The organism is Amycolatopsis sp. M39, from assembly GCF_001651785.1.
GTDB classification, from domain to species: domain Bacteria; phylum Actinomycetota; class Actinomycetes; order Mycobacteriales; family Pseudonocardiaceae; genus Amycolatopsis; species Amycolatopsis rubida.
Genome location: NZ_LWSF01000006.1, coordinates 51,981 through 107,890 on the forward strand (window position 1 = coordinate 51,981; position 55,910 = coordinate 107,890).

53 protein-coding genes and 1 pseudogene (1 of these 54 only partly in view) are annotated in these 55,910 nt (G+C 70.8%); 30 read left to right on the plus strand and 24 right to left on the minus strand.

Annotation, left to right across the window (positions count from 1 at the left end; genetic code table 11):
- On the plus strand, positions 1-307 hold a 307-nt coding region (locus tag A4R44_RS50375; RefSeq protein ID WP_232791644.1), incomplete at its 5' end, for a signal peptidase II.
- On the plus strand, positions 304-1,230 hold the full coding sequence (locus tag A4R44_RS17435) for an RluA family pseudouridine synthase (protein WP_093573703.1): 927 nt from the start codon (positions 304-306) through the stop codon (positions 1,228-1,230). The genes A4R44_RS50375 and A4R44_RS17435, both read left to right, overlap by 4 nt.
- A gap of 15 nt (positions 1,231-1,245) precedes the next feature.
- Here the strand turns inward: A4R44_RS17435 and A4R44_RS17440 are convergent, their stop codons facing one another.
- Positions 1,246-2,304, minus strand: coding sequence for an AsnC family protein (locus A4R44_RS17440; protein WP_369805909.1), 1,059 nt, complete (start codon positions 2,302-2,304; stop codon positions 1,246-1,248).
- Positions 2,305-2,708: 404 nt separating this feature from the next.
- Positions 2,709-2,912 carry a hypothetical protein gene (locus A4R44_RS17445; RefSeq protein WP_143132438.1) on the minus strand — a complete coding sequence of 68 codons (204 nt, stop codon included), beginning with the start codon at positions 2,910-2,912 and terminating at the stop codon, positions 2,709-2,711.
- Positions 2,913-2,948: 36 nt separating this feature from the next.
- Between A4R44_RS17445 and A4R44_RS50380 the strand changes: the two genes are divergently transcribed.
- From A4R44_RS50380 to A4R44_RS17470, 5 genes are all read left to right on the plus strand, one after another.
- Positions 2,949-6,263 carry a DUF885 family protein gene (locus A4R44_RS50380; protein ID WP_067581361.1) on the plus strand — a complete coding sequence of 1,105 codons (3,315 nt, stop codon included), beginning with the start codon at positions 2,949-2,951 and terminating at the stop codon, positions 6,261-6,263.
- The gene (fahA, locus tag A4R44_RS50385; RefSeq protein ID WP_067581363.1) at positions 6,260-7,459 is read left to right on the plus strand and encodes a fumarylacetoacetase; all 1,200 of its coding nucleotides are present in this window, start codon (positions 6,260-6,262) and stop codon (positions 7,457-7,459) included. Before A4R44_RS50380 ends, fahA begins: the two co-directional genes overlap by 4 nt.
- A gap of 85 nt (positions 7,460-7,544) precedes the next feature.
- Positions 7,545-8,585, plus strand: a complete 1,041-nt coding sequence (locus A4R44_RS17460) for an LLM class F420-dependent oxidoreductase (protein WP_067581365.1) — start codon at positions 7,545-7,547, stop codon at positions 8,583-8,585.
- Positions 8,586-8,744: 159 nt separating this feature from the next.
- A complete protein-coding gene (locus A4R44_RS17465) occupies positions 8,745-9,707 on the plus strand; it encodes a Ppx/GppA phosphatase family protein (RefSeq protein WP_093573707.1) in 963 nt (320 codons plus the stop codon).
- A 41-nt stretch (positions 9,708-9,748) separates the two neighbouring features.
- Positions 9,749-9,955 (plus strand): hypothetical protein, encoded by a 207-nt coding sequence (locus A4R44_RS17470; protein ID WP_067581367.1) that lies wholly within the window; start codon positions 9,749-9,751, stop codon positions 9,953-9,955.
- A gap of 97 nt (positions 9,956-10,052) precedes the next feature.
- Here A4R44_RS17470 and A4R44_RS17475 read toward each other — a convergent pair whose 3' ends face one another.
- The 5 genes from A4R44_RS17475 to A4R44_RS17495 form a co-directional block, all read right to left on the minus strand.
- Entirely contained in the window at positions 10,053-12,422 is a 2,370-nt protein-coding gene (locus A4R44_RS17475) for a glycoside hydrolase family 65 protein (RefSeq protein ID WP_067581369.1), read from the minus strand.
- Complete coding sequence (locus A4R44_RS17480; RefSeq protein ID WP_067581371.1) at positions 12,419-13,150, minus strand: HAD family phosphatase; 732 nt, start codon at positions 13,148-13,150, stop codon at positions 12,419-12,421. Before A4R44_RS17480 ends, A4R44_RS17475 begins: the two co-directional genes overlap by 4 nt.
- Before the next feature lie 317 nt (positions 13,151-13,467).
- A complete protein-coding gene (locus tag A4R44_RS17485; protein ID WP_202505677.1) occupies positions 13,468-14,625 on the minus strand; it encodes an ROK family protein in 1,158 nt (385 codons plus the stop codon).
- 229 nt (positions 14,626-14,854) lie between these two features.
- On the minus strand, positions 14,855-16,159 hold the full coding sequence (locus A4R44_RS17490) for a carotenoid oxygenase family protein (protein WP_067581375.1): 1,305 nt from the start codon (positions 16,157-16,159) through the stop codon (positions 14,855-14,857).
- Between the two features lie 3 nt (positions 16,160-16,162).
- Positions 16,163-16,723, minus strand: coding sequence for a hypothetical protein (locus A4R44_RS17495; protein ID WP_067581377.1), 561 nt, complete (start codon positions 16,721-16,723; stop codon positions 16,163-16,165).
- Positions 16,724-16,812: 89 nt separating this feature from the next.
- Between A4R44_RS17495 and A4R44_RS17500 the strand changes: the two genes are divergently transcribed.
- Entirely contained in the window at positions 16,813-17,337 is a 525-nt protein-coding gene (locus tag A4R44_RS17500) for a PadR family transcriptional regulator (protein WP_095213412.1), read from the plus strand.
- A gap of 36 nt (positions 17,338-17,373) precedes the next feature.
- The gene (locus A4R44_RS17505; RefSeq protein WP_198545328.1) at positions 17,374-17,997 is read left to right on the plus strand and encodes an NUDIX domain-containing protein; all 624 of its coding nucleotides are present in this window, start codon (positions 17,374-17,376) and stop codon (positions 17,995-17,997) included.
- On the opposite strand, the gene mgrA is transcribed toward A4R44_RS17505, so the two are convergent.
- Complete coding sequence (gene mgrA, locus A4R44_RS17510) at positions 17,911-18,939, minus strand: L-glyceraldehyde 3-phosphate reductase (RefSeq protein WP_067581379.1); 1,029 nt, start codon at positions 18,937-18,939, stop codon at positions 17,911-17,913. The two genes, A4R44_RS17505 and mgrA, sit on opposite strands and share 87 nt — an antisense overlap.
- Positions 18,940-19,089: 150 nt before the next feature.
- On the opposite strand from mgrA, the gene A4R44_RS17515 reads away from it, so the two are divergent.
- The 6 genes from A4R44_RS17515 (at position 19,090) to A4R44_RS17540 (ending at position 23,877) form a co-directional block, all read left to right on the plus strand.
- A complete protein-coding gene (locus tag A4R44_RS17515; RefSeq protein WP_067581380.1) occupies positions 19,090-19,449 on the plus strand; it encodes a hypothetical protein in 360 nt (119 codons plus the stop codon).
- Positions 19,446-20,189: a hypothetical protein gene (locus A4R44_RS17520; RefSeq protein ID WP_067581382.1), complete on the plus strand. Its 744-nt coding sequence runs from the start codon at positions 19,446-19,448 to the stop codon at positions 20,187-20,189. The genes A4R44_RS17515 and A4R44_RS17520 overlap by 4 nt, the downstream gene beginning before the upstream one ends.
- A 19-nt stretch (positions 20,190-20,208) precedes the next feature.
- Complete coding sequence (locus A4R44_RS17525) at positions 20,209-20,973, plus strand: hypothetical protein (RefSeq protein ID WP_067581384.1); 765 nt, start codon at positions 20,209-20,211, stop codon at positions 20,971-20,973.
- Positions 20,966-21,463, plus strand: coding sequence for a hypothetical protein (locus tag A4R44_RS17530; RefSeq protein ID WP_067581386.1), 498 nt, complete (start codon positions 20,966-20,968; stop codon positions 21,461-21,463). The genes A4R44_RS17525 and A4R44_RS17530 overlap by 8 nt, the downstream gene beginning before the upstream one ends.
- Positions 21,464-21,619: 156 nt before the next feature.
- On the plus strand, positions 21,620-22,507 hold the full coding sequence (locus tag A4R44_RS17535) for a MoxR family ATPase (RefSeq protein WP_067581388.1): 888 nt from the start codon (positions 21,620-21,622) through the stop codon (positions 22,505-22,507).
- The gene (locus tag A4R44_RS17540; RefSeq protein ID WP_067581390.1) at positions 22,504-23,877 is read left to right on the plus strand and encodes a VWA domain-containing protein; all 1,374 of its coding nucleotides are present in this window, start codon (positions 22,504-22,506) and stop codon (positions 23,875-23,877) included. Before A4R44_RS17535 ends, A4R44_RS17540 begins: the two co-directional genes overlap by 4 nt.
- Here A4R44_RS17540 and add read toward each other — a convergent pair.
- Positions 23,855-24,838, minus strand: a complete 984-nt coding sequence (gene add / locus A4R44_RS17545; protein WP_067581392.1) for an adenosine deaminase — start codon at positions 24,836-24,838, stop codon at positions 23,855-23,857. The two genes, A4R44_RS17540 and add, sit on opposite strands and share 23 nt — an antisense overlap.
- 121 nt (positions 24,839-24,959) lie before the next feature.
- Here add and A4R44_RS17550 point away from each other — a divergent pair, with 121 nt between their 5' ends.
- Positions 24,960-25,163 carry an antitoxin gene (locus tag A4R44_RS17550; protein ID WP_067581394.1) on the plus strand — a complete coding sequence of 68 codons (204 nt, stop codon included), beginning with the start codon at positions 24,960-24,962 and terminating at the stop codon, positions 25,161-25,163.
- A 1,080-nt stretch (positions 25,164-26,243) separates the two neighbouring features.
- Here A4R44_RS17550 and recQ read toward each other — a convergent pair.
- Positions 26,244-28,096, minus strand: a pseudogene (gene recQ, locus A4R44_RS17555) (DNA helicase RecQ).
- 242 nt (positions 28,097-28,338) lie between these two features.
- Here recQ and A4R44_RS17560 point away from each other — a divergent pair.
- Positions 28,339-28,773, plus strand: coding sequence for a DUF6314 family protein (locus tag A4R44_RS17560; protein ID WP_232791645.1), 435 nt, complete (start codon positions 28,339-28,341; stop codon positions 28,771-28,773).
- Between the two features lie 77 nt (positions 28,774-28,850).
- Here A4R44_RS17560 and A4R44_RS47985 read toward each other — a convergent pair whose 3' ends face one another.
- Entirely contained in the window at positions 28,851-29,000 is a 150-nt protein-coding gene (locus A4R44_RS47985; RefSeq protein WP_157904908.1) for a hypothetical protein, read from the minus strand.
- Between the two features lie 248 nt (positions 29,001-29,248).
- Between A4R44_RS47985 and A4R44_RS17565 the strand changes: the two genes are divergently transcribed.
- On the plus strand, positions 29,249-29,755 hold the full coding sequence (locus A4R44_RS17565) for a DUF664 domain-containing protein (RefSeq protein ID WP_067581398.1): 507 nt from the start codon (positions 29,249-29,251) through the stop codon (positions 29,753-29,755).
- Between the two features lie 520 nt (positions 29,756-30,275).
- Here the strand turns inward: A4R44_RS17565 and soxR are convergent.
- Positions 30,276-30,743, minus strand: coding sequence for a redox-sensitive transcriptional activator SoxR (gene soxR / locus A4R44_RS17570; RefSeq protein ID WP_067581400.1), 468 nt, complete (start codon positions 30,741-30,743; stop codon positions 30,276-30,278).
- Positions 30,744-30,835: 92 nt separating this feature from the next.
- Here soxR and A4R44_RS17575 point away from each other — a divergent pair, with 92 nt between their 5' ends.
- Positions 30,836-31,396, plus strand: a complete 561-nt coding sequence (locus A4R44_RS17575) for an NADPH-dependent FMN reductase (RefSeq protein WP_067581401.1) — start codon at positions 30,836-30,838, stop codon at positions 31,394-31,396.
- A 353-nt stretch (positions 31,397-31,749) separates the two neighbouring features.
- Here the strand turns inward: A4R44_RS17575 and A4R44_RS17580 are convergent, their stop codons facing one another.
- Positions 31,750-32,985 (minus strand): FAD-dependent oxidoreductase, encoded by a 1,236-nt coding sequence (locus A4R44_RS17580; RefSeq protein WP_067581403.1) that lies wholly within the window; start codon positions 32,983-32,985, stop codon positions 31,750-31,752.
- 56 nt (positions 32,986-33,041) lie between these two features.
- Here A4R44_RS17580 and A4R44_RS17585 point away from each other — a divergent pair, with 56 nt between their 5' ends.
- Positions 33,042-33,635, plus strand: a complete 594-nt coding sequence (locus A4R44_RS17585) for a TetR/AcrR family transcriptional regulator (RefSeq protein ID WP_067581405.1) — start codon at positions 33,042-33,044, stop codon at positions 33,633-33,635.
- Here A4R44_RS17585 and A4R44_RS17590 read toward each other — a convergent pair.
- The 3 genes from A4R44_RS17590 to A4R44_RS17600 are packed head-to-tail and all read right to left on the minus strand — an operon-like array spanning position 33,632 to position 36,197.
- Positions 33,632-34,114: a hypothetical protein gene (locus A4R44_RS17590; protein WP_067581407.1), complete on the minus strand. Its 483-nt coding sequence runs from the start codon at positions 34,112-34,114 to the stop codon at positions 33,632-33,634. The two genes, A4R44_RS17585 and A4R44_RS17590, sit on opposite strands and share 4 nt — an antisense overlap.
- A complete protein-coding gene (locus tag A4R44_RS17595) occupies positions 34,111-35,457 on the minus strand; it encodes a HAMP domain-containing sensor histidine kinase (protein WP_198545349.1) in 1,347 nt (448 codons plus the stop codon). Before A4R44_RS17595 ends, A4R44_RS17590 begins: the two co-directional genes overlap by 4 nt.
- A gap of 59 nt (positions 35,458-35,516) precedes the next feature.
- On the minus strand, positions 35,517-36,197 hold the full coding sequence (locus tag A4R44_RS17600) for a response regulator transcription factor (RefSeq protein WP_067581411.1): 681 nt from the start codon (positions 36,195-36,197) through the stop codon (positions 35,517-35,519).
- Between the two features lie 112 nt (positions 36,198-36,309).
- Between A4R44_RS17600 and A4R44_RS17605 the strand changes: the two genes are divergently transcribed.
- A complete protein-coding gene (locus A4R44_RS17605; RefSeq protein ID WP_067581413.1) occupies positions 36,310-37,221 on the plus strand; it encodes a phosphatase PAP2 family protein in 912 nt (303 codons plus the stop codon).
- A 32-nt stretch (positions 37,222-37,253) separates the two neighbouring features.
- Here A4R44_RS17605 and A4R44_RS17610 read toward each other — a convergent pair whose 3' ends face one another.
- The 3 genes from A4R44_RS17610 to A4R44_RS17620 all read right to left on the minus strand — a co-directional run bounded on the left by A4R44_RS17610 (position 37,254) and on the right by A4R44_RS17620 (position 40,209).
- Positions 37,254-38,228 (minus strand): pirin family protein, encoded by a 975-nt coding sequence (locus tag A4R44_RS17610; RefSeq protein ID WP_067581415.1) that lies wholly within the window; start codon positions 38,226-38,228, stop codon positions 37,254-37,256.
- Positions 38,229-38,318: 90 nt separating this feature from the next.
- Complete coding sequence (locus A4R44_RS17615) at positions 38,319-39,140, minus strand: alpha/beta fold hydrolase (protein WP_067581417.1); 822 nt, start codon at positions 39,138-39,140, stop codon at positions 38,319-38,321.
- Positions 39,141-39,150: 10 nt separating this feature from the next.
- The gene (locus A4R44_RS17620) at positions 39,151-40,209 is read right to left on the minus strand and encodes a hypothetical protein (protein WP_067581419.1); all 1,059 of its coding nucleotides are present in this window, start codon (positions 40,207-40,209) and stop codon (positions 39,151-39,153) included.
- A 96-nt stretch (positions 40,210-40,305) separates the two neighbouring features.
- On the opposite strand from A4R44_RS17620, the gene A4R44_RS17625 reads away from it, so the two are divergent.
- Positions 40,306-41,241 carry a hypothetical protein gene (locus A4R44_RS17625; RefSeq protein ID WP_067581421.1) on the plus strand — a complete coding sequence of 312 codons (936 nt, stop codon included), beginning with the start codon at positions 40,306-40,308 and terminating at the stop codon, positions 41,239-41,241.
- A 6-nt stretch (positions 41,242-41,247) separates the two neighbouring features.
- On the opposite strand, the gene A4R44_RS17630 is transcribed toward A4R44_RS17625, so the two are convergent.
- Complete coding sequence (locus A4R44_RS17630; RefSeq protein WP_067581423.1) at positions 41,248-41,715, minus strand: MarR family winged helix-turn-helix transcriptional regulator; 468 nt, start codon at positions 41,713-41,715, stop codon at positions 41,248-41,250.
- Between the two features lie 134 nt (positions 41,716-41,849).
- On the opposite strand from A4R44_RS17630, the gene A4R44_RS17635 reads away from it, so the two are divergent.
- The 5 genes from A4R44_RS17635 (at position 41,850) to A4R44_RS17655 (ending at position 47,647) form a co-directional block, all read left to right on the plus strand.
- Entirely contained in the window at positions 41,850-43,037 is a 1,188-nt protein-coding gene (locus A4R44_RS17635; protein WP_067581425.1) for an FAD-dependent monooxygenase, read from the plus strand.
- A 130-nt stretch (positions 43,038-43,167) separates the two neighbouring features.
- Positions 43,168-45,000 (plus strand): FUSC family protein, encoded by a 1,833-nt coding sequence (locus A4R44_RS17640; RefSeq protein WP_067581427.1) that lies wholly within the window; start codon positions 43,168-43,170, stop codon positions 44,998-45,000.
- Between the two features lie 72 nt (positions 45,001-45,072).
- Complete coding sequence (locus tag A4R44_RS17645) at positions 45,073-45,840, plus strand: NPP1 family protein (protein ID WP_095213413.1); 768 nt, start codon at positions 45,073-45,075, stop codon at positions 45,838-45,840.
- A 148-nt stretch (positions 45,841-45,988) separates the two neighbouring features.
- Complete coding sequence (locus tag A4R44_RS17650) at positions 45,989-47,185, plus strand: CaiB/BaiF CoA-transferase family protein (RefSeq protein WP_067581429.1); 1,197 nt, start codon at positions 45,989-45,991, stop codon at positions 47,183-47,185.
- A 33-nt stretch (positions 47,186-47,218) separates the two neighbouring features.
- Positions 47,219-47,647: a MarR family winged helix-turn-helix transcriptional regulator gene (locus A4R44_RS17655; RefSeq protein WP_067581431.1), complete on the plus strand. Its 429-nt coding sequence runs from the start codon at positions 47,219-47,221 to the stop codon at positions 47,645-47,647.
- A 115-nt stretch (positions 47,648-47,762) separates the two neighbouring features.
- On the opposite strand, the gene A4R44_RS50390 is transcribed toward A4R44_RS17655, so the two are convergent.
- From A4R44_RS50390 to A4R44_RS17675, 4 genes are all read right to left on the minus strand, one after another.
- On the minus strand, positions 47,763-48,689 hold the full coding sequence (locus A4R44_RS50390; protein ID WP_067581433.1) for a LysR family transcriptional regulator: 927 nt from the start codon (positions 48,687-48,689) through the stop codon (positions 47,763-47,765).
- 251 nt (positions 48,690-48,940) lie between these two features.
- Complete coding sequence (locus A4R44_RS17665; RefSeq protein WP_067581435.1) at positions 48,941-51,316, minus strand: CoA transferase; 2,376 nt, start codon at positions 51,314-51,316, stop codon at positions 48,941-48,943.
- A gap of 21 nt (positions 51,317-51,337) precedes the next feature.
- Positions 51,338-52,519, minus strand: a complete 1,182-nt coding sequence (locus tag A4R44_RS17670; protein ID WP_067581437.1) for an acyl-CoA dehydrogenase family protein — start codon at positions 52,517-52,519, stop codon at positions 51,338-51,340.
- Between the two features lie 3 nt (positions 52,520-52,522).
- Positions 52,523-53,584 (minus strand): acyl-CoA dehydrogenase family protein, encoded by a 1,062-nt coding sequence (locus A4R44_RS17675; RefSeq protein ID WP_067581439.1) that lies wholly within the window; start codon positions 53,582-53,584, stop codon positions 52,523-52,525.
- Positions 53,585-53,802: 218 nt separating this feature from the next.
- On the opposite strand from A4R44_RS17675, the gene A4R44_RS17680 reads away from it, so the two are divergent.
- The 3 genes in view from A4R44_RS17680 to A4R44_RS17690 are tightly spaced (each overlapping or abutting the next) and all read left to right on the plus strand, a layout consistent with a single transcriptional unit that may run on beyond the window.
- On the plus strand, positions 53,803-54,987 hold the full coding sequence (locus A4R44_RS17680) for a thiolase family protein (RefSeq protein WP_067582283.1): 1,185 nt from the start codon (positions 53,803-53,805) through the stop codon (positions 54,985-54,987).
- Positions 54,984-55,403, plus strand: a complete 420-nt coding sequence (locus A4R44_RS17685; protein WP_198545330.1) for a Zn-ribbon domain-containing OB-fold protein — start codon at positions 54,984-54,986, stop codon at positions 55,401-55,403. The genes A4R44_RS17680 and A4R44_RS17685 overlap by 4 nt, the downstream gene beginning before the upstream one ends.
- Positions 55,393-55,910: the 5' portion of a crotonase/enoyl-CoA hydratase family protein gene (locus tag A4R44_RS17690; protein ID WP_067581443.1), read on the plus strand. Its footprint extends 277 nt past the window's final position; 518 of the gene's 795 nt are visible here — the first part of the coding sequence; its start codon is at positions 55,393-55,395; its stop codon lies off the right edge, out of view. Before A4R44_RS17685 ends, A4R44_RS17690 begins: the two co-directional genes overlap by 11 nt.

Below are 55,910 nucleotides of genomic sequence, written 5' to 3' on the forward strand. Positions count from 1 at the left end.
CGTCGTGATCGCGATCGTGTGGATCTCGCGCAGGCTCCGCTCGGTCGGCTGGGCGATCGGACTCGGGCTCGTGCTCGCCGGCGCGCTCGGCAACCTGACCGACCGGTTCTTCCGCGAGCCCGGACCGCTGCGCGGCCACGTCGTCGACTTCATCTCCGCGTTCGCGCCCAACGGCGAAGGCTTCGCGATCTTCAACATCGCCGACTCCGCGATCTGCGTCGGCGGCGCGCTGATCGTGCTGCTGTCCCTGCTCGGCAAGGACTACGACGGCACCTCCAGCCGCGGCAAGAAGAAGGAATCCGCGTGAGCGCGCGCATGCTGCCCGTCCCCGACGGGCTCGACGGGATGCGCGTCGACGCGGGGCTCGCCAAACTGCTCGGCCTGTCCCGCACCGCGGTCGCGGAGCTGGCGGCGGCGGGCGAGGTCCTGCTCGACGGTCATCCGGCGGGCAAATCGGACCGGCTGTCCGCGGGCGGACTGCTTGAGGTGACGTTGCCGGAACCCGAGCGTGCGGCGGAAATCGTCGCGGAGCCGGTCGAAGGCATGAAGATCCTGCACGATGACGACGACATCGTGGTGATTTCGAAACCGGTCGGCGTCGCCGTGCACCCCAGCCCCGGCTGGACCGGCCCGACGGTCGTCGGTGGCCTGGCCGCGGCCGGGCTGCGCATCTCGACCTCGGGCGCGGCCGAACGGCAGGGCGTCGTGCACCGGCTCGACGCGGGCACCACCGGGGTGATGGTGGTGGCGAAGAGCGAGCACGCGTACACCGTGCTGAAGCGGGCGTTCAAGGAGCGGACCGTCGACAAGGGCTACCACGCCGTCGTGCAGGGCCACCCCGACCCGACGCGCGGCACCATCGACGCCCCGATCGACCGCCATCCGCGGCACGACTACAAGTTCGCGGTCGTCGCGGGCGGACGGCCGAGCGTCACGCACTACGAGGTAGTCGAGGCTTTCCGGGCGGCTTCGCTGGCGCACGTGAAGCTGGAAACCGGGCGTACGCACCAGATCCGCGTGCACTTCTCCGCGCTGCGCCACCCGTGCGCGGGCGACCTGACCTACGGGGCGGACCCGGTGCTGGCCAAGAAGCTCGGACTGACGCGGCAGTGGCTGCACGCGCGGACGCTGGGTTTCGCGCATCCCGCGGACGGCCGGTGGGTCGAGTTCGCGGCGGAGTACCCGGACGATCTGGCCGGTGCGCTGGAGATCCTGCGCGACGGGAACTAGGGACTCACGAGACAGCTAGCCGACGGCCCAGGTCAAGGTGCGCTCGTCCGGCTCGGGCCGCGGGCTCCAGCGCACCGAGACCACCCGCGTCGCGGCGGGAAGGACGTAGACGGTGTGCCCGCCGAGCGTCTCGCCCGGCTGCACGCCGATCTTGTGCGGCGGCCGGGACGTCAGCGAAACCGGGGCTTTCGCGACGGTCTCGCCGCTGTCGGTGACGAGTTCGAGGTAGTTGTCGGGCAGCGACGCGAACGGGATCGGCCCGCGATTGGTGATCTCGGTGTGCACGACGACCGCGCGCTCGCCGTCTTCGAGCCGGTAGCCTGCCGCGCCGAAGAGGAAGTCGGCGGGATCCTGGACCTCCAGCAGCTGCACGGAAAGCTGTTCCCCTTCGAGCCCCTGGGACTGCATCGTCTCGCCGATCCGGCCCTGCCTGGCAGGCGCGGCGGCGGGCCGGGGTTCGTCGCCGCGAGCCCAGGAAGCGGTCTGCGGGACGCCCCACGTGCTGACGACCGGATCCGGAGCCGGGTACGGCCCTGATGGTCCATTGCGGACATTCGCGCCGCCGGGCGGCATCCCCGGCTGCCCGGGACCGTACGCGCCGGAGACGCCCGGCCCGGCGGGGATCCCGTTCGGTCCGGGGGGATACGCGCCGGAAACCCCGGGAATCCCGGCCGGTCCGGGCGCGTACGCGCCCGAGGGTCCCGGCGCGGCGGGTCCGGGCATGCCCAGACCTGGCCCGGTTGCCGGGATCCCGGTCTGCGCGGGCGGATACGCGCCGGAGGTTCCGGGGCCGGGCATGCCGTGCTGCCCCTGGCTCGCGGGGGTTCCGGTTTGCGCGGGCGGATACGCGCCGGAGGTTCCGGGTCCGGGCATCCCGTGCTGCCCCTGGCTTGCGGGGGTTCCGGTTTGCGCGGGCGGGTATGCGCCGGAGGTTCCGGGGCCGGGCATCCCGTGCTGCCCCGGCGGATGCGGGCCGGAGTGCCCCGGCATCCCGGCCGATTCGGGGCCGGGGAGCCCGTCCGGTCCGGGCGGATGCGGGCCGGAGCCTTGCGCGCCGGACATTCCGCCCGGCATTCCCGACGCTCCGCCTCGAACGGGAACTCCCGCCGACGCCGGGCCGTTCGGCACCGGGGCGGAGGGCATGGCGCCCGGCGCCGCACCCTGGCCGGAAGCCATCGGGCCCGGCGTCCCGCCCGGGTTCGGTCCGGCCGCCGCGGGGAACGGAGCCGACCCGGTCCCGGCCGGATACCCGCCCGCCGGCGGGCGCTGCCACGACGCCGGAGCCCCGGAGATCGCCGCGCGGAGACCGTTCGGGTCGCTTTCGACCCCGACCAGCAGCGGCAACCCGCTCCCGGACAGCGCGACCAGCCGGTACGCGACCTCCCGCGGGTCCATCCCGACCTTCGCCGCCAGCTCGTGCACAGCCCCCTTGCCCAGCTCGGCGAGCGCGGCGAGCAGGCGGATGTCGGCGGGATCGGTCACGGCCACTCCGGCAACGCTACCGCCTCGCCCGCCCGGCCCGGCCGCACCACGTGCCCGGCGTGCCCCGCCACCGCGACGCCGGCGATCCGCGCGGTGCCGGGCGCACGGGTTCCACGCCCCGGCACGCCGGTACGGCCCGCCGGGGGACCGGCCGCCGAGGACGCGGGCGTGCGCACCCCCGTCTCGATTAGGGTCGGCATCAGCACTCGCTCCGCCTACCCTGGGGGTCCACGCCGATGACCGTCGTTTCCGATCTCGCCGACGAACTCGTCGAGGTGTCGTTCGACCACGAGCCGCTCGACGCCGCCATTCTCGGCATCCGGCCGGACGCGCCGGGGCTCGGCGATCCGTCGGCCGCGGCGGAGGCGGCGTTCCGCGGGAAGCTCGCCGGGATCCGGGAGCGGGCCCAGGCGATCGACCCGGCCGGGCTCGACGCCGTCGACCGCGTCACCCGCGACGTCCTGCTCAGCTCCATCGCCGGAAACCTCGACCGGATGGACAGCCGGGTCGTCGACTTCACCGTCACCGACCTGTTCGTCGGGCCCGCCTCCGGGCTGCTGTCCGCGCTGCCGATGATCACCGTCACCGCGGAAACCGCGGCGGCGCATCTCGATCGGCTCCGCGAGATCCCGGAGTACCTCCGCGCCGTCGCGCACCGGCACCGCGACGGCATCGCCGAGGGGCTCCTGCCGATCGAACGCCTGGTCAAGGCCGCGATCGCGCACCTCGACCGCTACCTCGCCGAGCCCGAGAACGACCCGCTGCTGCGCCAGCCCGCCCCGGACGAGGAGTTCGCCGCGCGCCGCGAGCAGGTGCTCCGCGACGTCGCCCGGCCCGGCTTCCGCGAGTACCGCGACTTCCTTGCGGCCGAGGTCCTCCCGCACGGCCGGCCCGACGACAAGGCAGGCGTCTCCTGGCTCCCCGGCGGCGACGAGATCTACGCCCGCCTCGCCCGCGCCCACACCACCAGCGACCGCACCCCGCAGGAGCTGCACGACACCGGCCTCGCGGTGATCGCCGGCCAGGTCGAGCAGTACCAGGCGCTCGGCGAGCGCGTCTTCGGCACGCGCGAGCTGCCGGAGATCTTCGAGCGGCTGCGCACCGACCCGAAGCTCCGCTGGACGAGCGCCGAGGACCTCCTCGAAACCGCCCGCACGGCCATCTCCCGCGCCGCGGCCGAGGCGCCGAACTGGTTCGGCCACATCCCGCAGCACCCGTGGACCGTCGAGGCGGTGCCGGAGGATTCCGCGCCCGGAGCGCCGCCGGCGTACTACATGCCGCCCGCCGCGGACGGGTCCCGGCCGGGCGTCTACTTCGCGAACACCTACCAGGCCGCCGAGCGGTTCCGGCACACCGCCGAGGTCATCGCGTTCCACGAGGCGATCCCTGGTCACCACTTCCAGCTCAGCACCGCGCTCGGCCTCGCCGACCTGCCGCTGCTGCGCCGCGTCGGCAACTTCACCGCGTACGCCGAGGGCTGGGGCCTCTACACCGAGCGCCTCGCCGAGGAGATGGGCCTGTACTCCGACGACGTGTCGCTGCTCGGCATGCTGACGATGGAGTCCATGCGGGCCGGCCGGCTGATCGTCGACACCGGCCTGCACGCGCTGGGCTGGAGCCGTCAGCAGGCGGTCGACTACCTGCTGGAGCACACGCCGATGGCGCAGGTCGAGATCGAGTCCGAGGTCGACCGGTACCTCGGTTACCCGGGCCAGGCGCTCGCGTACCTGGTGGGGCGGCTGGAAATCGAGCGGCTGCGCAAGCAGGCCGAACAGCGGCTCGGCAGCCGCTTCGACGTCAAGGCCTTCCACGACACGGTCCTCTCCGGCGGCTCCCTGCCGCTGTCGGTGCTGGACGCCGTGGTCACCGAGTGGGCGGCTGGCCACGGCGACACCGTCGCCGGCCTGGCGGACGAGCTGGTCGAGCTGAGCTTCGAGGCGAAACCTCTGGAGCGCACTGTCCTCGGGCTCCCCGGCGACCACACCAAACTCGCCGACCCGAGTCTCGCCGCGGCCGAGCGCCACCGGGCGGCGTACGCCGCGATCGCCGAGCGCGCGGACGCGCTCGACCCGGCCGGGCTGACCGCGTCCGAGGTCATCACCCGCGAGGTGGTGCGCACGCACGCCCGCGGCGCGATCGACACGATCGACTCGCGGCTGTCCGGGTTCGCGGTGAGCGACGGGTTCAGCTCGCCCGCGCTCAACCTCATGACCATTCTTCCCGCGCTGGCCCCGGACGACGCGGACAAGGCGCGCGACTACCTCACGAGGCTGGCGGCGATCGGCGGCTATCTCGACGCGGTGATCGAGGCGCAGCGGACGACTGTCGGGGACGGGTTCGCGCCGCCGGACTTCCTGGTGCGCATCGGGATCGAGTACGTCGAGCGGTATCTGGCGAACGAAGACGGCGACCCGTTCCGCGTCACGCCGGCGGTCGAGGTCGAAGGCTTCGCCGCGGAGTGCGACCGGCTGCTCGCCGAGGTCGTGCGGCCCGCGTACCGCCGCTACCGCGACTTCCTCGCCGAGGACGTGCTGCCGGTGTCGAAGACCGGCAGCCAGCCGGGCATCGGCCACCTGCCGGGCGGGCTGGAGAAGTACCAGGGCCTGATCCGCGCGCACACCACCACCGACCGCACCGCGCAGGAGCTGCACGACACCGGTCTGCGGATGGGCGAAAAACTGGCCGAGGAGTACCGCGAGCTGGGCTCCCGCGTGTTCGGCACCGGGGACCTGCGGGAGATCTTCGACCGCCTCCGCACCGACCCGCGGCTGCGCTGGCGCGACGGCGAGGAGCTGCTGGCAGGCGCTCGCACCGCCATCGCCCGAGCGGAAACCGTTGCCCCGCAATGGTTCTCCCGGGTGCCGGACGCGAGGTGCGCGGTCGAGCCGGTCCCGGAGGCGGACGCGGCGAGCGGCACCATCGCCTACTACCTCCAGGCCGCGTTCGACGGTTCCCGTCCCGGCACGTACTACGCGAACACTTATGCGGCGAGTTCGCGGCCGCGGTTCACCAGCGAGGGGATCGCGTTCCACGAAGCCGTTCCCGGGCACCACTTCCAGCTCACGTTCGCGCAGGAACTCACCGATCTGCCGCTGCTGCGCCGGATCGCGCCGTTCAACGCCTACATCGAGGGCTGGGGCCTGTACGCGGAGCGCCTCGCCGACGAGATGGGCCTCTACTCCGACGACGTCGCCCGCTTCGGCATGCTCGCCCAGGACTCGATGCGGGCCGGACGGCTCGTCGTCGACACCGGTCTGCACGCGCTGGGCTGGACCCGGCAGCAGGCGGTCGACTACCTGGTCGAGCACACGCCGATGGCGAAGATGGAGATCGAGGCGGAGATCGACCGGTACGTCGCGAATCCGGGCCAGGCGCTGAGCTACATGGTCGGGCGGCTGGAAATCCAGCGGGTCCGCGCCGAGGCCGAGCAGGCGCTGGGCGAGCGGTTCGACATCCGCGCGTTCCACGATGTGATCCTGGGCAACGGAATTCTCCCGCTGTCGGCATTGGACACCGTGGTCGGCGCGTGGATCGCGGAGGCGTCCGCGTGAGCTGGCCCGACCTTCCGGCCGGCACCCTCTTCGGCCTCGACAACCTGCCCTACGGCGTCTTCTCCCGCGGCGAGCGGATCCGCCGGGCCGGTGTCGCGGTCGGAGACCAGGTGCTCGACCTGACCGCGGCGGCCGAGGGGGAGTCCTTCGGCCACCTGCTCGCCGCGGGCGTGCTGAACCCGTTGCTCGCCGCCGGCCCGGACGTCTGGGCCGAGGTGCGGGCGCGGGTCCGCGAATGGCTCGCCGAACCGCGGCACGCCGACCGGATCCGGCCGCATCTGGTGCCCCGCGCGGACATCGTCAGCCATCTGCCGGTGGAGGTCGCCGATTACGCCGACTTCTACTCCAGCGAACAGCACGCGATCAACGCCAGCCGGATCTTCACCGGCGGGGACGATCTGGTGCCGGCGAACTGGAAGCACCTGCCGATCGGCTACCACGGCCGCGCGGGCACCGTCGTCGCGTCCGGCACGCCGGTGATCCGCCCGGCGGGGCAACGGAAACCGCGGAAGGCGGCGGAACCGTCGTTCGGCGCGGCCAAGCGGCTCGACTTCGAGGCGGAGGTCGGCTTCGTCGTCGGCGTGGGATCGCAGCTGGGCACACCGGTGCCGATCGACGAGTTCCCTCGCCGCGTCTTCGGCGTCTGCCTGGTCAACGACTGGTCGGCGCGTGACCTGCAGGGCTGGGAATCGCAGCCGCTCGGGCCGTTCCTCGGCAAATCGTTCGCCACGTCCATGTCGCCGTGGCTGGTTCCGCTGGCCGCGCTGGAGCAGGCCCGCGTGCCGCAGCCCGCGCAGGATCCGGAGCCGTTCGAATACCTGCGCGCGGCCGAACCGTGGAGCCTGGACCTGACGCTGGAAATCCGGATCAACGGCCATCTCGTGTCCAGCCCGCCGTTCGCCACGCAGTACTGGACGGGCGCGCAGCAGCTCGCGCACCTCACCGTGAACGGCGCGAGCCTGCGCACCGGCGACCTGTACGCGTCCGGCACGGTCACCGGCCCGGCGAAGGACCAGCGCGGTTCGCTGCTGGAGCTGAGCTGGGGCGGTCGCGAACCGCTCGCGGTCGGCGAGGAGACCAGGGCGTTCCTGGAGGACGGCGACGAGGTCGTCATCAGCGCCTCCGCCCCGGGCCCAGGCGGTGCCCGGATCGGGTTCGGCGAGGTGCGCGGGACGGTGGCGCCCGCTGTGGTGTGACCCACGCCGTAGCGTCGGCACCCGAGCGGCCGCATAATGAGCAAACGCTTAGTCAGAGTCGACCGGCACGGGAAATGAGGGATCGATGAGGATCGGCACCGGCGTCAGCTACTCGGGCGGGTTCGCCGAAAGCGTCGCGGACATCGTGGAGCTGGAACGGGTCGGGCTCGACATCGTGTTCGTCCCCGAGGCCTACAGCTTCGACGCGGTGAGCCAGCTCGGCTACCTCGCCGCGAAGACCGAGCGCGTCGGCCTGATGTCGGGCATCTTCCAGATCTACACCCGCACGCCGAGCCTCACCGCGATGACCGCGGCCGGGCTGGACTTCGTGTCCGACGGCCGGTTCACCCTCGGCCTCGGCGCGTCCGGGCCGCAGGTCATCGAGGGTTTCCACGGCGTGAAGTACGACGCGCCGATCGGCCGCACCCGCGAGATCATCGAGATCTGCCGCCAGGTGTGGAAGCGCGAGCGCGTCGTGCACGAGGGCAAGCACTACACGATCCCGTTGCCCGCGGACCAGGGCACCGGGCTCGGCAAGCCGCTCAAGCTGATCAACCACCCGGTGCGCGAGCGGATCCCGGTCGTGCTCGCCGCGCTCGGGCCGAAGAACGTCGCGCTGGCCGCCGAGGTCGCCGAGGGCTGGCAGCCGATCTTCTTCCACCCGGAGAAGGCCGCCGACGTCTGGGGCGCCTCGCTGGCCGAGGGCAGGGCCAAGCGCGACCCGCGGCTGGGCGAGCTGGACGTGTTCGCCGCGCCGCCGCTGGCCATCGGCGACGACGTCGAGGGCCTGCTCGACTGGGTGCGCCCGGTGTTCGCGCTGTACATCGGCGGGATGGGCGCGCGCGGCAAGAACTTCTACAACACGCTGGCCTGCAACTACGGCTACGAGGCCGAGGCGAAGCAGATCCAGGACCTCTACCTCGACGGCAAGAAGGAAGAAGCCGCCGCGGCGGTCCCGGCGGAGCTGCTGCGCGCCACGTCGCTGGTCGGTCCTGCGGGGTACGTGAAGGAGCGCCTGGCGGCGTTCAAGGAGGCCGGAGCGACGACCCTGGCGGTCAACCCGCTGCAGCCCGGACGCGAGGCGCGAGTGGCCGCTGTCGCCAAACTGAAGGAGCTGCTCGGGTAGGTCCGCTATGATGCGGACTACTGAGAGTGTGAAGAAACCGCACTTCAGGTCGATGCCGCCGTCGAAATGCCGTCAACTCCCCGCGCGGGACGCGAAACCGGGAGTAGGAACGGGTTCACCGGGGAATCCGGGCGGGGCGAAAGCGAGGTAGGCCGGGCTGTGCGCAGAATCGAAGGACCCGTTGCCGCGGTGCTGGACGTCGGGTCGTTCAGCGCCCGGCTTGTCGTGCTCGAACCCGGCGGATCCCCGATCGACCCGGCCTTGACGCATCAGACCCGGCTGCGGCTGGACCGCGAACTCGACGACGAGGGACGGCTCAGCAAGTGCGGCATCGCGGCCATTTCCCGGGCCGTCGCGAACGGGATGGAATTCGCTCGCGAGCACGGGGTGAAAGACGTATTTCCGCTGGCCACCTCGTCAATTCGAGACGCGGTCAACTCCCGCGAGGCGGTCCGTGCGGTCGCCGCGGAAACCGGGGTCGAACTGCGGTTCCTTTCCGGGCGCCGGGAGGCGGAACTGACCTACGTCGGAGCGCGCCGCTGGTACGGCGCGTCCGGCGGGCCGCTGCTGGCGCTCGACATCGGCGGCGGCACGGTCGAGCTGTCCGCCGGAGCGGGCGAACAGGCCACTTTCGCGCGGTCGCTGCCGCTGGGCGCCCGGTCGGTCACGCGCGACTGGCTGCCCGCCGAACCGCCGGTGCGCGGCAAGCAAGTGCGTGCGCTGCGCGACCACGTGCTGGAGGAAGTCTCCGCCGCCCTGGGCGACGTGAAGGACGAGCTGGCCGAGCACCGGGTGGTCGGCTGTTCGAAGGTGCTGCGGCAGCTGGCCCGGCTGGCGGGCGACCGTCCGGGCAAGGCCCGTGAGCTGCACCTGGACGACGTGCGCGCGTGGATTCCGCGGCTGTCGGCGATGCCGTTCGCGCGGCGCGCGCAGCTGCCGGGGATTTCGCGGCAGCGGGCGCAGCAGGCGCTCGGCGGCGCGGTCGTCGCGGAGGCCCTGCTGACGGTCGCGGGCGGGAAGCTGACGATCTGCCCGTGGTCGACCCGGGACGGGCTCCTGCTGACGCTGCTGGATCAGCTCACGGACGCGACCGGAAAACAGCGCTCGCGTCCGGCCGCGTGAACTCCCTGGTGCGGGCGCGCTGAACCGGGTATCCCGGAGACATGACCCCGCGCAGCGAATTCCGTCCCCGCGACCGGTCCGAGGACGACGACGAGGAAACGCCGTTCCCCGCGCGCCGGAAGAAGCCTGAGCTGCCGGAGCCGGACGAGCTGCCCGGCGAGGTGGCCACCGCGCCGGGGCCGGATCTGAGCCCTTCCCGGACCGACGAGGTGCTGCGGGTGCCGGGCACGGACGAAACGCCGTCGTGAGTGGTCATCCCGGTTTTCACCGGGATGACCACGCACGAGGCGCTGGAGGACGTCGTGAGTGGCCATCCCGGTTCTCACCGGCACCAGCACTCACGAGTCAGGCTCGGTCGAACTGCCGCACCTTCGACGCGTCGCGGCGCGCCGGGGCCCGGCCGATCGGCTGGACCGGTGCGGGGCCCGGGTCCAGCTTCGGGATCGGCAGCTCCACCGGCTCCTCGGCCACGGTGAACCGCTCGCCGTGGTGGATCAGGTCCAGCGGCGGCCCGTGGAGCACCCGGTACGTCGCCGCGCCGGGCCGGATCGACACCTGGAACCGCGTTTCGCGGAACGCGAGGCGGAAGGTGAGGCCGCCGAGTTCGTCCGGCAGCCGCGGTGCGAACGACAACTGGCCGCCGTAGTCGCGGAGCCCGCCGAACCCGGCCACAGCGGCTTGCCAGGCGCCGGCCAGCGACGCCATGTGCAGGCCGTTGCGGACGTTGTTGTGCACGTCGTGCAGGTCGGTCAGCGCGGCTTCGGCGAGGTAGTCGTAGGCCAGCTGCAGGTGTCCGACCTCGGCCGCGATGACGGCCTGCGTGCCCGCGGACAGCGAGGAATCGCGGACGGTCCGTGCTTCGTAGTAGGCGAAGTCGCGGGCTTTTTCCTCGGGGCTGAACGAATCGCCGCACAGGTGCAGGGCGAGCACGAGGTCGGCCTGCTTGACGACCTGCTTGCGGTAGAGGTCGAAGTACGGGTAGTTCAGCAGCAGCGGGTAGAAATCCTCGTCGGTGGCGGCGAAATCCCATTCGTCGTGCTGCAGGAAGCCTTCCGACTGCGGGTGCACGCCGAGTTCCTGGTCGTAGGGCAGCGCCATCGCGTCCGCCGCGGCGCGCCAGGAATCGATCTCGGGAGCGTCCACTTCGAACTGTTCGGCGATGTCCGGGTGCCGTCCGCACACTTCCGCCGCCGCGAGCAGGTTCCGGCGCGCCATCAGGTTCGTGTAGACGTTGTTGTCCGCCACCGCGGAGTACTCGTCGGGCCCGGTGACGCCGTCGATGCGGAAGTGCCCGTGGTGGTCGAAATGCCCGAGGGACGCCCACAGCCGCGCGGTTTCCAGCAGCAGTTCCGCGCCGCAGGTGCGCTCGAAATGCTCGTCATGGGTGGCGTTCACGTACCGCACGACGGCGTCGGCGATGTCCGCGCTGACGTGGAACGCGGCGGTGCCGGCCGGCCAGTACGCGGAGCATTCGGCGCCGTTGATGGACCGCCACGGGAAAGCCGCGCCGCGCAAGCCGAGCTGGATCGCCCGCTCTTTCGCTTTGTCTATTGTGGAGTGTCGCCAGCCGAGGGCGTCGCGGGCGGCGTCCGGCATCGTGTACGTCAGCACCGGCAGGACGAACGTCTCGCTGTCCCAGAATGCGTGCCCGTCATACCCCGGCCCGGTGAGGCCCTTTCCGGCGATAGCCCGGGTTTCGCCGCGGGCGCCGGCCTGCAGCAGGTGGAACAGCGCGAACCGGACGGCCTGCTGAAGCTCCGGGTCGCCGTCGATTTCGATGTCCGAAGTGGCCCAGAAGTCGTCCAGGAACTGGCGTTGCTCGGCGGCCAGGCCCTTCCAGCCGGTCTGCCGCGCGCCCGCGAGCGCGGCTTCGACCTGCGCCCGCAGCGCCGGGGCGGAGCGCTGCGCGGACCAGCCGTAGGCGAGGAATTTGGTGACCCGCAGGCGTCCGCCCTTGGGCACGTCCACCGCGGCGGTGAGCCGGGCGAGGTCCTCCTCGGCGTGGATGCGGGTGCGCAGCCCGTCGTCGACCTCGATCTTGTGGTCCATCGCGGCGGCGACCCGCAGCCCGGACATCCGGGTCTGGTGCACCAGCACGGCCTGGTAGCCCGCGGCGTGGCTGAACTCGCCGACCAGCGGCGCGTCGAGCGCGGCGGCGACGCGCGGGTCGCGCGTGTCGGACTCGACCGGTTCGTTGGCCAGCAGGTCGGACTGCACGACGAGCTGCAGGTCCTCGTCGAGCGGTTCGACCTCGTAGCGGATCGCGGCGACCGCGCGCTGGGTGAAGGAAACCAGCCGTTCGGTGGTCACCCGCACGCGCCTGCCGGTGGGGGAGGACCATTCGGTGACGCGCCGCAGCGTGCCGCGGCGGAAGTCGAGCACGCGGTCGTGCGCGGTCGCGATGCCGTAGCGCATGTCCAGCGGCTCGTCCTCGACCAGCAGCCGGATGATCTTGCCGTCGGTCACGTTGACGACGGTCTGGCCTTCCTCCGGATAGCCGTAACCGCCCTCGGCGTAAGGGAGTTCGTGCTGTTCGTAGAAGCCGTTGAGGTACGTGCCGGGCAGCCCGCGCGGCTCGCCTTCCTCAAGCGTGCCGCGAAGTCCGATGTGTCCGTTCGACACCGCGAAGGCGGATTCGGTGCGCTGCAACGCATCCACGTCGAGACCGCGCCAGCGCAGCTCCCACGGCGCGCATTCGTAGCCGAGTTCCGTCACTTGTCCTCCAGCAGGTCGGCGAGGTCGTCCACCACGACGTCGGCGCCGTGCGCGCGCAATGCGTCGGCCTGGTCTTCCCGGTTCACGCCCACGACGTAACCGAAACCGCCGGCTTTGCCCGCCTGGACGCCCGATTGCGCGTCCTCGAACACCACGGCCTGCTTCGGGTCCACGCCGAGCGCCTTGGCCCCGGCGAGGAACGAATCGGGGGCCGGCTTGCCTTTCAGGTGGTCGCGGCGGATGACCAGGCCGTCCACGCGGGCTTCGACGAAGCGGGACAGGTCGGCCGCGTCGAGGACCTTCTCGCCGTTCGCCGAGGAGGTCACCACGGCGATCCTGAGCCCGGCTCGCTTCGCTGCTTCCAGGTAGCGCACGGAACCGGGGTAGGGGTTCACGCCGCGTTCGTCGATGATCTTCAGGACGAGTTCGTTCTTGCGGTTGCCGATGCCGTTCACGGTCGGCGCGTCGACGGCGTCGTCCGGGGTGCCTTCGGGGAGATCGATTCCGCGGGAGCGAAGGAATTCCCGCACGCCGTCGGCCCGGGGGCGGCCGTCTACGTAGGTCGCGTAGTCGGAGTCGGTGAATTCGTGGAAGTTCGCGGCGTCGCGGGTGCGCAGGTATTCGTCGAACGTCCGTTTCCACGCCTCGCGGTGGAGCACGGCCGTCCCGGTCAGTACGCCGTCCAGGTCGAAGAGGCAGGCGGTGATGGTGTCGGGCAGTCCGATCATGCCTGCAAGGTACCGGGTGCGGGGTGGGGTGGCTCGTCGCCTGGGGGCGACATTGCCGTGGTCTTGGCGTGGGGCACCCCGAANGAGTTCCTGCTGGGGGCGGCTCGTCGCCTGGGGGCGACATTGCCGTGGTCTTGGCGTGGGGCACCCCGAAGCCCGATTGTGCTGACGGGCAGGGAGGCTTCGGATCGGGGTGCGGGGGTGGTGTGGGTGCCTCGATGGGCAGGTGCATTGGCGGCGGTGGGGGTGGGGCGCATCGCGGACCGGTCAAGGGTCGTGAGGGAATCAGAGTCAATGAGGGTGGTCCTCACGGAACGTCAGGCGGCGCCTACTCGGCGGTCGAAGACGAGGCGTTCGGCGGCGCGCAGGCCGACGCTGATCGCGCCGGTGAGGACGCCGTCGTCGCCTAGTTCGCCTTGCACCACAGTGGTGGTGAGCGGGGTGAACGCGCGGAGTGCTCGGTCGATTGGTTCCAGCAGCAGGTCTGCTGCGGTTCCGACGCCGCCGCCCAGGACGATCAGTTCCGGGTCGATCACTGCGGCGACTGAAGCGACGGTGTACGCGAGCCGGTCGGCCTCCGCGGAGACTGCGCGTTGGGCGAGGTCGTCACCCTCGCGGGCGAGGCGGAAGACTTCGCGGGCGGATCGTGCTGTGCCCAGGCCGAGTTCGCGTGCGCCGCGGACTACTGACTGGGCGGCGGTGGCCTCTTCCAGGTGTCCGCGCGCGGGCGGTTCGCCGGGTTCGTCGGCGACGCGCGTGCGGCCGTAAGGCAGGTAGCCGATTTCTCCCGCCGCGCCGGTGGCGCCGCGGAAGACGCGGCCGTCGACCATCAGGCCCATGCCTACGCCGGTGCCGATGGTGATGCAGCCGACGACCGACGCTCCGCGGGCGGCACCGCTTTCCCACTCGCCGACCGCGGTGAGGTTCGCGTCGTTTTCCACCACCAGGTCCGGTCCCAGGACCTGCTCCAGGTCGTCGAGCAGACCCGGACGGCCCCAGCCGGGCAGGTTCGGCGCGTGCCGGAAGCAGCGTTTCACCGGGTCCGCGACGCCGGGGGAGCCCAGCACGCGGACCACGATGTCGTCGTTGGTCAGACCGGCCTCGGCCACGATGTCAGCGGCCAGTTTGCCCAGCGCGGAGATCAGTGCGCTGCCGGAGCGGGCCGTGTTGCGCACGTCGCGCCGGGCGACTGTGGTGCGGCCCAGGTCGGCGACCGCGACCCGGATGTGCTCGCGGCCGATGTCCAGGCCGAGCACGTACCCCGCGGTCGGGTCCGCCTCGTAGAGCACCGCCGAACGGCCGGTGCCGGTGGACGTGTGCCCGGTCGCGCGGGCGAGCCCGGCGGCCTCCAGCGCGAGCAGCGCCTGGCTCACCGTGGGCTTCGACAGCCCGGTGTCCTTCGCCACCTGCGGCCGTGTCGCGGGCCCGCCGCGGCGCAGCAGGTCGAGCACCGCCCGCTGGTTGATCATGCGCATCCCGGCCGGGGTGCCGACCGGTGGTGTACCCGACCCTGCCACCTGCTGAGTTTCCTTCCCGTTCGGACTTCCGTCCTGCCACGGTAACCGGATTCGCCCCGCTTTGGCAGGAAAGTTTCTTTTCTTCCGGCTCGGGAGGGCAGGCAGGAGATCTTGGCCCGACGATACGGGCTCGGCGGGCGGAACCCGGGGACGGCACGCAGAGTTCGCCCTCCGCCAGTTGACGGGCTCAGGCGTCGGGCAGCCAGTTGCCGTGGAAGCCGGCGGGCACGCGCCCGGGCAGGCGGACCGTCGCGACCGGATCCGCTTCGAGGTCCTGCGCGTCGAGCACCACCAGGTCGCTGCGGTCGTTCGGCCCGTCGTAGACGTAGGCGAGCAGCCAGCCCGCGCCGTCCGGACGATCGTCTGCCGGAACGAAAACCGCTTCGCCAGGGACGTGCCCTTCCGGGAACAGATGCTCGCGCGAGGCGTTCGTGTGCAGGTCGTAGCGGCGGAGCACGAGCGGACCCGCCGGACCGTGCCGTCCGGTGACATGGCCGAAACGCGCGTCGAGCCCGGCGAGCCGGTCGTCGACGCGGGGGAACTCGCCGTCGCGGTCGTCGAGCGGATCCTCGGCGACGGTGCCCCTGCGCGGGTCGATCGTCCACCGCCACAGCACGCCCTTCGGATCCGGGACGCGCGGCTTGGACAAATGCTCGTACCGCACGACGTGCACCACGATCCGGCCGTCGGCGGTGTCGTGCGCGTTGAGGGTGTGGAAGACGTAGCACGGGTCGATTCCGAACCAGCGCACGCCGTCCTCCGGCCGGTCGCGGCTGAGCAGGCCGAGCCGTGCGCCGTACGTGTCGCTCCAGCGGTACGGGATGCCGCCGTCGGTTCCGTGGTCGAACACCACCGGGAGGTCGAAGAAGACCACGTGCCGCCGGGTGAGCGCGAAGTCGTGCATCATCGTCAGCCCGGGAACGTCGATCGGCTGCCGCAGCACCAGTTCGCCGGCGGCGTCGGCGCGGTAGTAGCTCACGTGCGGGGCGGTGATGCTGCCGTAGCCGAAGAAATGCAATTCGCCGGTTTCCGGGCAGATCTTGGGATGGGCGGTCATCGCGTCGGCGAGCTTGCCGCCGAAATCGTAAACGCCGACGGTGTCGAGATCGGTGGTGATTTCGTACGGCAGCGAGGATTCCACGAGCGTGAGCGTGCGTCCCGCGTGAGTGACGACGTGGGTGTTGGCGACGCTCGACCGGAGATTCCGGGTTCCGTCGGCGTTGTAGAGCACCGGATCCGGGATGTCGAAGCTTTCGGTGCGCACCCAGCGATTGCGATACCAAGCCGCGCGGCCGTTTTCTAGCCGCACGCCGTGCACCATGCCGTCGCCGGTGAACCAATGCGCGCTGTCCTGGCGTGGGTTCGGCCCGTTGCGCAGGTACCACCCGGTGAGTTCCGGCGGCAGCGCACCGGTGACCGGCAGGTCGCGGGCGGTGAGTTCGTCGTGGACCGGGGCGTAATGGCCCTTGAGATGGAAATCGGTGGTGGCCATGGCTCACGCGGCTTTCTGGGCACGGGCCCGGACGATGCGCGGATAGCGAATGGTGAACGAGATCGGAATCGCGAAGCCGAGCACCTTGATGATGATCAAGCCGGCGGTGTCGTGCGGCGCGTAATGCAGCAGTACGGCTTCGGCGATTCCGGCGACCGTGAAGCTGGCCGCCCACACCGCGGTGATGACGACGTTGACCCGGCGAAACACCGCGGTCGCGGCGATTTCCGGCGGGACCATGGTTTTCGCGATCCCGAGCGTGAACGGCCGTTTCGCGGCGATCGAACCCCAGGCGGTCACGGCCAGCCAAAGATCGGTGAGCGCGCCGACGTAATCCCGGAGCGGCGAGGCCGGGTCGCTGAAGGACCAGATCGACAGCGCCGCGAAGAACACGACCGCGGAGACCTCGATGAACAGCGTGTCCCAGCCTTTGCCGCGCCGGCGTTCGAGCAGGAGCAGCCCGCCCGCGAGCGCCAGTCCGGTCAGCCCGGACCACCGCCAGCCGGCCTGCGTGGACACGACCGCGAAGGCGATCCACGGAAGGAAACTCTTCAGGTAGTTCATCGGCGCCCCTCGCTCACATTCCTGTGCTGACATGTCAAAGCTAGAACGTCCGGCGTGCACATGTCAATAGTGGAATGTAGGGTGGGCGCATGACCTTGCGACACGCGGTGCTGGGGCTGCTCGCCACCGCCCCCGGAAGCGGCTACGACCTGCTGAAACGCTTCGAAACGGCGATGTCGAGCGTCTGGACGGCCACGCAGAGCCAGCTGTACGGGGAACTAGGCAAGCTCGAGGGCGCGGACCTGATCAAGGTCTCCGCGGAGGGCCCGCGCGGCCGCAAAGAGTACGCGATCACCGACGCCGGCCGGTCGGAACTGCGCAAGTGGCTGCTGGAGGAGCGGCCGCCGGCGGCGCGGCGGAACGAGATGCTGCTGCGGGTGTACTTCCTGGGCGAGGTCACGCCGGAGGAGGCCCGAGGATTCCTGCGCAGGCACGGCGCTTTCGCCGAGGGGCTGGTCGGCGAACTGGCCGCGATCGACGCGGCAGTGGACTGGGACGACAGCGATCCGTCGCTGTACGGCCGCCTCGCGCTGGAGTGGGGCAAGCGATACGCGGCGATGGAACGCGATTGGGCGGAGTGGGCGGCGGAGACGATCCGCGCGGCCCGCTGCTGAGCATGACCGGCGGCCAGGCCCGCCACTGCGGCGACGATGCCGTTTTCGCGCGCGATCTCCGGGACGAGGGCGAGCCGGAGGCCGAGTGCACTCCCGGCATCGCCGCCCGGTTTCCGCGGAAGAACGTCGCCGCGGGAATGCTCGCCCGCGACGAACACGGCCGGATCCTGTTCGTCTTCCCGGCTTACCAGCCGTTCCTGGAGATCCCCGGGAGGCTTGGTCGAAGACGGCGAATCACCGCTGGCCGCGTGCGGTCGAGAGGTCGGCGAAGAACTCGGCATCGACGTGCCGGTGGGGCGGCTTCTCGTGGTCGATTGGCGGCGCCTGGCGGGACAGCCTGCAATTCGTCTTCGACGGCGGCGTGCTGAGCCGCGAGCGGATCGGTGCCCTCCGCCTGGCGGCGGACGAAGTGAGCCGGTTCGAATTCCTTGGCATCGAGGCCGCGCAAGCGCAATCGCGCCCGTCGAAAGCACGGCGAATCACTCTGGCGCACCAAGGGTTTCTGGACGGGGAGACGGTCTGCGGCGAGTTCGGCCGGAGGCTCGGGTAGTCCTCGCCTCCGGCCGCGCCGGGTCATCCGTCGGAAGACCGCTTCCAGATGTTGATGCCTTCTTCGGTGGCGTGCCGGTCGATCTCGGCCAGTTCCTCCGCGGTGAATGACAGGGTGTCCAGCGCGGCGACGTTGTCCTCCAGCTGCTTCACGCTGCTGGCCCCGATCACCAGCGATGTCATCCGCGGATCCCGCAGCGCCCACGCCAGCGCCAGCTGCGCCAGCGTCTGCCCCCGCCGCGCCGCGATCTCGCCCAGCGCCCGGATCTTGCCGAGCTTCTCCTCGGTGATCGTGTCCGGGTTCAGCGATTTCCCTTGCGCCGCTCGCGAATCCGTGGGCACCCCGGAAAGGTATTTGTCGGTCAGCAATCCCTGCGCCAGCGGCGAGAACGCGATGCACCCGGCCCCGGCCTGCTCCAGGGTCCCGAGCAAATCGTCCGTCTCGGTCCAGCGGTTGAACATCGAATACGACGGCTGGTGGATCAGCAGCGGTGTGCCCAGTTCGCGCAGCAACTGCGCGGCTTCCGCGGTCCGCGCGGAGTTGTAGGACGAGATCCCGGCGTACAACGCCTTGCCGGACCGGACCGCCCGGTCGAGCGCGCCGACCGTCTCCTCCAGCGGCGTCTCCGGGTCGAAGCGGTGCGAGTAGAAGATGTCGACGTAGTCCAGGCCCATCCGCCCGAGCGACTGGTCGAGGCTGGCCAGCAGGTACTTCCGCGAACCCCATTCGCCGTACGGGCCGGGCCACATGTCGTAGCCGGCCTTGGTCGAGATGATCAGCTCGTCGCGGTAGGGCTTCAGGTCGCTCGCCAGCAGCCGGCCGAAGTTCTCCTCGGCGCTGCCGTAGGGCGGGCCGTAGTTGTTGGCCAGGTCGAAATGCGTGATGCCGAGGTCGAAGGCGCGCCGGACGATGTCGCGCTGGACGGTGAGCGGGCGGTCGTTCCCGAAGTTGTGCCACAGCCCGAGCGAGATCGCGGGCAGCTTCAGGCCGCTGCGCCCGCAGCGGCGGTAGGGCATCGAGTCGTAACGGGCATCAGCGGCAGCGTAAGTCACGTCCCGATGCTAGCCCGCGAGGCCGGTGACCTCCTGTTCGATGGCAAAAGGCGGTTTTGCGCGCGACATCCCATTCGACTCCGTACTATGCGGGCGGTGGCGCCCGTGACAGGCCAGGTGCCCCGACAGCGAACGAGGGAGGGACTCCCCATGGCCGGCTACAAGGTCATCACCGGTGCCTTGCGCACCGAAGCGAAGAAGTGGGATCCGCACGCTGAGAAGGTCGCCGGTGTGCACACGGCGGTTTCCGGCATGACGCTCGACACCTCGGCGTTCTGGATCGGCGACGGCGTGAACTTCCTCCTCACGGCCGCGGTCGCGCAGATCGACAAAACCGCCTACGACAAGCTCCAGCAGTTCATGGAGCAGAAACTCTCCACGGCGGGCCCGGACATGGGCCACATCGGCGACGTGCTGGTCAAGGCGGCCAACACCTACGACCAGAACGAGGAAATCGTCGAACTCGACCTCAACGACTGGTCGAAGAAGATTCCGGAGGGCGACTCGTGAGCGAAGACGCGGAGAGCACCACCGCCGAATTCAAGAAACTGATCGACCAGCTGGTCCAGTGGGTCAACGACATGGTCAACGGGTTTCGGGAGTTCGTCGGCAAATGGGCGGATTCCGCGTGGCGGTACGTCCTGGGCCCGGCGGTCATCGCCTTCGACCGGGGAATGAAGGCGCTCAACGAGAAGATCACGAAGATCGTCCAGGACATCCAGAAGATCCTGGAGCATTCGACCCCGATCGTCTCGATCATCGTCCAGGGGTTCTCCTGGCTGGAGGACGCCCAGCGCCCCGCCTCCCAGCTCCAGGGCGTGGTCAAGGAACACCCGGACGCGAACTTCGGGCATTGGGAGGGCGCGGCCCGGAAGGCATACGACGACGCCGTCGACGCGCAGCACGCCGCGCTGGGCGCGATCAAGACCAAAGCGGACAACATCAGCAGCTGGCTGCTCGACATCGCCAAGGCGAACATCATGTTCGTGAAGGAACTCGGCGACGCCTTCGCCGCCCTGGTGGGCGAGTTCGTCGCGGTCCTGGTCGAGGCCGGGACCATCGTCGGCGCGCTGGAAGCCATCGGGGAAGCGGGCAAACTCGTCGAGAAGCTCGTCACCACCGCGGGGCAGCGGCTCACCAAGGTCGTGGAAATGTACAGCGAGGCGGTCGGCCGCACGCGCGACGCCACCAGCATCCAGTACGACGCCGCGGAATTTCCGAACGACAAATGGCCGAGCCTGGCCGGCTAGCCGCACGAGAGGAGCGACAATGACCGACCCGGTCGCCTCGGCGAACACGCTCGACGCGGGGCTGGAAGCACTTCGGGACATCGGCGCGCGGCTCGATCGGGCCCCGGCGCCGCAGCCGCCGCCGACCGTCGCCGAACCCGTGCTGGTCGGTACCGGGAACGCGCGCGGTTTCCGCGCGGCCGACCGGACCGGCGTCGTCACGATCACGCTGGACGAGGACCTCAAGCTGGTCGAGGCGACCGTCCTGGACCACTGGAAATCCCGGGTGGAGCCTGCCTTCCTCGGCGAAGCGCTGACGGAGGCGTACCTGGCCGCGCTGGACGCGGCGGTGCAGGAAAGGTCCGAACGCTTGGCCTCGGAAACGCCGCCCGCCGCGGCTCCGGCGAGCGACGCGGATGGTCCCGTGGTGTTCCCGACGCTCGACGAAGTCGTGGCGGCAGCCCGGGCCAGCCGGGAGCGCAACGAGAACGAACGGCTCCGGCAGCAGCGGGAGCGCGGTCCGGCCGCCGAGCCGGAACCGCCGCGCGAGGTGAGCGGGAGCTTCGGCTACCTGACCCTTCGCGTCCAGGGCGGCGCGATGCTCTCCGCGAGCCCGAACGTCAGCGCGCTGGCCAACGCGGGCACGGCCAACCTCCAGGAGGACATCGAAGCCGCGTTCGGCAACGCGGGGCTGAAATCACCGCACGCAGTCTCGGAATCGGGCAGTGTCCGCCGGGACAAGTCGGCCGGTCGCGAGTTCGACGAGGAAGAGGACGCGTGGCGAGGGTTCCATGGCAATGATTAACCGGCTCGTGCTCGGGCTGGCGGTCGCCGTCTCGGCAGCGGGATGCAGCGGCGCCGGCCCGGCCGAGACGTTCGCGAAAACGAACGCCTGCGAGTTGCTGGCGACCGCCGCGCGGGGCACGCCGATCGACCCGCAGCGAAGCGAGTACAAGCTGACGGAATCCGCCCCGGCCGGTGCGGCGGGCGGCGTCGGCGGCTGCCGCACCGAGTGGAACCCGCCGTCCGGCAAGCTGACCGGCGGCGACCTGGCCGCGACGCTGGAGCTGGGCGAGGCGGAGGACTGGAGCGCGCACAGCGAATCGAGCACCCAGAGCGGGCACGAAGTCCGGAAAGACACCACGAAAGCCGGCGGCGGATGCCGTTATCAGGTCCAGATCCCCGGCACGGACGCGGCGGTGCGCATCTGGTACCTCGACCGGTCCGTCAGCAACGAAGGGTCCTGCCCGGTCGCGAAGCGGTTGGTGGATCAGGTCATTCCGAGCCTGCCGTGAAACGGCTCCGGCACCCCGGCATACATCGGAGGAATATCCGGCTTTCAGCGGCGCTGCGGGGGCGTGTGCCAGCTGAGCTCCGATGTCTGGTCGCCGGGAAGCCTGCGGTGCCGACCGCCCAGTACAGTGCGGGTGAGCGATCGCTTAGGAGGCCACGTGGGCACCGGGTTTTTCTCGTCCGTCGACGACGTGTCGGCGCAGCTGGCCGAGGCCGGGTACCTCGCGTCGACCGCGGTCGCGACCACGGTGTTCCTCGCCGACCGGCTGGGCAAGCCGCTGCTGGTCGAGGGCCCGGCCGGGGTCGGCAAGACCGCGCTGGCGACGGCGGTCGCCGAGGTCACCGGCTCGCGGCTGGTGCGGTTGCAGTGCTACGAGGGCATCGACGAGGCCCGCGCGCTGTACGAGTGGAACCACGCGAAGCAGCTGCTGCGGATCACCGCGGGCCGCGACGAGACGTGGGACGAGGCGCGCACCGACATCTTCGGCGAGGAATTCCTGCNCCTGCTGCGCCGCCCGCTGCTCACCGCGATCTCCGGCACCGAGCCGACTGTGCTGCTGATCGACGAAACGGACAAGGCCGACGTCGAGATCGAGGGCCTGCTGCTGGAGGTGCTCGGCGATTTCCAGGTGACGGTGCCCGAACTCGGCACGATCACCGCGACGCGGCAGCCGTTCGTGGTGCTGACGTCGAACGCGACGCGCGAGCTGTCCGAGGCGCTGCGGCGGCGGTGCCTGTTCCTGCACATCGATTTCCCGGACGAGGACCTGGAACGCGAGATCGTCCGGCTGAAGGTGCCCGGCATCGAGGCCGCGCTCGCGGATTCGGTGGTGCGGGTGATCGCCGCGCTGCGGGCCATGGACCTTCGGAAACTGCCGTCGGTGGCAGAGACCGTCGACTGGGCGCGCACGCTGCTGGAACTCGGCGCGGGCGCGCTCGACGAACGGGTGGTGCGCGAAAGCCTCGGCGTCGTGCTGAAGCATCAGGACGACATCGCGAAGGCCGGGGCCGGGCTGCGTCTCGACCAGGTGCTGGACGCGTCGTGACCGCCGCGCCGGGCCTGACCGGACGGCTCGCCGAGTTCGTGCGGGCCTTGCGGGCGCAAGGCATCCCGGCCGGACCGGGCGAAACGGCCGACGCGGCAGCCGCGCTGGAGGTGCTCGGCCTGGACGAGCGCGAACTGGTCCGCGAAGGGCTCGCCGCCGCTCTGGTCCGCCGGGGCGGCCAGCGCACGGTGTTCGACGCCGCGTTCGACCTGTACTTCCCGGCGGCCGTCGGCGCTCCGGAGCTGGCGCGCGAAAACCCGCCGCAGGACCGGGAGGAACTGCGGGAAGCACTCGCCGCCGCCTTGGCCGAAGGCGACGACCAGGCGTTGGACCAGCTCGCCGGACTCGCCGTGGACCTGCTGGGCCAGTACGGCGCCGGGACCGGCCCCGGCGGCGGATATTCGGCGCACCAGACGCTGGACCGCCTGCAACCGCAGACGCTCATCGCCCAGGTGCTGGCCGCGATGCGGGCCGCGGGCGCCCCGGACGAGTTCACCGACCGGCTCACCCGCGACGAAATCCGCCGCCGCGTCGAGGGTTTCCGCGGCCGGGTGCGGACCGAAGCGCGCCGCCGAGCCGCGGAACTCCGGGGCCGCGAACGGATCGCCAAACACGCGATCGCCCCCGCCGCCGACCGCGTCGACTTCCTGCTCGCCAGCCGTACGCAATTGGCCGAGCTGCGGCGCACGATCCAGCCGCTGTCCCGAAAACTCGCCACCAGGCTCGCCGCGCGCCGCAAACGCACCACACGCGGCCAGATCGACTTGCGCCGAACGCTGCGTCGTTCACTCTCCACTGGCGGCGTGCCCTTGCGTCCAGCCTACCGGCACCGGCGCCCCGGCCGCCCGGAAATCATCCTCCTGTGCGACCTTTCCGGTTCGGTGGCGGGTTTCGCGAACTTCACGATGCTGCTGGTGCAGGCGTTGCGGGACCAGTTCAGCAAGATCCGCGTCTTCGGTTTCGTCGACAGCACCGACGAGGTGACCCACCTCGTGGACACCGGCGCTGCCGATCCCGAACAGCTGGGCGCGCGCATGCTCAGCGAAGCCGCGGTAGTCCGCTGGGACGGCCACAGCGATTACGGCCGCGCGCTAGGACAATTCACTTCGCACTGGCTCGACGCGGTGGGCCCGCGAACGTCGGTCCTCATCCTGGGCGACGCCCGAACGAACGGCGGCGACCCGAATCTCGGGGCCGTCCGCGCGATCCGCTCCCGCGCCCGGCATGTCCACTGGCTGAACCCCGAACGCCGATCCCTGTGGGGCACCGGCGATTCGGCCGCGCCGGACTACGCGGAACTGGTGGAGATGCACGAATGCCGCAACGCGCAGCAGCTGGGCGTGCTCGTCACGCGCCTTCTGCCGACCTGAGCCAGTCGTCAATCTCCTTGCGCAGCGACGCTTTGGTCTCTTCCGGCGCGAACGATGCCTCCACCGCGTTGCCGGCCAGCTGAGCCAGTGTCGCGTCGCCGTAACCGAAGACTTCCCTCGCCCGAGTGAATTCGCCGGTGATCGTGGTACCCGTGACGTCCGGGACATCCGTGTTGAGCGTGACTCGGAGCCCCGCCTCGATCAACCGGGGGAGCGGGTGCTCCGGAAGCGTCGGCACCAATCCGAGCGCGACGTTCGACGAAGGACACACCTCAAGCGCGATCCCGGTTTCCGCTGCCTGAGCGGTCAACTCCGGGTCGTCCACGATGCGGATCCCGTGCCCGATACGCTCAGCACCACCGATCTCGATCGCCTCGCGGACGCTGTCCGGCCCGGCGTCCTCACCAGCGTGGTGAACGAGGTGCACGCCCGCCTCCCGTGCCCGGGCGAACACCTCCCGGAACGGAGCGAGCGAGTGCCTTTCCTCGCCAGCCATCCCGATCGCGATGATCTCCTCGTGCCGCTTGGCCAGTTCGAGGGTTTTCATCGCCCGCTCGACCGACCGCCGCCGCGAGTGATCGAGAATCAACCGCCATCGCAGCCCATGCTCTTCCCCGCCTTCCGACAGTCCTTTGAGGACCGCGTTGAGCGGCAGTCCAAGATCCCCGAGCCGTTCCCCGTGCGCGGCGGCGGTGAACGTGACCTCGACGTATCGAGTCCCCTGCGCGGCTTCGTCCGCACAGAACTCGCGCGCGATCCGCTCGAAGTCCGCGGCCTCGCGCAAACACGACCGAGTGAGACTGTTGCGATCGGCAAACGCCCGAAACCCGGTGAACACGGCAGGTTTGCCCGGCACCTGGACTCCGTGGAGGGCCGCGAGCTCCTTGAGCGTGCCAGGGCGGACAGTGCTCTCAAGATGGACGTGGAGATGCACCTTGGGAAGGGCCGAAAGATCGCGCACGCGTCGGATGATGCCCGCTCCGTGCGTCCCCTGTCATCCAAGTTTCGTCGCCGGGAACTAGCGGCGGCTTGACGGCGTTGGGGGAGTGACGGAGGTTTCCGCAGGGGAAAGGCTGTGTGCGATGGCTTTGCTGAAGAAACTCACCATGCTGGCCGGTGCCGCGGGCGCGGTGTCGTACGTGCGGAACAACCCGGAGAAGGTCAACGAGGCCGTGGGGAAGGCGGCGCGTTTCGTGGACGAGAAGACCAACGGTCGATACCACTCGCAGATCGCGGGAGCTGTCCGGAAGGTCTCGGACACTACCGGTCCTCGGACGGCTGAGTGAGTCTTGGCTCCGGGGTCTGAGCGAGGTTTGACCCGATCCCGGAGGTCTGCTGAAGCGTAAGCGGCGGGTCCGCGGGTTGAGGTGTGCCCGGGCAGGCTTGCCCCTCCGGCCGGGGAGGCGACGCGACCGTCCGCCGCCCCGCCCAGGTGCCGACGAGCGGTCTGGGGCCTGTTGCCTTCGCGCGGGGCCTTGCTGGTCCGGTGCCTGCGTACGGCGTTCTGGCACGCTCGCGCATGCGAGACTGTTCCGGTGCCCGTCCAGGTGCCGCAGTGCGGCCTGGGTCTTGCTGCCTCGCGCGGGGGGTCTTGCTGGTCCGGTGGCTGTGTACGGCGTCCTGCTGTTCCGGTGCCCGCCCAGGTGCCGACGAGCGCCTGGATCCTGCTGCCTCGCGCGGGGTCTTGCTGGTCCGATGTCTGCGTACGTCGTTCTGGCACGCTCCGCATGCGAGACTGTTCCGGTGCCCGTCCAGGTGCCGCAGTGCGGCCTGGGTCCTGCTGCCTCGCTGCTTGCGCCCTGCTGCTTGACGGGTCCTGCTCGATCTCGCCGCCGGGTCCGTCCTCGGCCTGCTGACGCTGCGGGCCGGAGCGTGCTGCGCTTCAGCCCAGGCCGGGCGGATCCGCGGGCCAGGCCTCGCCCGCGGATCCGCCTGTGCTCAGCGGGCGGCAGTTTCGACGCGTACTGGCTGATCACCTCCGGCGGCATCGGGGCCGTGCGGGTTCTGCGGCCTCTCGATCGGTCTTCCTAGCCCCCGGGCCGTCGTGCTTCGCCTGCCGTCGAGGCGCTGCCGATTCCCAGCTCCGCGATTCCTGACCGGTCGTTCTGCCGAGCCGTCGTGGTGCTTGCCGAGCCTGGCCAGTCCTTCTGCACGGTCTGGCTTGTGGTTTTGCCGGGTCTGGCTGGTTGTCCCGGCTCGCTTGCAGCTCTGCCGAGTCTCGCTGGTCTTCCGCCGAGCTAAGCCAGCCGCTCTGCCGTGAATCCGGCCGTCGGCGCCAAACCAAGGCACGCCGCTCCGCGAGGTCTCCAACTACCGCGCGCGACCCAGCCCGGCCAGCGTCCCCGCCCGCCGGCTCCAGCCAGCCCTCACTCCTCGGCCAGCACCGCCAGCACACCCTCCCCGTACTTGGCCAGCTTGCTCTCGCCGACCCCGCTCACCGTGCCCAGCGTGTCGAGCGTCGTCGGCATCATCGCGGCGATCTGGCGCAGCGTGGCATCGTGGAAGATCACGTACGCCGGGACACCCTGTTCCTTCGCCGTAGCCCCGCGCCAGGCACGCAGGCGCTCGAACACCGGTGCCGCTTCCGCGGGCATGTCGATCGGAGCGGCCGGCGTGCGGCGGGACGTTCGCGGGGCACGCGCCGGGCGTTCCGGTTCGCGGCGCAGCTGCACTTCGTGGGAACCGTTCAGCACCGCGGTCGAACCTTCGGTCAGCACCAGCGATCCGTAATCCCCTTCGACCGCGAGCAGGTTGCGTGCCAGCAGTTGCCGCACCACAGCGCGCCACTCCGGTTCGCGCAGTTCGGTGCCGATGCCGAAGACCTTCAGCGTGTCGTGCTGGAACTGGGTGACTTTCGGCGTCGTCTTGCCCAGCAGGATGTCGATGATCTGGCCTGCGCCGAACTTCTGCCGCCGTTCGTTGCGCAGGCGGACCACTGTGGACAGTAGTTTCTGTGCGGGAATGGTGCCGTCCCAGCGTTCCGGCGGGGCCAGGCAGGTGTCGCAGTTCCCGCACGGCTGGCCGGACTGCCCGAAGTACGCGAGGATCTGCGTGCGCCGGCATTCGACCGTCTCGCACAGCGCCAGCATCGCGTTCAGGTGCTGGGCTTGCAGGCGACGATGCATCTCGTCGCCCTCGGACTTGTCGATCATTTTGCGTTGCTGCATCACGTCTTGCAGCCCGTACGCGAGCCAGGCGGTCGACGGCTGCCCGTCGCGGCCCGCGCGGCCGGTTTCCTGGTAATAGCCTTCCACGGACTTCGGCAGGTCGAGGTGGGCGACAAACCGGACGTCCGGTTTGTCGATGCCCATGCCGAACGCGATCGTGGCGACCACGNGACCACGACGAGCCCGTCCTCGCGCAGGAACCTCGCCTGGTTCGCGGCGCGGGTCGACTTGTCGAGCCCGGCGTGGTAGGGCAGCGCCGGGATTCCGTTCAGCGCCAGGAAATCCGCCGTCTTCTCGACCGACGCGCGGGACAGGCAGTAGACGATCCCGGCGTCGCCCGGGTGCTCGGTGCGCAGAAGGTCGAGCAACTGCTTCTGCGGCGAGTTCTTCGGCACGATCCGGTACTGGATGTTCGGCCGGTCGAAGCTCGCGACGAAATGCTTCGCGTTGTCCAGGCCGAGCCGCTGCGAGATTTCCTTGTGCGTGGCCTCGGTCGCGGTGGCGGTGAGCGCGATCCGGGGCACGTCCGGCCAGCGTTCGTGCAGCGACGACAGCATCAGGTAGTCGGGCCGGAAATCGTGGCCCCACTGGGAGACGCAGTGCGCCTCGTCGATCGCGAACAGCGCGATCTTGCCGCGGTCGAGCAGCCGCACGGTGGATTCGACCGACAGCCGTTCCGGCGCGAGGTAGAGCAGGTCCAGTTCGCCCGCGACGAAGGCCTCCTCCACCTCCTGCCGCTGCGCGAAATCCTGGGTGGAGTTGAGGAATCCGGCGCGCACGCCGACGTTGCGCAGCGCGTCGACCTGGTCCTGCATCAGCGCGATGAGCGGCGAGATGACCACGCCGACGCCCGGCCGCACCAGCGACGGGATCTGGTAGCACAGCGATTTCCCGCCGCCGGTGGGCATGAGCACCAGCGCGTCGCCGCCGGAGATCACGTGCTCGACGATCTCCGCCTGGTCGCCGCGGAAGGCGTCGTAGCCGAAGACGCGCTGCAGAGTCTCGAGAGCGGGGGAACGGGTGGCCTGCTCGGCCAGATCGGGATGCGCCACGCGGCCGATTCTAGGGCGGCGGGCCGTCCGGGCGAGCCTGCCCCGCCGGGTTCGGCGCGAGAGTCCCCGTCGCACCGGCCGTTTTCGGGGCCTGCGACGGGCCCGGTCGCGCAGGGTGAACAGCGTGGCTACTGGTGAAACCCGGGATGACGGGTCCCTTCACGCCACCCTCGTGACAGACGGTGCCGAGGCGGCAGTCCCGGTGCCGGTCGCCCGCCGTCTGGAGGCGCACAATGGGATCCGTGGCTTTTCCGATCAATGACCTGACCGGGTACTTCTCCGGCGAATGGCAGCTCGCGCGCGAAATCGTCGACGTCGACGGTGCGGCGATGGGCGCGGCGAGCGGCCGCGCGTCGTTCACCCCGGAAGACGGGGTGCTCGTCTACCGCGAGTCGGGAGAGCTGCAGCTCGGAGCGCATCGCGGGCCGTTTGTCCGGACTCTGCACTACCGCCCGGCCGGCGGCTCGCGCGCCGCGGTCCACTTCGACCATGGCGGGTTTTTCCACGACGTGGACCTGGCGACCGGGGAGTGGACGGCCGATCATCCGTGCGCCGCCGACTGGTATCGCGGGGCTTACCGCGTGCTCGACGATCGCCGGTGGGAGCAGGAATGGGTGGTGACCGGACCGGCCAAGGACCACGTCATCACCAGCCGGTTCACCCGGGCGGACCCGTGATCTTCCCGGCTCGGCGCATGATTTCGCGCTGCTGAGCTCAGGATCCGGCGGATAGCGAAGCGAACGTCCCGGGTGGACTACTTGCGCCGGTTGCGCAGGATCACCAGCAGAACCGTGATCGCCGAAACCGCGCAGGCGGCGGTGATCACCATGCCCGCCCAGGCGGGAATCGCGATACCGGCGATGTTGTCGAAGCCGGACAGGGCGCGGGGCGCGGTGACCGCCACAGGGCCCTCCGTTCGCGTCGTCGGCGTGCAGATCGCTTTCGCGCCGGATTTTACCCGACGTCGGCCGCCCCTGTCAGGTCCGAAGTGGACAGTTGCGGTCACCGCTGGTAGTCATCGGATTTCCCGTGTCGAAGCGGTTCGAACCGGCGCGAACGGACCCCTCGTGCCGCTCGAGTCACAGTGCTGGGCACAAGCGGATCTTCGGGGCATGATCGAGGCAAGCGCACGACGACGGAGAGGAGCGCGAGATGAATGTGGCCGATCTGCTCGTGGACGGATTCGGCCGGGTGCGGGAAGCGGTGCACCAGGCAGTCGACGGGCTGACCGCGGAGCAACTGGCGGCGCGACCCGGCCCGGAGGCCAACTCGATCGGCTGGCTGGTCTGGCATGTGGCGAGGGTGCAGGACGACCATGTCGCGGACGTCGCGGGCACCGACCAGTTCTGGACGGCACAGGACTGGCGCGAGAAATTCGACCTGCCGTTCCCGGCCGGCGACATCGGTTACGGGCACAGCAGCGACGACGTGGCCAAGGTGCAGCCGCAGTCGCCGGGCTTGCTCACCGGCTACTACGACGCCGTGCACGAGCACACGGTGTCCTGGGTGACCAGCCTCAACGGGGCGGCCCTGGACCGCGTGGTCGACGAAGGCTGGAACCCGCCGGTGACGCTTGGAGTCCGGCTGGTCAGCGTGCTGTCCGACGACCTTCAGCACGCCGGACAGGCCGCCTACGTGAGGGGGTTGCTGCTGGGATGACCCGAACCGGAGCGACCGACGCGCCGGGCGAGTGACCGGGCCTGCTTGCGCGGCAGCGGGCCAAGGAGGGCGGCGATGCCTGCTGGCCAACACGCGGTGCGGGCGTGTGGTGAGAGCTGGGCTGGTGGCTGACGCGGGCATGGTGCGAGTCCGCGGTGAGAGCGGAGTGGAGGAGAGGGCGCGGCGAGAACGGGACTGGTGGTTGACGGGACTGGTGGTTGACGAGAGGACGGTGAGGGTGTGCGGTGAGAGTTAGGTTGCTGGCCAACGCGCAGTGAGAGCGTGCGGCGAAGGCTGGGCTGGTGGCTGACGCGGGCGTGGTGAGAGTGCTTGGTGAGTGCTGGGCTGGTGGCTGACTCGGGCATGGTGAGAGTGCGCGGTGAATGCTGGGCTGGCCGAAGCGGGCGCAGCCTCGCGGGGCGCAGTTTCGTCTGGAGCAGCGCGGCCGCAGTTCCGCGCGGAAGGGTCCTCGGTGCCGGCGGCCGCTCGGTCTCGGAGAAATCTCGGCTGCCGAGCGGTCTCACTCGAAACCGGTTCCCCGGTGGTCCGGCAGTCGTCGTGGGCCGGGGCCGTCTTGGCCTAGGCGGTCTTCCGGGTTGGCCAGGCGGCATTTGGCCAGGGACATGCAGCCGCAGCCGATGCAGTCGTTCAGCTGGTCCCGGAGTTGTTCCAGCTGGCGGATGCGCTGGTCGAGGTCGGAGCGCCAGCAGGACGAGATGCGGGACCAGTCGGCGCGGGTCGGGGTGCGGTCGTCCGGGAGGAGGGCCAGCACGTCGCGGATCTGCGCCAGCGGCATGCCCACCCGCTGCGACATGCGGATGAACGTGACCCGCCGCAGGGTGTCGCGGCGGTAGCGGCGCTGGTTGCCCGCGGTGCGCCTGCTGCGGATCAGGTTCTCGTCCTCGTAGAACCGGAGGGCCGACGCGGGTACGCCGCTGCGGTGGGAGAGTTCGCCCACGGTCAGTTCCGGCAGCTCCGTTTTCGTCATGCGCTCAGCATAGCTTGACTTAAAGGGAGCTTGAAGTTCGAGACTCCTTCCGGAGGCGGGAAACCTGTTCCGCCCCGGGAAAGGAGAAAAACGTGTCCGAAGCTCCCGTCCGGCTCGCTGTGCTCGTCGGCAGCGCCAGGGAAGGGCGGTTCGCCCCCACGGTCGTGCGCTGGTTCTCCCGCCAGGCCGACCGGCACGGCGGGTTCGCGGTCGATGTCCTCGACGTCGCCGAGATCTCGCTGCCGCTCGCGATGAACGGCGAGGGGGCCGCGCCCGTCGCTGCTCGGCTCGCGGCGGCGGACGCGTTCGTCGTGGTTACGCCGGAGTACAACCACAGCTACCCGGCCGCGCTCAAGAACGTCCTCGACTGGTTCCGCGGCGAATGGCACGCGAAACCGGTCGCTTTCGTGTCCTACGGCGGGATTTCCGGCGGGCTGCGCGCTGTCGAACACCTCCGTCCGGTCTTCGCCGAGCTGCACGCGGTCACCATCCGCGAAACCGTGAGCTTCCACGGGGTGCACGGCCGTTTCGGGGAGGACGGCGAACCGCTCGACCCTGCCGCCGAGGCCGCGGCGAAGGCGTTGCTCGACCAGCTCGAATGGTGGGCCCGTGCGTTGCAGGACGCTCGGTTGGTGCGGGCTTATCCGGCATAACGACCGCGGCGCGGCGTGGTTGAGGTGCCGGAGGCGGGCTGATGGTGCGGATGCTGTTCCGGCGACGCTTGGCTGGCTGTCTGCGGGGAAGCGGCGCATGTGCCGTCCGGAGCCGCCCTGGTCGTGCGACGAGTCCGGTTCAGCACTGTCCGGAGAGTCAGCGAGTCCGGTCCGGCGTCGTCCGGAGAGTCAGCGAGTCCGGTTCAGCACTGTCCGAAGGGGCAGCGAGCCTGGTGCAGCACTGTCGGGAGGGGCAGCGAGCCCGGTCCAGCGTCGTCCGGAGAGTCAGCGAGTCCGGTGCGGTGCCGCGAAACCCAAGCGGGCGAGCGGCATCGCACCGGACGAACAAGCGGTCAGCCAGAGTGACTGTCCACACCGGACCGTCGGGCGAAAGCAGGTGCGTGTTCCGGGCGCAGCCCAACACCGCCAAGGTAAGCAGTAACCCCGGAAAGCACCGGGAACCGTTGCACCACCCGCATGGGCGCGGGCAAGCGGTCCAGCGTCCCGGCGAGTGCGGGGCGGAGCAGCATCTCGTGTTCGCCTCGCTGGCTCGACTGCACCGCGGCCGTCGGCAGCAGACGGCGGCGGCGTACGGCGGCCAGGCGGGACATCGGAACCTCCCCGCGGCGCAACGGTTCTGCGAGGAGTCGTGCGGTGGCGACGGCGTCTTGCACGGCGAGGTTCACCCCGACGCCGCCCACCGGTGACATCGGGTGTGCCGCGTCGCCGATGCACAGCGCTCCGGGGGCGTGCCAGCGCGGCAGCAGGCCCATGGTCACTTCGAGCAGTTTCACGTCGTCCCACGAGCGGACGGCGGACACCTGTGCGGGCGTCCAGCCGAACAGTTCGGCCAGCCGCGAGCGGAAGTCTTCGATGGGGCCGGAACGCAGGTGGGCGTCTTGGCCTCGGGGGATGAGGTACGAGGTCTGGTAGTAATCGCCGCGGTCCATGGTCACTGAGGCGTATCCGGGGCCGAACCGGGCGAACACCCCCTGTTCGCCCGGTCCGGCTTTCGGCACTCGCACCTGCCAGACGTCCATCGGGACCTCCCACTCCCGCAGGGCGAGGCCGAGTTCGTGGCGCACTGTCGACCAGCGTCCGTCGCAGCCGACGGTGAGTGGGGTGGCAAGAGAGTGGACGATGCCGTTGTCGTCGAGGTAGTCGACGCCGGTCACGCGTCCGCCCTCGCGGCGCAGGGACACGACGGACGCGCCCATGCGCAGGGAGAATTTCGGTTCCGCCGCACCGGCTTCGGCCAGCAGGGCCAGGAATTCGGCTTGCGGGACCATCGCGATGTGCTTGTGCGGGCCGCGCAGTCTGCTGAAGTCGGCGGCGATCACGGTCTCCGCGCCGATCTCCATTTTCATCCGCTCCAGGACCGAACGGGACAACGCGGCGAACTGAGTGCCGAGGCCGAGTTCGTCCAGCAGCCGCAGCGTCGACGGGTGCACGGTGTCGCCGCGGAAATCCCGCAGGAAGTCGCGGTGCTTCTCCAGCACCGCCACCTCGACCCCGGCCCGCGCCAGCAGCAGGCCCAGCATCACGCCGGCCGGACCGCCCCCGGCGACCACGCATCCGGTCCGTTCCATCGGGACCTCCAATCTTAGAGACTCTCTAAGTTTAGAGTAACGCTAAGATTCACGCCATGACCGGGTTGCGGGAAGAGAAGAAGCGGCGGACCCGCCAGGCGCTGATCGAGGCGGCGCTCACGCTGTTCGACGAGCAGGGGTACGACGGCACGACCGTCGCCGAGATCTCCGCGCGGGCGAAGGTGTCCCCGGCGACGTACTTCAACTACTTCGCGGCCAAAGAGGACGTTGTCTTCGCTGACCAGCATCTTTACGACGAGGTGGTGGACGGGGTCTTCGCGGCGGCGGAGCCGGGTGCGCCGGTGGCGGAGATGGTGAGCAGGACCGTCCACGCGCTGGCGACGGCGGACGCGTGGAGTTTTCCGCTGGACCATCCGCTCACCGAGGTGCGCACCCGGCTGCTGGCCGGGGTGCCTGCGTTGCGCGCGGGATACCTGCTGCGCAACGCCGCGGTGGGCGATCGGTGGGCGGAGAAGCTCTACAAGACGTGTGCGCCGCGGCTGGACCGGGTCGAGGCTGCCGCGTTGACCGGTGCGGTGCTCGGCGCGTTGGAGGCGGCGCTGCGGCAGGTGCCGGAGGGGCGCAGCGCGACGGAAGTCGTGCTGGGGATCGTCGAGCGGGTCGTGCGCGGGTTGATGCCGGAAGGCTAGTTGCAGTACAAGGATTCGAGTTTGGTGTCCGAGGCGACCACGGTGATTCCCTTGCCGACCGGCTGCCCGGACGCCGCCAGCGACGCGGACACGGTGCAGACCACCTGCTGCAGGCCGACCGGGTAAAGCAGTTTCATCGATTCGGAGACGGTCACGGTCACCGGCTGGGCCGAGGTGTCGACCGTGACGGGCCGGCCGGGCGAGAGCGTCGAGTAGAAACCCTCTTGCTCTTCCGTGCGAGTCGGGCCGCCGAACAGCTCCGTCAGCACCGTCGTGGGGTTCGCGTCCCTCGCCCAGGCACGTTGCACGGGGCTGAGTTGTCCCGCGTAGACGAAGTAGAGCGTGATTTGCGGACGCGGCGCGCCCAACTGGAATCCGCCGGGGGCGTCTCCGGCAGGGACCACTCCGGTCGGCTGGATGCCGCAACCAGCGAGGGCCAAGACAGCCGCGAAAGCGACGAAGAGCCGCAGAAGTTTCAACGCTCCTCCTGCGCGGTTCGGGGCAGCCGGAGCGTGAACCGCGCCCCGCCGCCGGTATTGGCCGCTTCGAGGTCGCCGCCGTGCAGCCGGGCGTTTTCCAGCGCGATCGACAGGCCGAGGCCGCTGCCGTCGGACCGGGCCCGCGAGGTGTCGGCCTTCGCGAAGCGGTCGAACACTTTCGGCAGCACCTCCTCGGGGATTCCCGGGCCGTGGTCGGTGACGGTCAGGAAGACGGTCGTGTCGTCGGTGCTCAGCCGGATTTCGACCGGCGGGGCGCCGTGGCGCAGGGCGTTGCCGACGAGGTTGGCGACGACCAGGTCGAGCCGTCGCGGGTCAGCGGGCACGGTGACGCTCGGCAGGTCGGCCGTCACGGAGCCGGTCCAGCCGCGGGCGGCGAGGCTGTTCGCCACGGCCTCGGCCAGGTCGATCTCTTCGACCCGCAGCTCGGCCCGTCCGGCGTCGAAGCGGGAGATCTCGACGAGGTCCTGCACGAGCCGGGTCAGCCGCCGGGTTTCGGCGGACACCAGCCGCGCCGCTACGGCGGTGTCCGAGGGCAGCTGGTCGGCGTCCTCGTCGAGAACGTCGGTGACCACGTTCATCGCGGCCAGCGGGGTGCGCAGCTCGTGCGAGACGTCCGCGACGAACCGGCGCGCGTCGGCCTCCATCTCGCGCAGCGAGCCGACCGTGCGTTCCAGTTCCGCCGCGGTGTGGTTGAACGTGGCGACCAGCTGGGCCAGTTCGTCGGAACCCTTGGCGGGCAGGCGCACGTCGAGCTGTCCGTCGCCGAGTTTGCGGGCCGCGGAGTTCAGCGCGCGCACCGGTCGCAGCACCTGCCGCGCGGCCAGCAGCGCCAGCGCGACCGCGATCGGCAAGGCCAGCGCGGTCATCAGCCACGCGCGCGTCGCCAGCTGCTCGATCGCGGCCTGCTGGGTGGCGAGCGGGACCGTTTTGTAGACCTCGATGCCGGTGTGTTCGCTCTTCGTCGCGCCGTAGCGCAGCAGCGGCATCCCGATGTAGAGCACCGGGCGCCCGCCCTCGACGACCCGCTGGAACTGGATGCTGGTCCCGCCCGCGACCGCGGTGCGCAGCCCGGCGGGCAGCGCCGCCGGATTCAGCCCGGCGCGCGAATGCAGCGACCCGAACACGACGGTCGTGACGCCCTTGAGCGAGCTCGCCATGTTGTCGAGCTGCCGCTGGTCTGGCGGCAGGGTCAGCTGCGGCAGGTACGTCCTGACCTCGTCGCGCAGCTGCACCATCGCCGGGTCCTGCACGCCGGCCAGGATCGTGTTGCGCGCGGACACGTAGCTCGCGCCCGCCGCCGCGCCCGCGCCGACCAGCGTCATCGCCGCGAACGCCAGCACCAGCCGCAGGCGCAGCCCGGACACCCACGACCGGAGCCGTTTCACGAGCGGCCGAACCGGTAGCCGAAGCCGCGGACCGTCTGCACGTGGTCCGGCTGCGCCGGAACGTCCTCGATCTTCGCGCGCAGCCGCTGCACGCAGGCGTCGACCAGGCGGGAATCGCCGAGATAATCATGGCCCCACACGGACGCGAGGAGCTGGCTCCGGCTGTACACCTGGCCTGGCGTGCGCGAGATCTCCAGCAGCAGCTTCAGTTCGGTCGGCGTCAGCGAGACCTGCTCGCCGTGTTTGCGCACCAGCATCCCGGCCCGGTCGATCACCAGGTCGCCGTGCTGTTCGGGGCCCGCGGCGCCGGGTTCGGCGGCGGTGCGGCGCAGCACCGCGCGGATCCGGGCGTCGAGCACGCGCGGTTCGATCGGCTTCACGACGTAGTCGTCCGCACCCGCTTCGAGGCCGGCGACGATGTCGAAATCGTCGCTGCGCGCGGTGAGCATGATGATCGGCACCTGGCCGAGCGCGCGGATCCGGCGGCAGGTCTCGAACCCGTCGATGCCGGGCAGCATGAGGTCGAGCACCACGAGGTCCGGCGCGCGTTCGCGCAGCTGCGCCACGCCGTCCTCGCCGGTCGCGGCCGGGTGCACCGTGTGTCCTTGCCGGCGCAGCGCCAGCTCCATGCCCTCGCGGACGGACGCGTCGTCCTCGATCACCAACACCACAGCCACAGGGGCCATTATTCGGAATGCCCGCGGATTCGCGCGAGCCGGGCGGATCTTGTAGCGAAACCATGACACGGCCCTGACGAGATCCCGAAATCCCGAGGCCAGGCTCGAAGGCATGGCAGTGCTGACTCCTGAAACGCCGACCGTGCCCTCGTCCGCGCCCCGGCACGCGCTCGCCCCGCCGCGGCGTTCGCGGACCGCCGTGCTGGTCGCGGCCGCGATCGGGTTCGCGGGCGCGTTCGTCGTCGCCTACCTGCTGTTCGTGCGGACCGAGGCCGGGCAGCGCGCCGAGGACGGGGTCGTCCGCTTCGCGCAGAACCTGCCGCGGTCCACTGTGGACTGGGCGCGGCCGCTGGCCGGGATCGACGGGGTCGAGGTGTTCGGCGCGGCCGGGATCGTCATCGTGGCGCTCGCGGTGCTGCGCAAGCGGTTCGCGCTCGGCGTGACCGCGCTGGTGCTGTACTTGCTGCCGCTGGCCGCCGCGCAGCTGCTCAAGATCTACCTGCTGGACCGGCCGGACGTCGGTTCGGCCGGGGCTCCGCACCACAACAGCTTTCCGAGCGGGCACGTGAGCGCGGCCACCGCCGTGCTGCTGGCATTGGCCGTGGTGCTGCCCGCGCGGTTCCGGACCTGGGTGCTGGCCGTGGGGGCGCCCGGCGTCGCCTGGGTGGCCGCCGCGACCGTCGCGCTCAGCTGGCACCGCCTGTCGGACACCGTGGGCGCCTGCCTGCTGGTGGCCGCGGTGGTGTCGGCGGGCGCGGCGGTCGTCTCGGCGCGGCGTCCGGACGGCAGCCGGATTCCGCCGGTGCTGACGGCGATCGCGCTGCTCGCGCCGGTCGCGGTGGTGCTGGGCGGATACGCGGTGCTGGCCTCGGCGACGTCGGTTCCGGCCCGGTTCGTGGCGGCGCTGGTGCTGGCGGCGCTNGCGGCGCTGAGCGCGGTGGCGGTGGTGCTGCTGGCGGCAGGGCCGCTCCGGCGGGTGAATTTCGATCCGTCGGGGGCGCGGAACCGGCTAGAGGGGTCGTGAGCGCTGGTGCCGGTTCTTGCCGGCACCAGCACTCACGAGGGGTTGCGGCGCGGTTTGATCCGCACGGCGGGCAGCGGGGGAGCGGGCAGCCGCGCCGGGCCGCCGGGGTACGGCTCGATCGCGCCGAACTGCTCGGAGTTCGCCTCCCACGCCGCGCGGTACTCGGCGATCTCGTCGTGGCTGCGGCCGACGAAGTTCCACCACATCAGGATTTCCTCGCCGAACGGCGGCCCGCCGAGCACGATCGCCCGCGCCGGGGAGGACCCGGGGTTGTCCAGGCCGAGCGCGGTCGCGCCGATGCCCAGACAGCCGAGCTGGGCCCGCCGCAGCGGAGTGCCCGCGAAGGTGAGCTCTCCGGTGTCGAGCAGGACGCCGTGCTCGAAGGACGGATCCGCGGCGAGGCTCAGCGATGCGCCCGGGTCGAGGACGATTTCCGCGCCCAGCAACGGAGTGAAGGTCTTGACCGGCGAGGTTTGCCCGGCCAGCGTGCCGAGGAAGACACGGGCGGTGGCTCCGTCGAGGTCAGTGGCTGGCGGGACGTAATGCTGGAAGTCGCGGGCGGTGTGCCGGTGCTCGTCCGGCAGCGCGACCCAGAGCTGGACCCCGTGCAGCATCGTGGTTTCCGGCGTCGACACCTCTTCGTGGCAGATGCCGTGCCCGCCGGTCATCAGGTTCAGCTCGCCGGGCCGGACCATCGCGTGCGAGCCGAGGCTGTCGCGGTGCTCGATCTCGCCGGTGAACAGCCAGCTCACCGTCTGCAGCCCGGTGTGCGGATGCGGGCCGACGGACATGCCGCCGCTGACTGAGGTGTCGTCCGGACCGTAGTGGTCGGCGAAGCACCACGCGCCGATCAGCGACCGCCGGCGCTGCGGCAGGGTGCGGCGGACGGGCATCGCCCGCGGGCCGCCGAGCGGGACGGAACGGGCGTCGAGGATCTCGACCTTGCCGGGGTCGACGGGGTCGCCGCCGCACGCCAGTTCGGCCGGGTCGGTCTCGACGTTGCTCATGCCTGCCACGATAACCGGCGATACTCGGGGTCACTGCTCGACTGTCGGTGAGGGCCACCCTGAGGGAATCAGAGTCTGTGAGGGTTCCCCTCACCGACAGCCGGGGAGGTTGCGCAGCCAGTCGAGCGCGGTCGGGAGCGCGTTGAGCACCGAGATGTGCCCGTCGCGCGGACGCAGCCACAGCTCGGCGTCCGGGAGGTTTCGCAGGAGCCATTCGCTGTGGCTGACCGGGACGACCCGATCGCCGCCGCCGTGCACCAGCAGCACCGGGACCCGCACGCCGGAGACGGAGAACCCCCATGGCGCGACGTATGCGAGGTCGTCGTCGGCTTCCGCGGCCACGTCCGCCGCGGCACCGGCGTCCTCGCCCAGCGGACCCCACGTGCCGCGCAGCGCCGCCCAGTCCGCGTCGGTGAAGCTCGCCGGGTCGAATTCCTGCGTTTCTCCGTGCCGCAGCCGGGTTTCGCGACCCTTGCGGGCGGCCCGCAACGAGCTGTCGTCGACCATCCCGCCGTACCAGTCGTACTCCTCGGAGTACGGAGCCAACCCGGCGAGGCACACCGCCGCCGTCACCCGGTCCGGCAGCACCGCGGCGCAAGCCAGCGTGTGCGGTCCGCCGCCGGACGCTCCCATTGCCGCGAACCGCGGCAGGTCCAGCGCATCGGCCAGGTGCTTTACGTCTTCGGCGGCCGAGCCCACCGTCCGGCCGACCTGGGGAGCGGACCCGTCGTATCCGGGCCGCGCATAGGAAACGACGCGAAAACCCCGCGCGGCCGCGGCCTCCACCACCGGCGGCAGCAGGCGACCGGATTGCGGAGTCCCGTGGTGCCACACCAACGGAAAACCGTCGCCCCCGCTGTCGTGGACCCGGAGGTTCCGGCCGTCGGGCAGCGGCACGTCAGTCGTCCCCATGCCGGGGACTCTAGCCGCCCCGGCGCGCTCGATCGGCGAAATTGTCCCAAGCCTGCCGGACCAGTGCGGGATGCGCGAGGAGGTCCGACGCGGTGCGCGCCAGCGCCGACGCCGTCGCGAGCAGCACCGTCCTGGCCCGCGGCGACCCGGTCGCCTCGGCGAACGCCCGGCTGCCGACCGCGCGCACCGGATCGTGGAGCGCGACGGACGGATGGATCGCCGGCATCCGCACGCTCAAGTCGCCCACCTCGGGCCTGCCGGGAATCGCCGCGGCTCCGGACGGGGACGCGTGGATCCCGCACGCCGCGAGATGCCGGGCGAAATGCCCGGACAGCACCGGATTGTCCTGGAACCGCGCGTGAATCGGGCCGAACCGTTCGACGTTCGCCTTGGTTCCGGTCGCCATCGCGGCGCCTTCGGCGGCGGTGGTCACTTCGGTGACGACGTGCCCGAGCGTTTTGGAGTCCGGCGCGCGCAACCCGAAGCGGGCTTCGGCGAAATCGGGCACCACCTCGGTGGATTCCCCGCCGTGCGTCACGATTCCCCGCACCGCCGCGCCGGCGGGGAGCCGGGCCCGCAGTGCGGCGATCGCGGTGAAGACCTGCACCAGCCCGGCGACCGCGTCGGTGCTGTCTTCGGGAGCCGGTCCGGAATTCCCGTGCACGCTCACGCGCAGTTCGGTCCGCGCGGCGAGCGGCGCGGCGGCCCAGGTGTGCACGCCGGGCTGGAAGGTGAGCACCGCGTCGATCTCGTCGCCCGCGCGGTCGGTGACGACGACGGAACCGGATTCCCGCGTCCGGACCGTGGCGAGCGCGGCTCCGAGCACCGCCGCGGCGACGAGGTTGTGCCCGAATTCCCGGAGCCGGTCGGACGGGAGCAGCAGGGCGACGCACGGACGGCCGGAGCCGTACCGCGCGGTGCGGCCGTCGATTTCGAAACCGGCTTCGGCGAGCGGGCCGAGATCCGGCTCCTGCTCGCCGGCCGGTTCGCGGGACCAGGCCCAGAGCCGCTCGGCGAGCAGCTCGATCTCGTGGTCGGTCCGGTCGTGCCGGTCCTCGTCGGACTCCATGCCGCCCAGGTACCCAGCGGGCAGCGATTCGATCCCCTTCGAAAGTGGGTAATTCGGCCGTTGGCGCGCCCGCGCCGGTGCGCGAGGGTCACTGGCATGACAGCGGGAAGCTACCGGGTGCTGCCGGCCGAGGTGTCGGCGATCGTGAAGAACGTGGAGGGCCTCGGCGCCACGGCGTTCTCGGCCGTCCGCGACCTGGAGACGCTCGTGATCGACGCCTTGTCGTTCGCGGGCATCGGCAGCGGGGTCGCCGCGGCGAACACCTTGCTGCAGTCGAAACTCGTGTCGTCGCTCGGCGATTTCGTGAAGCTGATCGAACAGGTCAACGGCAAGGTGCAGCACGCGGCGCGGAACTACGCCGACGCCGACACCGCGGTGGCCCAGGGCTACGGCGGCGGCACGGGCGGCGGCGGCACGGGCGGCGGCGGAGCCGGGGCGGGCGGCGGCGGTGCGGCTGCTGGGGGTGCCGCACCGCAGCAGCTGGACGACCGGGTCGTCGATTCGATCATGCGGTCCGAGGGCGCGACCGGCGAACAGGGCGGCGTGCGCGAGGCGTACGGCTTCCGGGAGAGCATGCACAACGGCTACGACCAGATCATGGCCGCCCGCCAGCAGTACGGCCTCGGCAGCGCCGAAGAACGCGCGGTGGTGGCGCAGCTGATGACCGCGAACGCGCGCCGCGCCGGGGCGATGGAATTCACCGACGCGGGCGCCCAGGCCGCGATCATGTCCGGCGCGCACATGCGCGGCGCGGGCGGCGTCCGGGCGATCCTGAACCACATGGGCGGCGCGGACATCGTGCAGAGCGCGCGCACCCTCGACCCGGCCGCCGTGCAGCAGCTGCAGGGGCTGTCGCCGCAGGAATTCCAGCAGCAGTTCCACGACGCCCGGATCGAATACGACCGCGAGGTCTACGGCGACACGACCACCCGGCAGAACGGGCACACGCAGAACTGGTGGGACCGCTACGGAAACGGCCTGACCCAGCGCTACGACCGCGAGCAGCAGGAGTTCCTGCGGATGTCGCGGTAACCCCGCTCAGTCCAGTTCGGACAACCGGGCCGTCAGGTCCTCGACCAGCCGGGTCAGCAGCCGGTCGAGGACCTGGCGGTCTTCCGCGCTCCAGCCGCTCATCGCTTCGGCGAACCAGCCCTCGATCACCGCGACGTAGCGTTCGGTCGCGGCCGTTCCCCTCGGGGTCAGCTCGATCAGCCGGGCCCGCTGGTCGTCCGGGTCGGCCACGCGCCGGACCAGCCCGCGGCTCTCCAGCCCCTGCACCTGCCGCGTCACGTGCGGGCCGACGACGTTCATCCGGGTCGCGATCTCGCCGATCCGCAGCGGTTCGTCCTCGAGGTGCAGGATGCCGAGCACGCTCATCGCCGGCCGCTCCAGCGGCAACCCGGTGGCCGCGATCGCGCGCTCGAACAGCTTGCCCCGGCGCAGCGACCCGCTCAGCTCGTTCAGCCGGGGCAGCAGGTCCCGGAACAGGGAAGGGACGGCGGACATCGCGGGCTCCTTGATTAGATACCTAAGTTAGGTATACGGTTGGGTCACCGGGATCGCGCGAGGCGGTTCCGGCCGGTCTCAAAAATGATACCTAAGGTAGGCATCTATCGCCTGCCGGCGGAAAGGGGAGAACCATGAGCAGGAGCGTGCTGATCTCGGGGGCGAGCATCGCGGGCCCGGCGCTGGCGTACTGGCTGAACCGGTACGGCTTCTCGGTCACCGTGGTGGAGAAGGCGGCCGCGGTGCGCGGCGGCGGATACCCGATCGACATGCGCGGCCCGGCCGTCGAGGTGCTGCGGCGGATGGGGCTGGAGGAGACGGCGAGGGAACGGCACGTCGCCACCCGGCGGCTTTCGTTCCTCGACGCGGACGGCGGCGTCCTGAACAGCGTCGCGCCGACCGTGATCACCGGGGACGAGGCCGGCTACGACATCGAACTGGCCCGCGGCGACCTCACCAGCCTGTTGTACGACGCGGTCCGCGACGACGCCGAGTTCCGCTTCTCGGAGTCGATCGCCACGCTGGACGACCGCGGCACCGGGGTCGAGGTGACCTTCGCCAGCGGCCGGAGCCAGACGTTCGACCTGGTCATCGGCGCGGACGGACTGCACTCGAAGACCCGTTCGCTGGCCTTCGGGCCGGAGGAGCAGTTCCACCGCTACCTCGGCTACTGCTTCGCCGGATTCACCATGCCGAACTATCTCGGCCTCTCGCACGAGGGCATGTCCTGGGCGGTGGCGGGCCGGTCGGCCTCGCTCTACGCCGCGGGCGACCGCGACCGCGGCCAGGTGCACGGGTTCCTGGTGTTCACCCGCGCCGACGCGCCCTTCGAAGCGTTCGCTGACCCGGCCGCGCAGCGTGACCTGGTCGCCAGCCGCTTCGAGGGCTGCGGCTGGGAGGTGCCGCGGATGGTCGAGGCGATGCGCTCGGCGGACGATCTGTTCTTCGACGTGGTCAGCCAGATCCACCTGCCGGTGTGGTCGAAAGGCCGCGTCGCGCTGGCCGGGGACGCCGCGCACGCGACGTCGTTCCTGTCCGGGCAGGGGTCGAGCCTCGCGATGATCGGCGCGTACCTGCTGGCCTACGAGCTGGCCGACGCTCCGCACGACGTCGCCTTCGCGGCTTACGAGAAGCGGTCGCGGGAGTTCGTGGAGGCTAACCAGGCGTTGGCTACGGGCGGGTCGGCGCTGATGTCGCCGCGGACCGAGGCCGAGGTGGCGGCGCGGGCCTCGGCGTTGCGGGCGTTGGACGGGCTGCCGGGGTCGGAGCACAGCGAGGTGCACAACTTGCTGACGCTGCCGCCGGAGCGCGCGACCGTCTGAGGCGTCGTGAGTGGCATGAACACTCGTGCTGCACCGCGCTCCGCAGCTGCCTGCGCCGGTGCGGGCTGCGGTGGCGTAAGCGCAACGTGCGAGGCTTCTGCGGGATTGCGCGGTGACGGAACGGGGCGGGATGAACGCGATTGCGCGCGGCGGCGGGATGCTCGCGGCGATTCTGGTGGTCGTCGGCGGCACGGCCGGGCTCGGGGTGGCGCTCGGGCTCGGCGCGACCGCGATGCTGGCCGGGCTGACCGCGTTGTTCTGTTTCATCGCCGCCACCGGCGGGCCGCTGCGGCCGGACCTGTGGCTGCTCGCGGCGTTCGCTCCGGCGGTGGTGATCGGCGGGGCCGGGCCGCGGTTGCTGGGCGAGGTGTCGCCGGTCGCGTCGATCGCGCTGCTGGTGCTGGTGGTCTTCGCGGCGGCGGTGGTGCCCGCGCTCGGGCCGCGGTACGTGACGGTCGGGCTCGGGCTCGGCATGGCTTCGGTGTTCGGCTACGGCTTCCAGCTGAGCGGTGCGGCCAGCCCGGTGCAGATCATCTGCGCGCCGGCGCTGGCCGTCGCGGTCGTGTTCGTGCTGCGGCTGCTGATGGGCCTGGGCGATCCGGGCAAGCCGACCCGCACCGCACTGGCCGACGCGCTCGCCGGACCGGATCGGGCGAGCGCGGAGCGGGCGGTGCGGTTGTGGGTGACCGACCGGCCGCGAGCGTGGCAGGCGCGGGTTCTGGCCGGTGGCGCGCGGTATCACGGCACCGCCGCGCTGCTGCGGGATCGGCTGCGCGCGTTCGACGAAGAGCAAGCGGCGGTGGTTTCCCGAGTGCTCGACGCCGCGGACGAACAGGTTGCGGCGCTGGCGGAAGCCGTGCGGGCGAAGACTGTTTCTGATCCGCCGGAGATCGAGCGGGCCGACCCGGACGTCGCGTTGCCCGGCGACACCGCCGCGCTGCTCGACGAAGCCTGGGCCGGGTTGCTCGCGATCCGGGAAGCCGTGCTGAACCGCGACGAGTCCATTGTGGACTTCCCGCGGCACCTTGTCCGCGAGGCCTTGCGACGCGAGGCGACCGGGGTGTTCTCGTGGCGGTCCGCGCAATTGCGGCACGCGGTGCGGTGCGCGCTGGGGATGCTGGCCGCCGCGGTGATCGCGGCGTTCCGCCCGGGCGACCCGCTCACGGTGTCGTTCCTCATGACGACGTTCGCGCTCATGCAGCCGGAATGGCGGGACACGCTGGCGAAGGCGTGGCAGCGCGCCGCCGGCGCGGTGGCCGGGGCGGTGGTGCTGGCGATCGCGTTGTGGTTGTTGCCGCCGGGCGCGTTGCTGCCGCTGGGGATTGCCGCGTTGCTCGTCGGGTTCCCGTTCATGCAGGTGCAGCCCATGGTGTTCAACGGCTGCATGGTGCTGATGAGCGTCGGGATGAACGCGGCGACGCGGCATCTGGACGCCGCTTCGGTGCTCGTGGAGTACCTCCTGCTGGTGGCGCTGGCGGTGGTGATCGGTCTGGTGTTCGGCTTCGCCGCGGTGCCCGGGGTGCCGAAACCTTCAGTGGCGCAACGGTTTTCCGACGCCGTCTCCGAGACTGGCGAGCTGCTGGCGTCGGTGGCCGAGCGGTTGCGCGGTGGAGGTGGCCGGCGCGAGGTCGGGCTGCGGTTCCGCGCTGCGGCCCGGACGCATCAGGACCTGCTGAGCCCCGAACCCGGCAGTCGGGAACCTTCCGCGGAGCAGCGAGAAGCCTTGGAAGAGGCCGGACAGGGGTTGCGCGGTCTCACGGCTTCGGCGGGCGCGCTGCTGCAGCGGGACGGTCAGTCGCCGACGATGGCGTCCTTCGCGGAGGCTGCGGCAGGTGCGCTGGCCGGAAGCGGGGAACTGCCGCCGCGACCGTCGGAAGCGGACGAGGAGGAACGGCTGCTGGCCGACCTCGTACGGGCTGACCTGCTGCGCGTGCACCGCGGCGCGGAGGTCCTCGCGAGCTGAAGGTCCGTGCGGCCACCGGATGCTTCCCTGGTATCCCTTCACCTTCCGCGTTCGCGGTGTCACCATCCGGACATGAGGAAACTTCCGCTCGCCCGCGTCGCGACGGTGGCAGCCTGCGCGGCGTTGCTGTTCCCGGTGTCCGCGGCGTACGCCGATCCGCCGCACAACCTGCCGCAGAACGCCAACGGATACGAGCAGTCCTTCTCACCCGCCTACGACTACGACGGCGACGGTTGCTACGCCACCCCCGCGATCGGCCCGGACGGCACCCTCGCGCCCGGCCTCAAGACCACCGGCGCGGTCAACGGCAACTGTCACGACAAGTCCGACCTGGACAACTCCCAGACCTACTCGCGCTCGACCTGCAACCACGGCTGGTGCGCCGTCGTCTACGCGAGCTACTTCGAGAAAGACCAGGCCGTCGACGGCAGCGGCCTCGGCGGGCACCGGCACGACTGGGAGCACGTGATCTCGTGGATCGACCAGTCGTCGAACCAGGTCGAGTACGTCACGACCACGCAGCATTCGTCGCAGGTGACGTACCCGCGGTCGAAGGTGAGCTTCGACGGCGCCCACCCGAAGGCGGTGTACCACAAGGACGGCCCCGGTACGCACTTCTTCCGCCTCGCCGACGCCCACGACGAGCCGCCGGAGAACCACTACCACGAATGGCGCTATCCGCCCCTGGTCGGCTGGGACGGGTGGCCGTCGACCGCGCTGCGCGACCGCCTCACGGGCGCGGACTTCGGTGCGGCGACGATCAAGATCAGCGAGGGCAGGTACCAGGACCTGCTGGAGAAGTCGAAACCGTCCGGCATCCCCTTCGACCCGCGCGGCTGACCGGTCGGGAGGGGAACCCCGCAGGAATCAGATTCCCTCACGGTTCCCCTCACGACCCTAAAGCCGCCCCGAACCGTCAGGACAATGAAGCTTCGGGGTGCGCCACGCAACACAGCATTCCCGCCGAATCCGAGTAATAGTAAGCAGCATGCACCCAGCCCCCGCCGCGCTTCCGCTGGACGGAATCACCGTCGTTTCCATCGAACAGGCAGTCGCCGCCCCGCTGGCCACCCGCACCCTGGCCGACCTGGGCGCCCGGGTCATCAAGGTGGAACGCGCGGACGGCGGCGACTTCGCCCGTCAGTACGACCACGTCGTGCACGGCACCGGCGCCCACTTCGTCTGGCTCAACCGCGGCAAGGAGTCCCTCGCCCTCGACCTGAAGGCCGGCGAGGGCCGTGACGTGGTGCGGAACCTGATCGGCCAAGCCGACGTCTTCGTCCAGAACCTGGCCCCTGGCGCGGCCGCGCGGCTCGGGTTCGGCGCGGCCGAACTGCGCGCCGGGCATCCGGAACTGGTGGCCGTGGACCTCTCCGGCTACGGCGCCGGCGGCCCGAGGGAACAACGCAAGGCCTACGACATGCTGGTCCAGGCCGAAGCGGGCCTGATCGGCATCACCGGCACCCCGGACACCCCGGTCAAGACCGGCATCCCGACCTCCGACATCGCCTCCGGAATGTACTGCGCGCAAGCAGTGCTGGCCGCCCTGCTGCGCCGGTGGCGAACCGGCCAGGGCGCGACGGTCGAGGTGTCGATGCTGGAGGCGACGGTCGAGTGGATGGGCTATGCGATCTACAGCCAGATGTACTCCGGGCGCCAGCCCGCGCGCATGGGCTTGAGCCACGCCTCGATCGCCCCCTACGACGCGTATCCGACGAAAGACGGCCAGCTGCTGATCGGGGTCCAGAACGACAGCGGCTGGCGGACCCTGGTCACCTCGGTCCTCGAAGCCCCGCGGCTGGCCGAGGACCCGCGGTTCACCACGAACGTGCAGCGCGTCGAACACCGCGCGGAATGCGACGCCGCGGTCGCCGCCGAGACCGCCCGATGGTCCACAGCGGAATTGGACGAACGGCTCGCGCAAGCCGGAATCCCTGCCGCGCAAGTGAAACAGGTGGCCGACGTCGTGGCTGACCCGCAGCTTCGTGCCCGTGACCGCTGGCGCGAGATCGGCACCGAACACGCGACCGTCGACGCGCTGCTGCCGCCGGTGACGTTCGCGGACGTCGAGGCTCGGATGGGCGACGTGCCCGCGCTCGGCGCGCATACCCGCGCACTGCTCGAAGAAGCCGGGGTCGACGCGGAGGACCTGCTGCGCCGGGGGATCGCCGCCGAGCCGCGTTGACAGTTGTATGGTGCATCTCTAGCATGCCGGGACATGCCGGGAGAAGACCGCGACGGCGATGCCCTGGACGCTATCCACCGCGCGATGATCCTGTTTTCCCGCGGGTCCCGGGTGCGCTCGAACGAACTGTACGAGGGCCTCGGGTTCGTGCAGTACACGATGCTGTCCTCGATCGACCTCGCGGACTGCGCGCACGCGGCGGATCTCGCCCAGGAGTACGGGCTCGACCCCTCGACGGTGAGCAGGCAGCTGGCGGAACTGGAGAACGCCGGGCTGCTGGTGCGCGGCCCGGACCCGCGGCATTCGCGCAGGCAGCGGCTGGAGCTGACCGAAGCCGGGCATCGCGCGCTGGCGATTACCCGTGCGGCGCAACGGGACCGGCTCGAAGAGCGGCTGCGGAACTGGCCGCGCCGCGACGTGGCCGAGTTCGGGCGGTTGCTGAGCAGGTTCGTCGGATCCTAGCGGTCCACTGTGGACGCTTCGGTCGGCCGGTGCTCGCGCGGCCGCCGCGGTTCCGGCTTCGCGGCGGGGTTTTCGGCGCGGCGGGCGTGACTTCGCGGTGGCGCGCCCGGCGAGGTCAGCCGCGGCGGATCGGGCCCAGTTTCGCCGAAAGGGCCTCGGCGAGGTCGGCCGGACGGGGCGGTCCGGCGGCGCGGTCGGCGGCCCAGGCCAGCGCGAGCCTGCTCGGTTCCCAGCCGTCCTCCTCGATCCGGACCAGCTGGAACTCCGGCGGCGAGAACATCCGGCCGATGAACGAGGCCGGAGCGTAGGAGACGAGGGCGACCAGCCGCCGGTTGAACACCTGCGCGGCCATTTCGAGTTCGCCGCCGCGCCCGCTGACCGCGCGCACGATGTTCCGGACGCCGCGGCTGGCGAGTTTCCTGGTCAGCGCGGCGAGGATGACCGGGTTCGGCCGGGCGAAGTCGATGACCACCTCGCGGTCGCGCAATTCCTCGATGCGGACGAGGTCGCGGCAGGCGAGCGGATCGTCCGCGCGGACCGCGATCGCGCCCTGGTACTCGGCGACGGTGCGGGCGCGCAGCCGCTGATCCTCGACGGCGAGGTGGATCAGCCCGAGTTCCAGATGCCCGGACACGAGTTTCGCGGTGACCTCGGCGGCGGAACCGGCGACCTCGAACGTCGCCGGGGCGGCCAGCCCGCCGACCGCGGTTTCCAGGTCTTCGAGCAGATCCGACGGCGCGTACGCGGTGGCCCCGACCCGGATCGGCGTGCCGTCCTCGAGAACTCCCGCCGCGATGTCCTTCAGGCCCTCGACCTGGCGCAGGATCGCCCGCGCCGGGCCGAGCAGCGCTTGGCCGAGCGGGGTGAGCCGGACCTCGTGGTAGTGCCGTTCGAACAGCGGGCCGCCGAGTTCGCGTTCGAGCAGCTTGATCTGCTTGCTGAGCGGGGGAGGAGTGATCCGCAGCCGGTCCGCCGCGCGCTTGAAGTGCAGTTCGTCGGCGACCGCGACGAAGTACTTCAGCCGGGTGAAATCGATCTCCATCGTCCAATGTCCAGCGAGGCGGGCGGGTTGCGGCGATCATACGGCGGGGAGCGGCGGTCGGGTGGGGCTGGCGTCGCCGCGCGGAGCCGCCGGATCCTGGGGCGGTGGGATAGGCGGGGTGGGGCGTCACCGCATCCTCGGGCGACAGGATCGGCGAGGGACCAGAAGCGGCCGCGCGAGGAGGCGAACGTCCGTTCCGAATCTCGCCCGGCGCGCATCGTCGGCCGGTGCCGGCCCGGGCCCGCCGGAATTCACCCGGCGCGAGCAGCCCGCCCGCCCTGCTCGTCCGGTACCTCCACCACCCCGCGAGCGACAAGCCCAGCCGTCTCCGCGACCTCCAACCCGAGCAGTTCCGCCGCGATCTCGAACGTCTGCTCGCCCAGCAGCGGCGCCTGCCCCACCGGCGGATCGGCGACATGCGCGGCGTGGATCTGCACGTTCTCCAGCACGTACGGCTCCTCCGCGTACGGATGCAGCTCCTCCCGAAACGCCCGCCGCTCCCGATACTGCTCCCATTCCGGCAGGTCGCCCGCCCGCAGCAGCGCCCCGGCCGGAACCCCCGCGGCCTGCAGCAGCTCCATCGCCTCGAACGGAGAAAGCCGCTCCGTCCACCCGGTCACCGCCGCATCGATCCGAGTCCGGGAAGCAGCTCGGCCGGAGCGGGTGGCCAAACCAGGGTCAGCAGCCAGATCGGGACGGTCCAGCACCGAGCACAACGCGCCCCAATCGGCGTCGTTCCGCACCGTGACGGCGAGCCACTCGTCGTCGCCAGCGGTCGGGAACACGCCCCAAGGCGCGTCGTGCGAGGGACCGTCCAGACAGTGTCCCCGGCGGGTCAGGTCTTCGGCGGCGATCCGGTCCGCGAAGTGGCTCAGCATTACCTCGGACTGCGCGACGCTCACCGCCCCGCCTTCGTGACTGCGTTCGCGACGGACGAGCAGCGCCAACGCGGCCAGCGCGCCGATCCGGGCGCACACGTGATCGGGATAGACCGTGACGGCGTCGCTGAACGTGCCCGGTTCGCCGGGATAGATCCACTCGCTGGTGAGTCCGGTCGCGGCGCGCACGAGCGGGCCGTAGCCGAGCCGGTCGGCCCACGGGCCGGTCGGGCCGAAGGCGGAGCTGTCCACGACGACGATGCCCGGGTTCACCTCGGACAGCGCGGCCCGGTCGAGCCCGAGCGAGGCGATGACGCCGGGTTTGAAGTTGGTCAGCACGACGTCCGACTGCGCGACCAGCCGCCGCACCAGCGCTTGGCCTTCGGGATCGCGCAGGTTGACGCCGATGGCGCGTTTGTTGCGGTGCCCGGCGGCGAAGCCGTGCGACATCAGCCCGGGCAGTGCGGCGCGGGAACCGTCCGGGAACGCCGAGTTCTCGATCTTGATGACGTCCGCGCCGAGGTCGCCGAAGAGCCGTCCGGTGTCGCCGCCGACCACGATCACGCCGAGGTCCAGAACCCGGATTCCCTCCAGCGGACGCCCTTCGCCGCGACGGGGGCGACCAGCGAGGATCGGCGCGGCGGTGACGCGCGCGCCGGTGTCCGGGACGGCGACGGCGCGGTGTCGGTCGATCTCGGTGATCCCGGCCGGGACCGGTGCGACGAGACCGGGCGACAGTTCGGTGTCGCGGAAGAAGCCTCGGGCGGCGAGCTGGTCGGTGTGCAGGGCTTCGGCGAGCGCGAGTACCGCAGCGGTGGGCACGCCGTGGCGTTGGCCCTCGCATTCCAGCGAAGCCCGGGTGCGGTCGGCGAAGAAGCGGCCGATCGCGGGCAGCAGATCCGGTGACGCGTAGCGTTCGCGCACCTGGTCGTACTTCGGGTCGGCGAATTCGGCCGGGCTGCCCATCCACTCGAACATCCCGCGCCACTGCCGGCGCGACAGCAGGCAGATCCGGACATATCCGTCCTGGCAAGGGAAAATCGGGTACCGGTGGCGTTCTTCGGTGCGTCCGCGCGGCAGATCGCTCAACGGAACCCCGGCGGCGGCGCTGCCGACCATGCCGAACGCCGGGTCCAGCGCCTGCATCGCCCCGTCGAGGACGGCGAAGTCGATGCGGTCGCCGCGTCCGGTGCGCAGCCGGTCCAGATACAGGCTGACCGCCTGGAACGCGGCCTGGGCGGCGGCGACGTGGTAGGGCAGTTCGCCGGGCGGCAGCAGCGGCGCGCGGCCGGGGATGCCGGACCGGGAGAGTTCGCCGGTCAGCGCGTGGAACACCGGGGTGGTGGCCTGCCAGCGCCGCCGGGTCGTGGCGCGGCCGAAGTCGCTGACCGACAGGACGACCAGCGCGGGATGCCGGGTGCGCAGGCCGGGGACGTCGAGCAGTTCTTCGGCGGGCGAGCCCGGCGGGGTGGTCTCGATCAGCAGGTCGGCGTCGGCCAGCAGCTGTTCCCAGCCGTGCGAGCCGGGTTCGGCGGTGGCGTGGGCGAAGCCGTGCCGGTCGATCGCGGTGCCGATCGCGACGCCGTCGACGACCGGTCCGGTGGTGTGGTCGTCGGTGACGCCGGGCAGGACGACCCGGGTGACGCGGGCGCCGAGATCGGCCAGCAGCCGTGCGGTCGCGGTCATCGGGCCGGAGGACAGATCGAGCACGCGGACCCCGGACAGCGGCGGGTCATAGTCGTCGGGCAAGGGAACCAGCCTCCTCGGAGCTCAGCTGCGGCGGACGGCGCGGAAGGGCAGGTCGCGGTCGATCTCGGGCTCCTTGGGCAGGCCGAGGACGCGTTCGGCGATGATCGTGCGCTGGATCTGGTCGGTGCCGCCGCCGATGGAGGTGAAAAACGCGTTGAGCGCCAGGAAGTTCACGTCGTCGGCGACCGGGTTCTCGTCCCCGGCCAGCAGCGTTTCCGGGCCGGCGATGCCGGTGCGCAGCCGCCCTTCGGCGTGCAGAATGCCGGACATCGCGAGCTTTCCCAGCGACATCACCGAACTCGACGTGCCCTGTTCGGCGGCGGCTTTCGCCCGTGCGTTGTTCAGCGCGTTCAGCTCGCGCAACGCGAGCACGGTGGCCAGGTTGTCGCGGACGACCGGATCGGCGAGGCGGCCGCGTTCCCGGGCGAATTCGACGAGGTCGTCGGCGATTGATCCGTGCCGGGAGGCCCGCGCGCCCTCGCCCATGATCGAGCGTTCGTACGCGAGCGCGGTCTGCAGCACGCGCCAGCCCTTGCCCTCTTCGCCGACCAGGTAGTCCGCCGGGATTTCGACGTCGGTCAGGAACACCTCGTTGAAGTGCGCTTCGCCGGTGATCTGCACCAGCGGCCGGATGTCGACGCCGGGCTGGTGCATCGGCACGACGAAGTAGCTGAGGCCCTTGTGCTTCGGGACGTCCCAGTCGGTGCGCGCGATCAGCAGCGCGTAGTCCGCGGACTTCGCGCCGGACGTCCAGACCTTCTGGCCGTTGACGATCCAGCGGTCGCCGTCGCGGACCGCGGTGGTGCGCACGCCGGCGAGGTCCGAGCCCGCGCCGGGTTCGCTGTAGAACAGGCAGGTCCGGGAGCGTTCGGTGAGGACGTCGTAGAGCAGGTCGTTCTTGAGTCTCTCGGTGCCGAACGCGAGGACGGTGTTGGCCGGGATGCTGTACTTGTCCTGGCGGGCGCCGGGCGCGTCAACGGCGTCGAACTCGGCCGCGACCACATCGGCCAGCTCGGCCGGGCAGGCGCGGCCGAACCATTCGACCGGCCAGGTCGGCACGGCGTATCCGGCGGCGACGACTTTTTCCAGCCAGGCAATGCGTTCCGGGGTGGTGCTCCAGCGATCCTCGGCTGGGGCGAGCCCGGTCCATTCCGCGGCGAGCCACGCGCGGACTTCTTCGCGGAGCTGGTTCGCGCTGATCATGAGTCAGGCTCCCTTCGAGACGAGGTAGCGCTCCCGGTGCAGCCGCGAGCCGCCGAACAGCTGCGCGCCGGAGCGGGCGCGGCGCAGGTACAGGTGCGCCGGGTGTTCCCAGGTGAAGCCGATCCCGCCGTGCATCTGGATCGCCGACAGGGCAACGGTTTCGTACGCTTCCGCGCAAGCGAACCCGGCGAGCGCGATCGCGCCGGGGCTGCCCTCGGCCGCGGCGTGCCGGGCGGCCGACGTCGCGGATTCGACGTCCAGGAGACGGTCCGCGGCGAGGTGTTTCATCGCCTGGAAACTGCCGATCGCGCGGCCGAACTGGACGCGGGTTGTGAGGTATTCGACGGTCGTGGCGAAAATCTGCCGAGCACCGCCCGCTTGTTCTCCGGCGAGTGCGATGACGCCGAGGTCCAAGGCTTTCTGCACGGCCTCCCAGCCCGCGGCGCCAATCCGCCGCGCCGGGGTGCCGGCGAAGGCGAACCGGGACAGCCGCACGGTCGGGTCGAATACCGATTCCGCGGTGCGAGTGAAACCGGAGGCGTCGGGTGCGACCTCGAAGACGCCGATGTCGTCGCCGGTGCGAGCGACGACGAGAATGACGTCGGCGACCTGGCCGAAGGTCACATAGGACGCGGTCCCGGTGAGAGTTCCGTTTGCTTGTACCGCAATGGTTTCAGGTGTCCAGGTGGCACTGACGGCGACGGTCCCGATCGAAGACCCGTCGGCGAGCGCGGGCAGCAGGCGGCGTTTGTCCTCTTCGGACCCGGCGGCGTCGATGAGCGTCGCGGTCAGCACCGCGCTCGACAGGAACGGCGACGGCAGCAGCGCCGCCCCGATTTCCTCCGAAACCGCTTCGAGTTCTTCCGCGCCCAGGCCGACTCCGCCGTATTCCGTCGCGATCAGCAGGCCGGGCAATCCCAGTTCGGCCAGTTGTTTCCACAGCTGCGGGTCGTAACCGGAGCCGCTCGCCATCACCCGGCGTACGTCGGCCTCCGTGCAGCGGTCCGCGAGCAGGTCGCGCACCGCCTCTCGCAGCTGTTCGGTTTCCGCGGCGCTGATCGCCATCGCCGGACCGCCTTTCCCGTCGTCGGGTCTCGATTCCCATGCTGGGTCCGGAAAACCGCGATGTACATCACGGATTCCGACACCGGCAGGTTTCCGGGAGCGACATCGGCGCACGTGTCGCGGGCGCACATCTGCCGGTGTCCCGACCGGTCGTTTACGCCGGGTCGGCGGGATGCGAACGTGGAGACGCGGCCACCGGCCGGGAACGGAGTGCGATGATGACGAGCAGGCGGGAGACCCCGGCGCGCCGGAGGGCGGCAATCGCCGGTCTCGGGCTCACCGAGCTGGGGAAAGTCTACGGTCCGAGCGCGCGGCAGTTCGCCGCGCAGGCCGTCCGGCGGGCAGCCGCGGACGCCGGGATCGGGCTGTCCGGCATCGACGGGCTGCTGGTGTCCGCCGGCACGACGCCCGGAGTGGACCTCAGCCTGCAAGTCGACTTGGGACTGCGGGACCTGCGCCTGTGCACCCAGATGCAGGCATTCGGCTCGACGGCGGGCGCGATGGTGCAGTACGCCGCGATGGCCGTCGAAGCGGGCATGGCCGGCACTGTGGCCTGCGTGTTCGCGGACGCGCCGCTCAAGCAGGGCAAAGCGACCGGTGCGGCTTACGGCGGAGGGCGCACGACTCCGGCCGGCTGGGGAAGCCTGCTGGGCTCCAGCGGTTTCGCCGGGCCGAACTCGTTCTACGCGCTCGCCGCGCGACGGCACATGAAGACTTACGGCACCACGAGCGAGCAGTTCGGCGCGATCGCGGTCGCGCAGCGCGCGTGGGCGGCGAAGAACCCGCTGGCACAGCTGCGCGATCCGATCACCGTGGCCGACCATCAAGCGTCGCGGTTCATCGCGGAACCGTTCCATCTGCTGGACTGCTGCCTGGTGTCGAACGGCGGCGCGGCGGTGATCGTGACGTCGGCTGAGCGAGCGAAAGAACTCGCTCAGCCTGCTGTCCAGGTGCTCGGCTGGGGACAAGCGCATCCGGGCGATTCGTTCCGCCGCAACGACAATCTCGGTCTCGTGAGCGGTGCGGCGCAGTCCGGTCCGGCGGCGATGGAGATGGCCGGAGTGACTATCGAGGACATCGACGTCGCCGAGATCTACGACTGCTACACCTTCACCGCGCTGCTCACCCTGGAGGACTACGGGTTCTGCGGCAAGGGCGAAGGCGGCGAGTTCGTCGAGACGCCGGGCATGCTCGGCCCGGACGGCAAGCTCGCGGTCAACACCGGCGGCGGCCAGCTGTCGTCGTACTACCTGTGGGGAATGACGCCGCTGTCCGAGGCGATCATCCAGGCGCGGGGCCAGGGCGGCGAACGCCAGGTGCCGAAGCACGACACCGTGCTGGTTTCGGGCAACGGCGGCATTCTGGACCACCACAGCACGCTCGTGCTGGGAGCGGAGGGATGACAGTGCGGATCAACCCAGTCGCCCGCGACGAGGAGTCCGCGGCGTTCTTCGACGGCACCGCGGCAGGCGAGTTCCGGCTGTTGCGGCGGCGCGGCACCGGCGAGTACCTGGATCCGCGTACGGTCCCGGACCCCGACGACGATCTGGAGTGGACGGCAGCCGCGGGAACCGGCACGGTGGTGTCGTGGTCGGTGGTGCACAAGCGGGCGCGCGACGGCGGCGAGCCGGAGCGCGTGGTCGTCGGCATCGTGGAGCTGGCCGAGGGACCGTGGTGGTGGGGCCGGCTCGACGCCGACCCGGACGCGGACCTCTGGCAGTTGCCGGTGCGGGCAGCGTTCGTGCCCTCCGGTCCCGAACCTGACCACGAGAAGGTGCCGGTCTTCGCACCGGCGGAGGAGGACGATCATGTCCGATGACGCCCCGGCCGCGCTTGTCGACCAGCGCGGGCACGTCCTGGTGATCACGCTCAACCGGCCGCACGCGATGAACGCGGTCAACGCCGAGCTGAGCGAACTCGTCGGCACCGCGCTGGAACGGGCCGAACAGGATCCGGACACGCGCGTCGTCGTGCTGACCGGCGCGGGGGAGCGGGCGTTCTGCGCCGGAGCCGACCTGAAAGCCGTTTCGCGAGGCGAGTCGCTCGCCGCGCCGGGGCACGAGGAATGGGGCTTCGCCGGATACGTGCGGCACCCGGTCTCGAAGCCGACGATCGCCGCGGTGAACGGGTTCGCCCTCGGCGGCGGCACCGAACTCGCGCTGGCCAGCGACCTGGTGGTGGCGGCCGAATCGGCGAAATTCGGGCTGCCGGAAGTGAAGCGCGGCCTCTTCGCGGCGGCGGGCGGGGTGTTCCGGCTGCCGCGGCAGATCCCGCAGAAGATCGCGATGGAGATGATGTTCACCGGCGAACCCCTCGACGCCGCCCG

What these genes read in the sequence shown, in the direction of transcription:
- A4R44_RS17615 (WP_067581417.1), bottom strand. Translation starts at nt 39,140, where the DNA reads ATGGGGACGACTGACGTGCCGCTGCCCGACGGCCGGAACCTCCGGGTC.
- A4R44_RS17670 (WP_067581437.1), bottom strand. Translation starts at nt 52,519, where the DNA reads ATGATCAGCGCGAACCAGCTCCGCGAAGAAGTCCGCGCGTGGCTCGCC.
- soxR (WP_067581400.1), bottom strand. Translation starts at nt 30,743, where the DNA reads ATGACGAAAACGGAGCTGCCGGAACTGACCGTGGGCGAACTCTCCCAC.
- A4R44_RS17515 (WP_067581380.1), top strand. Translation starts at nt 19,090, where the DNA reads ATGGCCGGCTACAAGGTCATCACCGGTGCCTTGCGCACCGAAGCGAAG.
- A4R44_RS17645 (WP_095213413.1), top strand. Translation starts at nt 45,073, where the DNA reads ATGAGGAAACTTCCGCTCGCCCGCGTCGCGACGGTGGCAGCCTGCGCG.
- A4R44_RS17625 (WP_067581421.1), top strand. Translation starts at nt 40,306, where the DNA reads ATGACAGCGGGAAGCTACCGGGTGCTGCCGGCCGAGGTGTCGGCGATC.
- A4R44_RS50380 (WP_067581361.1), top strand. Translation starts at nt 2,949, where the DNA reads ATGACCGTCGTTTCCGATCTCGCCGACGAACTCGTCGAGGTGTCGTTC.
- A4R44_RS17495 (WP_067581377.1), bottom strand. Translation starts at nt 16,723, where the DNA reads ATGAACTACCTGAAGAGTTTCCTTCCGTGGATCGCCTTCGCGGTCGTG.
- A4R44_RS17470 (WP_067581367.1), top strand. Translation starts at nt 9,749, where the DNA reads ATGACCCCGCGCAGCGAATTCCGTCCCCGCGACCGGTCCGAGGACGAC.
- A4R44_RS17650 (WP_067581429.1), top strand. Translation starts at nt 45,989, where the DNA reads ATGCACCCAGCCCCCGCCGCGCTTCCGCTGGACGGAATCACCGTCGTT.
- A4R44_RS50390 (WP_067581433.1), bottom strand. Translation starts at nt 48,689, where the DNA reads ATGGAGATCGATTTCACCCGGCTGAAGTACTTCGTCGCGGTCGCCGAC.
- A4R44_RS17565 (WP_067581398.1), top strand. Translation starts at nt 29,249, where the DNA reads ATGAATGTGGCCGATCTGCTCGTGGACGGATTCGGCCGGGTGCGGGAA.
- A4R44_RS17685 (WP_198545330.1), top strand. Translation starts at nt 54,984, where the DNA reads ATGACAGTGCGGATCAACCCAGTCGCCCGCGACGAGGAGTCCGCGGCG.
- A4R44_RS17585 (WP_067581405.1), top strand. Translation starts at nt 33,042, where the DNA reads ATGACCGGGTTGCGGGAAGAGAAGAAGCGGCGGACCCGCCAGGCGCTG.
- A4R44_RS17530 (WP_067581386.1), top strand. Translation starts at nt 20,966, where the DNA reads ATGATTAACCGGCTCGTGCTCGGGCTGGCGGTCGCCGTCTCGGCAGCG.
- A4R44_RS17500 (WP_095213412.1), top strand. Translation starts at nt 16,813, where the DNA reads ATGACCTTGCGACACGCGGTGCTGGGGCTGCTCGCCACCGCCCCCGGA.
- A4R44_RS17580 (WP_067581403.1), bottom strand. Translation starts at nt 32,985, where the DNA reads ATGGAACGGACCGGATGCGTGGTCGCCGGGGGCGGTCCGGCCGGCGTG.
- A4R44_RS17505 (WP_198545328.1), top strand. Translation starts at nt 17,374, where the DNA reads ATGCCGTTTTCGCGCGCGATCTCCGGGACGAGGGCGAGCCGGAGGCCG.
- A4R44_RS17680 (WP_067582283.1), top strand. Translation starts at nt 53,803, where the DNA reads ATGACGAGCAGGCGGGAGACCCCGGCGCGCCGGAGGGCGGCAATCGCC.
- A4R44_RS17550 (WP_067581394.1), top strand. Translation starts at nt 24,960, where the DNA reads ATGGCTTTGCTGAAGAAACTCACCATGCTGGCCGGTGCCGCGGGCGCG.
- A4R44_RS17440 (WP_369805909.1), bottom strand. Translation starts at nt 2,304, where the DNA reads ATGCCGGGCGGAATGTCCGGCGCGCAAGGCTCCGGCCCGCATCCGCCC.
- A4R44_RS17445 (WP_143132438.1), bottom strand. Translation starts at nt 2,912, where the DNA reads ATGCCGACCCTAATCGAGACGGGGGTGCGCACGCCCGCGTCCTCGGCG.
- A4R44_RS17490 (WP_067581375.1), bottom strand. Translation starts at nt 16,159, where the DNA reads ATGGCCACCACCGATTTCCATCTCAAGGGCCATTACGCCCCGGTCCAC.
- A4R44_RS17595 (WP_198545349.1), bottom strand. Translation starts at nt 35,457, where the DNA reads ATGACGCTGGTCGGCGCGGGCGCGGCGGCGGGCGCGAGCTACGTGTCC.
- A4R44_RS17675 (WP_067581439.1), bottom strand. Translation starts at nt 53,584, where the DNA reads ATGGCGATCAGCGCCGCGGAAACCGAACAGCTGCGAGAGGCGGTGCGC.
- A4R44_RS17635 (WP_067581425.1), top strand. Translation starts at nt 41,850, where the DNA reads ATGAGCAGGAGCGTGCTGATCTCGGGGGCGAGCATCGCGGGCCCGGCG.
- A4R44_RS17610 (WP_067581415.1), bottom strand. Translation starts at nt 38,228, where the DNA reads ATGAGCAACGTCGAGACCGACCCGGCCGAACTGGCGTGCGGCGGCGAC.
- A4R44_RS17630 (WP_067581423.1), bottom strand. Translation starts at nt 41,715, where the DNA reads ATGTCCGCCGTCCCTTCCCTGTTCCGGGACCTGCTGCCCCGGCTGAAC.
- A4R44_RS17480 (WP_067581371.1), bottom strand. Translation starts at nt 13,150, where the DNA reads ATGATCGGACTGCCCGACACCATCACCGCCTGCCTCTTCGACCTGGAC.
- A4R44_RS17485 (WP_202505677.1), bottom strand. Translation starts at nt 14,625, where the DNA reads ATGCGCATGATCAACCAGCGGGCGGTGCTCGACCTGCTGCGCCGCGGC.
- A4R44_RS17460 (WP_067581365.1), top strand. Translation starts at nt 7,545, where the DNA reads ATGAGGATCGGCACCGGCGTCAGCTACTCGGGCGGGTTCGCCGAAAGC.
- A4R44_RS17640 (WP_067581427.1), top strand. Translation starts at nt 43,168, where the DNA reads ATGAACGCGATTGCGCGCGGCGGCGGGATGCTCGCGGCGATTCTGGTG.
- A4R44_RS17620 (WP_067581419.1), bottom strand. Translation starts at nt 40,209, where the DNA reads ATGGAGTCCGACGAGGACCGGCACGACCGGACCGACCACGAGATCGAG.
- A4R44_RS17655 (WP_067581431.1), top strand. Translation starts at nt 47,219, where the DNA reads ATGCCGGGAGAAGACCGCGACGGCGATGCCCTGGACGCTATCCACCGC.
- A4R44_RS17525 (WP_067581384.1), top strand. Translation starts at nt 20,209, where the DNA reads ATGACCGACCCGGTCGCCTCGGCGAACACGCTCGACGCGGGGCTGGAA.